Origin of the sequence: Novosphingobium sp. RL4 (assembly GCF_035658495.1) — a bacterium.
Taxonomy (GTDB): Bacteria; Pseudomonadota; Alphaproteobacteria; order Sphingomonadales; family Sphingomonadaceae; genus Novosphingobium.
This window is the reverse complement of sequence record NZ_CP141944.1, coordinates 1,137,009-1,194,679: the sequence shown is the minus strand read 5'-3', so window position 1 is coordinate 1,194,679 and position 57,671 is coordinate 1,137,009. Positions and strand designations below refer to the sequence as shown.

General features: G+C 66.2%; 47 protein-coding genes (2 of these 47 cut by a window edge). 15 read left to right on the top strand and 32 right to left on the bottom strand.

Translation table 11 applies throughout. The features are described 5' to 3' along the window. The 3 genes from U9J33_RS05795 to U9J33_RS05785 all read right to left on the bottom strand — a co-directional run. On the bottom strand, positions 1-5 hold the start of the coding sequence (locus U9J33_RS05795; protein ID WP_324698491.1) for a glycosyl hydrolase. Its footprint begins 3,415 nt before the window's first position; the window shows 5 of its 3,420 coding nt (coding positions 1-5); it begins with the start codon at positions 3-5; the stop codon falls past the left edge of the window. Between the two features lie 156 nt (positions 6-161). Then, positions 162-1,454, bottom strand: a complete 1,293-nt coding sequence (locus tag U9J33_RS05790; protein ID WP_324698489.1) for a TIM barrel protein — start codon at positions 1,452-1,454, stop codon at positions 162-164. An 82-nt stretch (positions 1,455-1,536) separates the two neighbouring features. Further along, positions 1,537-3,654 carry a bifunctional rhamnulose-1-phosphate aldolase/short-chain dehydrogenase gene (locus tag U9J33_RS05785; protein ID WP_324698487.1) on the bottom strand — a complete coding sequence of 706 codons (2,118 nt, stop codon included), beginning with the start codon at positions 3,652-3,654 and terminating at the stop codon, positions 1,537-1,539. A gap of 119 nt (positions 3,655-3,773) precedes the next feature. Between U9J33_RS05785 and U9J33_RS05780 the strand changes: the two genes are divergently transcribed. The 4 genes from U9J33_RS05780 to U9J33_RS05765 are packed head-to-tail and all read left to right on the top strand — an operon-like array spanning position 3,774 to position 8,402. After that, positions 3,774-5,201, top strand: a complete 1,428-nt coding sequence (locus U9J33_RS05780; protein WP_324698485.1) for an FGGY-family carbohydrate kinase — start codon at positions 3,774-3,776, stop codon at positions 5,199-5,201. After that, positions 5,201-6,349: an FMN-dependent L-lactate dehydrogenase LldD gene (gene lldD, locus U9J33_RS05775; protein ID WP_324698483.1), complete on the top strand. Its 1,149-nt coding sequence runs from the start codon at positions 5,201-5,203 to the stop codon at positions 6,347-6,349. The genes U9J33_RS05780 and lldD overlap by 1 nt, the downstream gene beginning before the upstream one ends. 2 nt (positions 6,350-6,351) lie before the next feature. Continuing rightward, a complete protein-coding gene (locus U9J33_RS05770; protein WP_156336735.1) occupies positions 6,352-7,653 on the top strand; it encodes an MFS transporter in 1,302 nt (433 codons plus the stop codon). Next, positions 7,626-8,402, top strand: a complete 777-nt coding sequence (locus U9J33_RS05765) for a DeoR/GlpR family DNA-binding transcription regulator (RefSeq protein WP_054440198.1) — start codon at positions 7,626-7,628, stop codon at positions 8,400-8,402. Before U9J33_RS05770 ends, U9J33_RS05765 begins: the two co-directional genes overlap by 28 nt. Before the next feature lie 130 nt (positions 8,403-8,532). On the opposite strand, the gene U9J33_RS05760 is transcribed toward U9J33_RS05765, so the two are convergent. The 18 genes from U9J33_RS05760 to cyoA form a co-directional block, all read right to left on the bottom strand. Further along, positions 8,533-9,858, bottom strand: coding sequence for a glycoside hydrolase family 1 protein (locus tag U9J33_RS05760; protein ID WP_324698480.1), 1,326 nt, complete (start codon positions 9,856-9,858; stop codon positions 8,533-8,535). Between the two features lie 12 nt (positions 9,859-9,870). Continuing rightward, positions 9,871-10,731: an alpha/beta hydrolase gene (locus tag U9J33_RS05755; protein ID WP_132469037.1), complete on the bottom strand. Its 861-nt coding sequence runs from the start codon at positions 10,729-10,731 to the stop codon at positions 9,871-9,873. After that, positions 10,728-11,183 (bottom strand): hypothetical protein, encoded by a 456-nt coding sequence (locus U9J33_RS05750; protein WP_324698478.1) that lies wholly within the window; start codon positions 11,181-11,183, stop codon positions 10,728-10,730. The genes U9J33_RS05755 and U9J33_RS05750 overlap by 4 nt, the downstream gene beginning before the upstream one ends. Then, a complete protein-coding gene (locus U9J33_RS05745) occupies positions 11,180-12,172 on the bottom strand; it encodes an MBL fold metallo-hydrolase (protein WP_185997869.1) in 993 nt (330 codons plus the stop codon). Before U9J33_RS05745 ends, U9J33_RS05750 begins: the two co-directional genes overlap by 4 nt. 83 nt (positions 12,173-12,255) lie before the next feature. Continuing rightward, positions 12,256-14,592 (bottom strand): TonB-dependent receptor, encoded by a 2,337-nt coding sequence (locus U9J33_RS05740; protein WP_324698476.1) that lies wholly within the window; start codon positions 14,590-14,592, stop codon positions 12,256-12,258. A gap of 60 nt (positions 14,593-14,652) precedes the next feature. Beyond that, the gene (locus U9J33_RS05735; RefSeq protein ID WP_324698474.1) at positions 14,653-15,486 is read right to left on the bottom strand and encodes a fumarylacetoacetate hydrolase family protein; all 834 of its coding nucleotides are present in this window, start codon (positions 15,484-15,486) and stop codon (positions 14,653-14,655) included. 46 nt (positions 15,487-15,532) lie between these two features. Next, entirely contained in the window at positions 15,533-16,417 is an 885-nt protein-coding gene (locus U9J33_RS05730; protein WP_324698472.1) for a VOC family protein, read from the bottom strand. Next, a complete protein-coding gene (locus tag U9J33_RS05725; protein ID WP_185997873.1) occupies positions 16,414-16,845 on the bottom strand; it encodes a GlcG/HbpS family heme-binding protein in 432 nt (143 codons plus the stop codon). Before U9J33_RS05725 ends, U9J33_RS05730 begins: the two co-directional genes overlap by 4 nt. Continuing rightward, positions 16,842-18,365: a bifunctional 3-(3-hydroxy-phenyl)propionate/3-hydroxycinnamic acid hydroxylase gene (locus U9J33_RS05720; protein WP_420719876.1), complete on the bottom strand. Its 1,524-nt coding sequence runs from the start codon at positions 18,363-18,365 to the stop codon at positions 16,842-16,844. Before U9J33_RS05720 ends, U9J33_RS05725 begins: the two co-directional genes overlap by 4 nt. A gap of 15 nt (positions 18,366-18,380) precedes the next feature. Further along, entirely contained in the window at positions 18,381-19,616 is a 1,236-nt protein-coding gene (locus U9J33_RS05715) for an amidohydrolase family protein (protein ID WP_324698467.1), read from the bottom strand. A gap of 101 nt (positions 19,617-19,717) precedes the next feature. Continuing rightward, positions 19,718-20,587 (bottom strand): LysR family transcriptional regulator, encoded by an 870-nt coding sequence (locus U9J33_RS05710; protein WP_243692626.1) that lies wholly within the window; start codon positions 20,585-20,587, stop codon positions 19,718-19,720. Positions 20,588-20,740: 153 nt separating this feature from the next. Further along, complete coding sequence (locus U9J33_RS05705; protein WP_054440180.1) at positions 20,741-21,292, bottom strand: response regulator transcription factor; 552 nt, start codon at positions 21,290-21,292, stop codon at positions 20,741-20,743. Then, entirely contained in the window at positions 21,289-22,617 is a 1,329-nt protein-coding gene (locus U9J33_RS05700) for an ATP-binding protein (RefSeq protein WP_132469036.1), read from the bottom strand. The genes U9J33_RS05705 and U9J33_RS05700 overlap by 4 nt, the downstream gene beginning before the upstream one ends. Further along, the gene (locus U9J33_RS05695; protein ID WP_324698464.1) at positions 22,605-23,348 is read right to left on the bottom strand and encodes an SURF1 family protein; all 744 of its coding nucleotides are present in this window, start codon (positions 23,346-23,348) and stop codon (positions 22,605-22,607) included. The genes U9J33_RS05700 and U9J33_RS05695 overlap by 13 nt, the downstream gene beginning before the upstream one ends. A gap of 37 nt (positions 23,349-23,385) precedes the next feature. After that, positions 23,386-23,763: a cytochrome o ubiquinol oxidase subunit IV gene (gene cyoD / locus U9J33_RS05690; protein WP_054440178.1), complete on the bottom strand. Its 378-nt coding sequence runs from the start codon at positions 23,761-23,763 to the stop codon at positions 23,386-23,388. Beyond that, positions 23,763-24,386 carry a cytochrome o ubiquinol oxidase subunit III gene (cyoC, locus tag U9J33_RS05685; protein ID WP_132469107.1) on the bottom strand — a complete coding sequence of 208 codons (624 nt, stop codon included), beginning with the start codon at positions 24,384-24,386 and terminating at the stop codon, positions 23,763-23,765. Before cyoC ends, cyoD begins: the two co-directional genes overlap by 1 nt. A gap of 21 nt (positions 24,387-24,407) precedes the next feature. Next, on the bottom strand, positions 24,408-26,414 hold the full coding sequence (cyoB, locus tag U9J33_RS05680) for a cytochrome o ubiquinol oxidase subunit I (protein ID WP_054440174.1): 2,007 nt from the start codon (positions 26,412-26,414) through the stop codon (positions 24,408-24,410). A 7-nt stretch (positions 26,415-26,421) separates the two neighbouring features. Then, on the bottom strand, positions 26,422-27,732 hold the full coding sequence (cyoA, locus tag U9J33_RS05675) for a ubiquinol oxidase subunit II (protein WP_324698460.1): 1,311 nt from the start codon (positions 27,730-27,732) through the stop codon (positions 26,422-26,424). 195 nt (positions 27,733-27,927) lie between these two features. Between cyoA and U9J33_RS05670 the strand changes: the two genes are divergently transcribed. After that, on the top strand, positions 27,928-29,262 hold the full coding sequence (locus U9J33_RS05670; protein WP_054440171.1) for an MFS transporter: 1,335 nt from the start codon (positions 27,928-27,930) through the stop codon (positions 29,260-29,262). Between the two features lie 267 nt (positions 29,263-29,529). Then, positions 29,530-31,965, top strand: coding sequence for a TonB-dependent receptor (locus tag U9J33_RS05665; protein ID WP_185997877.1), 2,436 nt, complete (start codon positions 29,530-29,532; stop codon positions 31,963-31,965). Between the two features lie 77 nt (positions 31,966-32,042). On the opposite strand, the gene U9J33_RS05660 is transcribed toward U9J33_RS05665, so the two are convergent. From U9J33_RS05660 to U9J33_RS05630, 7 genes are all read right to left on the bottom strand, one after another. Beyond that, the gene (locus tag U9J33_RS05660; protein WP_324698456.1) at positions 32,043-33,452 is read right to left on the bottom strand and encodes a TolC family protein; all 1,410 of its coding nucleotides are present in this window, start codon (positions 33,450-33,452) and stop codon (positions 32,043-32,045) included. 17 nt (positions 33,453-33,469) lie between these two features. Further along, positions 33,470-36,655 (bottom strand): multidrug efflux RND transporter permease subunit, encoded by a 3,186-nt coding sequence (locus tag U9J33_RS05655; RefSeq protein ID WP_324698454.1) that lies wholly within the window; start codon positions 36,653-36,655, stop codon positions 33,470-33,472. Positions 36,656-36,721: 66 nt separating this feature from the next. Then, positions 36,722-38,011 (bottom strand): efflux RND transporter periplasmic adaptor subunit, encoded by a 1,290-nt coding sequence (locus U9J33_RS05650; RefSeq protein WP_324698452.1) that lies wholly within the window; start codon positions 38,009-38,011, stop codon positions 36,722-36,724. After that, entirely contained in the window at positions 38,008-38,427 is a 420-nt protein-coding gene (locus U9J33_RS05645; protein WP_054440165.1) for a hypothetical protein, read from the bottom strand. Before U9J33_RS05645 ends, U9J33_RS05650 begins: the two co-directional genes overlap by 4 nt. Positions 38,428-38,960: 533 nt before the next feature. Then, positions 38,961-39,572, bottom strand: a complete 612-nt coding sequence (locus tag U9J33_RS05640; RefSeq protein ID WP_054440163.1) for a TetR/AcrR family transcriptional regulator — start codon at positions 39,570-39,572, stop codon at positions 38,961-38,963. 124 nt (positions 39,573-39,696) lie between these two features. Then, positions 39,697-40,509: a ferredoxin--NADP reductase gene (locus tag U9J33_RS05635; RefSeq protein ID WP_132469033.1), complete on the bottom strand. Its 813-nt coding sequence runs from the start codon at positions 40,507-40,509 to the stop codon at positions 39,697-39,699. A 315-nt stretch (positions 40,510-40,824) separates the two neighbouring features. After that, positions 40,825-41,580 (bottom strand): TonB family protein, encoded by a 756-nt coding sequence (locus tag U9J33_RS05630; protein ID WP_324698448.1) that lies wholly within the window; start codon positions 41,578-41,580, stop codon positions 40,825-40,827. Positions 41,581-41,636: 56 nt separating this feature from the next. Between U9J33_RS05630 and U9J33_RS05625 the strand changes: the two genes are divergently transcribed. Next, entirely contained in the window at positions 41,637-41,996 is a 360-nt protein-coding gene (locus U9J33_RS05625; RefSeq protein ID WP_324698446.1) for a hypothetical protein, read from the top strand. Here U9J33_RS05625 and U9J33_RS05620 read toward each other — a convergent pair. The 3 genes from U9J33_RS05620 to U9J33_RS05610 form a co-directional block, all read right to left on the bottom strand. Then, on the bottom strand, positions 41,983-43,113 hold the full coding sequence (locus U9J33_RS05620) for a cytochrome-c peroxidase (protein WP_324698444.1): 1,131 nt from the start codon (positions 43,111-43,113) through the stop codon (positions 41,983-41,985). The two genes, U9J33_RS05625 and U9J33_RS05620, sit on opposite strands and share 14 nt — an antisense overlap. 8 nt (positions 43,114-43,121) lie before the next feature. Continuing rightward, a complete protein-coding gene (locus U9J33_RS05615; protein ID WP_324698442.1) occupies positions 43,122-45,629 on the bottom strand; it encodes an energy transducer TonB in 2,508 nt (835 codons plus the stop codon). Positions 45,630-45,752: 123 nt separating this feature from the next. Further along, the gene (locus tag U9J33_RS05610) at positions 45,753-46,211 is read right to left on the bottom strand and encodes a MarR family winged helix-turn-helix transcriptional regulator (protein ID WP_185997885.1); all 459 of its coding nucleotides are present in this window, start codon (positions 46,209-46,211) and stop codon (positions 45,753-45,755) included. Between the two features lie 112 nt (positions 46,212-46,323). Between U9J33_RS05610 and U9J33_RS05605 the strand changes: the two genes are divergently transcribed. The 7 genes from U9J33_RS05605 to U9J33_RS05575 all read left to right on the top strand — a co-directional run bounded on the left by U9J33_RS05605 (position 46,324) and on the right by U9J33_RS05575 (position 55,479). Beyond that, a complete protein-coding gene (locus U9J33_RS05605) occupies positions 46,324-46,752 on the top strand; it encodes an organic hydroperoxide resistance protein (RefSeq protein ID WP_054434663.1) in 429 nt (142 codons plus the stop codon). A gap of 173 nt (positions 46,753-46,925) precedes the next feature. Continuing rightward, positions 46,926-47,099 (top strand): hypothetical protein, encoded by a 174-nt coding sequence (locus U9J33_RS05600; RefSeq protein ID WP_156336406.1) that lies wholly within the window; start codon positions 46,926-46,928, stop codon positions 47,097-47,099. Positions 47,100-47,188: 89 nt separating this feature from the next. Then, entirely contained in the window at positions 47,189-47,725 is a 537-nt protein-coding gene (locus U9J33_RS05595) for an RNA polymerase sigma factor (RefSeq protein ID WP_324698438.1), read from the top strand. 54 nt (positions 47,726-47,779) lie between these two features. Continuing rightward, positions 47,780-48,730 (top strand): FecR family protein, encoded by a 951-nt coding sequence (locus U9J33_RS05590; protein ID WP_324698436.1) that lies wholly within the window; start codon positions 47,780-47,782, stop codon positions 48,728-48,730. A gap of 41 nt (positions 48,731-48,771) precedes the next feature. Beyond that, positions 48,772-51,168, top strand: coding sequence for a TonB-dependent receptor (locus tag U9J33_RS05585; protein ID WP_324698434.1), 2,397 nt, complete (start codon positions 48,772-48,774; stop codon positions 51,166-51,168). 66 nt (positions 51,169-51,234) lie between these two features. Beyond that, positions 51,235-54,435 (top strand): autotransporter outer membrane beta-barrel domain-containing protein, encoded by a 3,201-nt coding sequence (locus U9J33_RS05580; protein WP_324698432.1) that lies wholly within the window; start codon positions 51,235-51,237, stop codon positions 54,433-54,435. Between the two features lie 261 nt (positions 54,436-54,696). Then, positions 54,697-55,479: an EF-hand domain-containing protein gene (locus U9J33_RS05575; RefSeq protein ID WP_324698430.1), complete on the top strand. Its 783-nt coding sequence runs from the start codon at positions 54,697-54,699 to the stop codon at positions 55,477-55,479. A gap of 31 nt (positions 55,480-55,510) precedes the next feature. Here the strand turns inward: U9J33_RS05575 and U9J33_RS05570 are convergent, their stop codons facing one another. Next, positions 55,511-56,809, bottom strand: coding sequence for a hypothetical protein (locus tag U9J33_RS05570; RefSeq protein ID WP_324698428.1), 1,299 nt, complete (start codon positions 56,807-56,809; stop codon positions 55,511-55,513). Between the two features lie 241 nt (positions 56,810-57,050). Between U9J33_RS05570 and U9J33_RS05565 the strand changes: the two genes are divergently transcribed. Further along, positions 57,051-57,671 carry the 5' portion of a diguanylate cyclase gene (locus tag U9J33_RS05565; RefSeq protein ID WP_324698426.1) on the top strand. The gene runs 1,167 nt beyond the window's last position, so 621 of the gene's 1,788 nt are visible here — the first part of the coding sequence; the start codon lies at positions 57,051-57,053; the stop codon falls past the right edge of the window.

Below are 57,671 nucleotides of genomic sequence, written 5' to 3'. Positions count from 1 at the left end.
GGCATAATTTCCCTCCCAAATCCAAATGGTTGTGTAGATTTTTTATTATTGCAGCAGTCTTGTCTTCACCTTGCCGCCGGGACGGGGAGTCCCGGCGAGAAGGGTTTTCCGGCAGGGCTTGTTACCCTTTGGTCCGGCAGTATTTCAGGATGCGAAAGAGATCAGACGATCCCGGCGCCGAGGCCCACGGCCTTGCGTTCCTGCGCTTTGCGGTCGCGCCAGCGGCTTTCGCGGTAGACGCCCAGCACGTCCGCCGCGCCGCCCGCCTCGACGCGCGCCTTGGCCAGAATCGGGCTGACATCGACATTGTAGGCACGGCGCAGCGCCTGGAAGGCCATCATCGTGTCGTTGGCTTCCTGAGAGAGATGCAGCGCCTCGCGGTCCACCAACAGCGCCTTGGCATAGCAGGAACCGATGGCTTCGGCGGAGGACAGCATGGATTCGATCGGATCGGTCACGTTGTGCGACTGGTCGATCATGTAGCTGGGCTTGAAGCCGTCACGCGGAGCCAGTTCGGCCTCGACCAGTTCGTTGAACACCAGGAACAGCTGGTGCGGGTTGATCGAGCCCGAATCGAGATCGTCATCGCCGTACTTGCTGTCGTTGAAGTGGAAGCCGCCCAGCTTGCCGAAGCGGTGGAGGCGGGCCACGATCTGCTCGATGTTCACGTTGGGCGCGTGGTGCCCAAGGTCGACCAGACACTTGGCCTTGGGGCCCAGTTCCTGAGCGGCGAGGATCGAGGAGCCCCAGTCGCTGATGACGGTGGAGTAGAACGCCGGTTCGAACATCTTGTGTTCGAGCAGCATCCGCCAGTCATCGGGCAGCGCGGCATAGACCTGTGCGGCGGCATCCAGATAGCGGTCGAGGCTGCGGCCGAGGTCCTGCTGGCCGGGGAAGTTGGTGCCGTCCCCCACCCAGACGGTGAGATCGGTGGAGCCGAGCTGCTGGCCGATCTCGATGCATTCGATGTTGTGCTCCACCGCCTGCTGGCGCGTCGCCTCGATGGTCGAGGAGAGCGAACCGGTGGAATAGCTGTGCGCCTGATCTTTCTGGTCCTGGAAGGTGTTGGAGTTCACCGCATCGAAGCCAAGGCCAAGGCTGGCCGCTTCCTCGCGCAGCGCCTTGTAATCGCTCACCTTGTCCCACGGGAAATGCGGCGAGACGCGGGAGGTCAGGCGCGAAAGCTGGTTGATGACGGCGCAGTCTTCCAGCTTTTCATGGATGTTGGTGGGTTCGCCCGCAATCGGGAATTTGGCGAAGCGGGTGCCGCCCCGGCCAGCGCCCCACGAGGGAACGGCGACCGAGAAGGCGGAAACCTTGTCCTTGATCGCATCGATGGCGATGCCAGAACGCTCCAGCTTGCGGCCAAGCGAGGCATATTCGTCCTCCAGCGCATCTGCCGCGCGGGCATTGGCTTCGGCGATCAGTTCATCGGAAATCGGCAGTCTGCTCATTCTCTTATCCTCTTCCGCATCCGGCACCGCGATGCCGGAAAGGGGAATGCGCCGGTTCGTGCATTCCCCCGAAAAACATCTCTTAACGCGTGAACGCCTGTGCGTTACCCGCATCGACATTGATCATGTTGCCGGTCGATTTCGCCGACTGGTCACCGGCCAGGAAATAGACCGCCTCGGCAATGTCGGAAGGCAGCACGTCGCGCTTCAGCATGGAGCGGTTGCGGTAGTGTTCTTCCAGTTCCTTGCCGGTGTCGATGCCGTGGGCGCCCGCGCGTTCCTTGCGCCAGTCGCCGTCCCAGATCTTGCTGCCCTTGATGACCGCATCGGGATTGACCACGTTGACGCGGATACCGTGCGGCGCGCCCTCCAGCGCCAGACAGCGCGCAAGGTGGTTCGCCGCTGCTTTGGCGGAAGCATAGGCCGAGGCATTGGTGGCCGCCGCGACGCCGTTCTTCGACCCGATGAACACCACCGAAGTGCCGCCCTGCTCCTTCATGCCCTTCAGCAGCGGCCATGCGGCGCGGCTGGTGAGAAAGTAGCCCTGCGCCAGCACGTCGTAATTGCGGTTCCACAGTTCGATCGTGGTCTCCTCGATCGGTGCTGACGAGGCGATACCGGCATTGGCAACCAGAATGTCGAGCCCGCCGAATTCGCGCGCGGCCACGGCGAAGGCTTCGGAGACTTGCGCCTCGTCGGTCACATCGCAAACGGCGGCGCGGACCACGTCCTTGCCGAACTGTTTGGCGAAACCGGCGCGGACTTCCTCCACGGCACCCGCATCGCGGTCAGCCAGCAGCACGCAGGCCCCGTCCGCCATCAGGCGTGCGGCGGTGGCGGCACCGATGCCGCCGGCGCCGCCGGTGACGAGCGCCACACGGCCGACCAAGGGCTTGGGTGCGGGCATGCGCTGGAGCTTGGCTTCCTCAAGCAGCCAGTATTCGATGTCGAAGGCTTCCTGCTCGTCGAGCGCGATATAGTCGCCGATGGCCTCCGCGCCGCGCATCACGTTGATGGCGTTGCCGTAGAATTCCCCGGCAAGGCGCGCCGTGGTCTTGTCGGTGGCGAAAGTGATGCGGCCCACGCCCGGCACGAGCACGACCACCGGGTTGGCATCGCGCATCGCGGGCGAGTTGGGACGCTTGCAGCGCTCGTAATAGGCTGCATACATGTCGCGATAATCGGCAATCTTCTGAGCCAGATAGTCCTGGTCCTGAAGACGCGTAGGGTCGAGGGTCAGGGGAGCGATCTTGGTGCGCAGGAAGTGATCAGGGCACGAGGTGCCGAGACCGGCCAGACGCTCGAACTCCGCCGAGTTCACGAATTCCAGCGCTTCGGCGTCGTCCGAGAAGTGGCCCAGCTTGCGGCGCGCGCCGGTCATCAGACCGCGCAGGCGCGGCATGAGATCGGCGGCGATCTCCGCGCGGTTCCCGGCAGTGCCATGGGCCGCGCCGCCGAAGGCAGGCTTCTCGCCCAGCTTGGCGTTGAGATAGTTCGCCGCGTCCGCGATCAACTCGACAGTGTGTTCGTAGCAGGACTTGGCGCTGTCGGCCCAGCAGATGATGCCGTGACCGGCAAGCATGACGCCCTCGACGCCTGGATTGGCCGCCACATAGTCGCGAAGCTCGACGCCGAGCGTGTAGCCAGGGCGCTTCCAGCCGAGCCAGCCGATCTTGCCGCCCCAGATTTCCTGCGTTGCCGCTTCGCCGCCCGAACTGGCGGCCAGCGCGATGATCGCGTCCGGGTGAACATGGTCGACATGGGCGAAAGGCAGCAGCGAGTGCAGCGGCGTATCGATCGAGGCGGCGCGCGCGTTCAGGTTGAAGGTGCAGTGCGGCAGGTAGCCGACCATCTTGTCGTCGTCTTCCGGCCCGGCATAGTGCGCCTCAAGGCCGAGCAGCTTGTCCTGATAGAGCGTGGCGAAACCGTCGAGCTTCATCGAGCCGATGTCGCCGCCCGAACCCTTCACCCACAGCACTTCCACCGTTTCGCCGGTGAGCGGGTCCACTTCCGCCAGCTTGGCCGAGGTATTGCCCCCGCCGAAGTTGGTGACGGTCAGATCGGAACCGAGCAGGTTGGAGCGATAAAGCAGCAATTGCTCGGGAGACAGCGTCGCGGCCAGCGAATCGTCCCAGCGGCTGGAAGGAACGGCAAACGGTATCGCAGCCGGGCGGGAAGCGGTCATGGTATCCATAGTCATCCTCTACCAATTCGTGCTTGCATGAGCAATCTGTTTCGCTACAAAACGATCACGTTCGATCATCAAAGTCAATCATAATTGGTCAGAGCGTGTTTGGGTTGGAGGATGGTTGGAGAGCCATGACGGGTACCGGTACATTCATCGTCGTCGATATCGGCAAGACCCTCAGCAAGGTGACGCTGTGGACGCGCGGCGGGCGCATGATCGACCGTCAGGTACGCCCCAACGTCCCCTGCGAGCATGACGGGCTGCGTGTTCTCGACGTCGAGGGAATCGGCCAATGGCTGCGCGCCACGCTGCGCGGCTGGTCCGGCCATCCGGTGGAAGCGATCATCCCCGTGGCCCACGGCGCGGGCTTCGCCGCTCTCGACGGCGCCGGCGGCAATGAGGGCCTGCTGTTCCCGCCGCTCGACTACGAACAGGCCGTCCCCGAAGACGTGATGGCCGACTATCGGCGCGAGCGTGACGCCTTCACCCTCACCGGCAGCCCCGCCCTGCCCGACGGCCTCAACCTCGGCACGCAAGTCTACTGGATGGCCCGCCGCCACCCCGAGGAGATGGCCCGCGCCACGCTCGTTCCCTGGGCGCAGTACTGGGCCTGGTTCCTCTCCGGCAAGGCCGCGAGCGAAGTGACCAGCCTCGGCTGCCACACCGATCTCTGGTGCCCCGCCGATGCGCGATTCTCGCCCATGGCCGAACGATTCGGCTGGGCGGAACGCTTTGCCCCCGTGGTCAAGGCGAGCGACATGGTGGGCACGCTCCGCCCCGAGATCGCCGCCGAGACCGGCCTTCCGGCCACGGCCCAGGTGCTGGCAGGCCTCCACGATTCGAACGCCGCTCTCCTCGCTGCGCGCGGCTTCGCCGAGATCGCACGGCTGGAGGCGACGATTCTCTCCACCGGCACCTGGTTCATCGCCATGCGCCTTGCTGCCGAGACCTTCTCCATCGCCGCCCTTCCCGAGGCGCGCGACACCCTCGTCAATGTCGATGCCTATGGCTGGCCGGTGCCTTCCGCGCGCTTCATGGGCGGGCGGGAGATCGAATCGGTAATTCAGATCGACACCCGCCGCGTCGACATCCGACCCGACCAGCCCAAGCTGATGGACGCCGTGCCGGGCCTGCTCGAACGCGGGACGATGATGATGCCCACGCTCGCGCCGGGTTTCGGACCGTTCCCTCACGGCAAGGCAGACTGGGTGGACAAGCCCGAGGAATGGGCCGGCACCTGGTACGCGCGGCGTGCCGCGATCTGCCTCTATGCGGCGATGGTGGCCGACACCTCGCTCGACCTGATCCGCTCGAAGGAGCGCCTGCTGATCGAGGGTCGCTTCGCCGATGCCGAAGTCTTCGTGCGCGCCCTCGCCGCGCTGCGGCCGGAAACCGAAGTCTATGTGGCGAACGCACATAACGACGTCTCGTTCGGCGCGCTGCGGCTGATCAATCCGCTGCTGCAAGCGCAAGGCGGGCTGCGCCGTGTCGAGCCGCTCGAAGGCGATCTCATGGCCTACCGCGAGAAGTGGCGCGCGCACATGCGGGAGCTTGCCTGATGATCACCGCCTCCATCCCCGACTTCCGCGAGGCCGCCCGCCGCCGCCTGCCACGCTTCCTGTTCGAATATATCGACGGCGGCTCCTATGCCGAGGCAACGCTCCGGCGCAATGTCTCCGACCTTGCTGACCTTGCGCTGCGCCAGCGGGTGCTGCGCGACGTTTCGCAGCTCGACCTCTCGACCGAATTGTTCGGCCAGAAGCTCGCCCTGCCCGTCGCCCTCGCCCCGATCGGGCTGGCCGGACTCAATGCCCGGCGCGGCGAATGCCAGGCGGTGCGCGCGGCGGACAAGGCGGGCATTCCCTTCACGCTCTCCACCGTGGGTGCCTGCACCATCGGCGAAGTGGCCAAGGCGGCGAGCAAGCCGTTCTGGTTCCAGCTCTACATGATCCGCGACCGCGCCTTCATGAAGGACCTGCTGGCCAAGGCGGTCGAGGCAGGCTGTTCCACGCTTGTCTTCACGGTGGACATGCCCGTCCCCGGCAGCCGCTACCGCGACTATCACACCGGACTTGCCGGAACCGGCGGGCTGAAGGGCGCGGCATGGCGCGCGGCGCAAGCGATGATGCGCCCGTCATGGGCCTGGGACGTGGGCCTCAACGGACGGCCCCACACTTTGGGCAATGTCGCCCCCGTGCTTCAGGGCCGCACCGGCATCGAGGATTTCTTCGCCTGGATGCGGAACAACTTCGACCCTTCGATCAACTGGCGCGATCTCGATTTCATCCGCTCGGAATGGAAGGGCCCGCTGGTCATCAAGGGCATTCTCGATCCCGAGGATGCGAAGGAAGCCGCCGAACTCGGCGCGGACGGGCTCGTCGTTTCCAACCACGGCGGCCGCCAGCTTGACGGCGTGCTTTCCAGCGCGCGCGCCCTGCCCCCCATCGCCGACGCCGTGGGAGACCGCATGACCGTGCTGGCCGACGGCGGCATCCGCTCCGGCCTCGACGTCGTGCGGATGCTGGCGCTGGGCGCCAGGGGCGTGCTGCTCGGCCGCGCATGGGCCTGGGCGCTCGGCGCCGGGGGCGAGGCGGGCGTGACCAAGATGCTGAAATTGATCGAGGCCGAGATGCGCGTCGCCATGGCGCTCACCGGCACGACGAAAATCGCAGAGATCGACAGAACGATCCTGGCGGGAGGGACCTGAAAATGACTGAAACCACGGGACAAGAGGACAACTGGCGCAATACCATACTCGCCGGCCTCGCCAATTATATCGACGCCGGCTCGATCGTCGCCGGCTCGGCCGCGCTCGCGCTCTGGCAGGAAAGCTACCACCTCTCCAACGACTTCGTCGGCCTGATCGCCGCCTTCGGCCCCAACGCCATCGGCGCGGGCGTGGGTGCGCTGATCGGCGGCTGGCTCTGTGACAAGCTGGGCCGCAAGAAGATCTACCAGTGGGACATGCTGATCTACGCGCTGGGCATGTCGATGCTGGTCTTCGCGGTAGCGCCGTGGATGATCGTGGTCGGCTTCCTGATCGTCGGGCTCGCCGTGGGCGCGGACATTCCCGCAAGCTGGTCGCTGATCGCCGAACAGGCGCCGGACAACAAGCGCGGCAAGCATTCCGGGGTGGCGCAGGCGCTGTGGTATCTCGGCCCGGTCGTGGTGCTGCTGATGAGCCTCGCGCTTACTTCGCTCGGCGTGCTCGGCGCGCGGATCGTCTTCGCGCACCTCGTGGTGATCGCACTCGGCCTTACCCTGCTGCGCTCGAAGATGAAGGAATCGGAGCGCTGGGTGGAAGCCCAGAAATCCGAGGTAAAGCGCCCGCCGGTCTCCAGCCTTTTCAAGGGCAAGTACCTCGCCTCGATCCTCGGGCTCGTGGGCATGTACGGGTTCTGGAACCTCTGGGCCGGTACCAACGGCTTCTTCTTCCCCTATATCCTGCGCACGATGGGCGCGGCCACCCAGGCCCAGAGCGTCGCCATTCAGGCGGTCTCGTTCTTCGTTGCCATGATCTCGGTGACGTTCATCTTCATGCGCCTGTCGGACAAGGTGAACCAGCGCACGCTGTTCATCGTCTCCGCGGTTATTCAGGTCGCGGGCATGATGCTGCTGGCGGTATTCCCGCTGACGATCCCGGTCGCGCTGCTCTATGTCTTCCTGCTGCAATTCGGCGGCGGCTTCGGCGCGCAGAGCTTCTTCCAGCTCTGGAGCTCGGAGATGTTCCCCACCATGCTGCGCTCCACCGCGCAGGGCGTGTGCTTTGCCATCGTGCGCATCTCGCTGGGCGTGTTCAGCTTCTTCGTGCCCATGCTCAACGCCACGGGCTTTACGAACCTTGCCTGGATTCTTACCGGGTTCCTTGTCATCAGCGGGATCATCGGCGCACTCTGGGCGCCGCGCAACGAAGGCAAGTCGCTAGAACAGCTCGAAGCCGAACAGGCCGATCCCGGCCGGACTCAAAAGGAAGCACAAGTCGCATGCACGCCGAGGAACGCGAACGCCTGATACTCGAGGCCGTCGCCGATACGGGCTTCGTGAGCTACCGTGCTCTCGAAGCCCAGCTCGACGCCTCGCCGGCCACGATCCGGCGCGACCTGACGCGGCTGGAGGAATCCGGCCGCATCCTGCGCGTCCACGGCGGCGCCAAGCTGCCCGAGGACGAGAAGCCTGACAGGCCCCAGGGTCTGGCAGGCACGCCCTTCGAGCAGTCCATCACCCAGAACCTGCCCGCCAAGCAGGCCATCGGCCGCGCCGCCGCCCAGCTCTGCCGCCCCGGCGAGGGGATCATGATCGACGGCGGCACCACCACGCTCCAGATGTGCCCCTATCTCGACGGGCTGGACATGCAGGTGCTGACCAACTCGCTGCACATCGTCCACACCCTGCTTCCGCAGACCGGAACGCGGGTGCTGCTGCCGTCAGGCACTGTGTTTCGCGAACAGAACATCGTCCTTGCCCCTGCGGGCGAGGATTCGATGCCGCGCTTCCACGCGCCCAAGCTGTTCATGGGCGCGGCGGCGGTCGGACCTCAGGGGGTGATGCAACAGGACGTGATCCTCGTCGCCGCCGAGCGCCGGTTCATGGACCGGGCCGAGGAAGTGATCCTCATGGTCGACAGCTCGAAGTTCCGCTCCTCCTCGGGCGCGATCGTCTGCGGGCTGGACGAGGTGGACGTGGTTATCACCGATGCGGGCGTGCCGCAGGATATGGCGGAACGGCTGCGGGATCTCGGGGTGAAGGTGATCGTGGTTTAAGGAAGGAAGGTCCGCTCCTTGCGGCGCAGCCAGTAAGTCTTCCGGAGCGCGGAACGCGGTTGGCCCGGCTGACCTCGACAGTATTGGGGGTGCAGGGGGGTGCTGCCCCCCTGCCTTTCCTCTTCCCCCTTTAAAGCGAATTGCGCTTCGCAATCCCACCCAGCACCGAGGCGCTCGGCTTGGGCGTCCGCACGAAAGTCGTGCGGTCCACGCTGCACAGGCCGAAGCGCGGCTTGTAGCCGAAAATCCACTCGTAATTGTCCAGCAGCGACCAGTGCATGTAGCCGAGCACCGGCACCCCATCATCCATGGCCTGCTTCAGCGCTTCCAGCGCGGCGGGAATGAAGCGCGCGCGCAGCGTGTCGTCCTCGGTGCCCACGCCGTGTTCGGAGACCAGCACCGGAACCTTCGTGGCAGCGTGGACATAGCGCACCGCGCCCGCCAGCGACGGCGCCCAGACTTCGGTGCCGGACCAGTTGCGGTCGGCGCCGTCGGGCGCGGGCAGACGGCCCTTGTCGTTCCAGACCGCGCGCTCGTAGTTCTGCACGCCGATGAAATCGTCACCCTTGGCGATCTCCAGCCAGCCGCCGTAAAGTTCGGCGCGGACCTTGTCGCGCAGGGAGTTCTTGCCGGCAGCCTGGTCATCCAGCACCGAGAGCGTGAAGCCCACCGGCAAGTCGCCGCGTACCGCCTTGATCGCGGCGCGTGCGGCCTTGTGCCCGGCCATCTGGCCCGCGACGATGGCGTCCACGTCCTCGCGACCGGCGACATTGGCGCAGAGGAAGCGCTCGACGCCAAGGCGCTTTGTGGCGGCGGCAAGGGTCTGGCGCTGCATGTCCCATACCGGCGGCGGCAGGATGTTCTTGAGAATGAGCAGGATATTCGGCTCGTTCAGCGTCATGGCCATGGCGATATCCGCACCGATCGCGCGGGCCACCTTATCGCAATAGCGGGCGAAGAGCTGTGCCGATTCCGGGTTGGTCCACCCCCCTTGCGCGCTGAACCAGAGCGGCGCGGTGAAGTGGTTGAACGTCACCAGCGGCGCAAGCCCGCGCGCGTGGCAGCCCTCGACGATGCGCTTGTAGTGATCGAGCATGGCCTGAGAGAACAGACCCTTCTCCGGCTCGATCCGCGCCCATTCCACGCCGAAGCGATAGGACGTGAGGCCCAGCGACTTCACGATATCGAGATCGGTCGCCCAGAGTTCCAAGCTGTTCACCGCGTCGCCCGAGGGCTCGGCGAAGACGGTGGGCTTCTGGTTCTCCACGAACCAGAGATCGGAGGAAACGTTGTTGCCCTCGATCTGGTGCGGCGCGGTGGCGGCGCCCCACAGGAAGCCTTTCGGGAAAGCCGGGGCCGGACGCTTCGAGGCCGCATGCGCCATGACCGGCGCAGCCGCTGCCAGCGCGCCCACGGCAAGCAGGCTTCGGCGGTCGAGATTGAGTATCTTGGTCATCGAGAAAGCCCCTCAGGAAAGATCGGCGAAAAAGGAAAGCAGTTCGTCCGACAGCCGGTGGTCCGACGTGCCGAGATGCATGGCCATCGAGTAGTGGTTGTGCCCGGAGGCATAATGCGCGCGCGGCAAGTGACCGTGGCGACCGAGGCGGGCTTGCAGGAGGCTGGCCCATTCGGCCTGGAAACGCGGCGGATCGAACTCGGCGCAGGCGACCATGAGCGGCAGGCCCGTGGCCATCACCGCGCCCATCGGCATGCGCAGGTCGTAGCAGTCCTGCGGGCCGTAATAGCGCATGTCGCGCTCGTCGAGCGGGGTGAAGCCATAGAGGCCCGAGAGCAGCGCCGCGCCGCGCACAAGTGCCGCGTGGTCTTCACGCGCCTTGAGGAAGGCGGAGACATGGACCGCGCCTGCCGAAGTGCCGAGCAGGAAGATCCGCTCCGGATCGCCGCCATGCGCGGCGACGTTCGCCCGCAGCCAGTCGACCGCGAGACCCACGTCTTCCGCGCCCGAGGGCCACATGTGCGCCGGGGCAAGCCGGTAGTTCATCACTGCGCCCACCATGCCGTTCGCCGCTGCCCAGCGCCCTACATGGGCATTCGCCCAGCCGCTTTCGCCGCCCTTGTCGCCGACAAGGAACCCGCCGCCATGAACGAAAAGGACGACGGGGCGCGGGCCCCCGGCCTCCCCCTCGCGGTAGAGATCGAGCCGGTTGCGCGGGTCCGGGCCGTAGGCGCAGTCCACCGACAGCGGCGCAATCCGGGCGGCCAGCGCCTGCTGCTCGGCATCGAACAGGTCCCGGCAGGCGGCCACGATATCGGGGCCGAGCTTCGTGCCCATCGCCGCGATGGCGCGCCCGGTTTCACCAGAGCTCATGCCGGTTCACTCCCTTGTGCGAACAGCCGGGTGAGCGCGAATGTCGTGCCGGCCACGCCCAGCGCGGTGCCATAGACCAGCTTCATGCCCAGTGCGACAAGCCAGCCGATCTCGCGCCACGGTCCGAACAGGCAGAGCGCGGCCAGCAGCGCGGCACTCGCAAGGCCCGCCAGCACCACGCTCAGCACGGTCCGCGCGATGAAGGCCCCTCCGCCGGTCCGCCCTCCGGACCTGCGCAGACTGCCGGAAACCACCAGCAGCGGCACCAGCGAAGACATCAGCGCGATCGCGGCGGCCTGCGGCAGGAAGTCGAGCGCCAGGTTGTCAGGTGCGGCGAAACGAAGGGGGCGGTTTTCCAGCCCGAACACGCCGAGGAAGAACGCCGCGCTCAGCACGAGGTTGATGACCCCGCTGGTGCGCTGCTCCCGCCGCAGCCGGGCTGCGATATTCATGGCCGGCACCCCAGGTCGAAGCTTTGCAGATCGCGGGCGAGATCGACCGCCCCGTGATAGCGCGCGGCGATCCCCGCGCGAATGGCCGGCTCGAACTGCGGCAGCGGGCCGGGCGGGACCGCGAAGTGCGTGAGCACGACCCGGCCGACCCCGGCCTGCGCGGCGATCTCGCCCACGGCCTCGGGCCGCAGGTGATGCGTCGAAAGATGGCGCTCCATCCCGGCCAGCATCTCGGGCGAGGCGTCCTTGCGGCGCGCGCGGATTTCACCGAGCAGAGCATCGAGCGCGATGACTTCGGAAACGAACATGTCGCTGCCCTTCGCCAGCGCGGTGACCGCGGCGCTCGGACCGGTGTCCCCGGTGTAGGTAATGCTGCGCGTGCCCAGCACGAAACGGTAGCTCAGCGAGGCGTTGTCGGGATCGGGCTTGCCGTCATGGTCGAAATGGCTGTTGGCGGCGACCTTCACGCCTGCGCCCGCGCCGAGATCGAGCGATTGCCCGTCCGCGAGTTCGATCACCCGCACCGAGTCCGCCGGACGCGGCGGCGGCGTACCGAGACCGAAGCCGATGCTCCCCGGCGTCGCCATGGAGGCGACGATGCCTTCAACGACGGCCCGCGTGCCGACCGGGCCGTAGACGGTCAGGACACCGGCAAACTGGTTCATCCAGCGCAGGCCGATCACTGCGGCGAGGCCGCCGGTGTGATCGAGATGGTTGTGGCTGATGAACACCGTGTCGACGGCGCCGAGGTCCAGCCCGATGCGGGCAAGCTGGTCCACGGTGCCGTCACCGGTATCGACGAGTATCCGCCGCTCGCCGATGGTGAGGAGATTGGCCGGCTCCGAACGCTCGGCGGTCGGGACCGGTCCGCCCGCCGTCCCCAGCGTCGTCCAGCGCAGCGCCGGGCAGCTTGTGGCCGCAAGCGCGGGAAAGGAAGAGATCGCCACTGCCGAGAGCGCCAGTGCCGTCATTGCGCGTTTCACCTGCATCTTCACCCTTGTTTCGGCGGCCTCTTGCGGGCCATTCGGAAATATGGCCGGAACCTTGTTCGCAAGGTTCCGGCCGGACACGATCAGAACTTCGTTTCGACCTGGACGCCGATGGTGCGGCGGCCTTCGCGGGTCAGCCAGTTCACATAGGCGCCCGAGTCCGCGAAGGGCAGGTGGATGACCGATGCGTGGAAGCGCTGGTCGAGCAGGTTGCGCACGAAGGCGCCGATCCGCCAGTTGCCGTCCGGATGACCGATCCCGGCGGAAAGGCCGATCGTTCCGTAACCGTCCTGATAGGCATAGGCATTGGCCACCGCGTACTGCACGCGGCTGCGGTAGTAGATGTTGGCCGAAGTATCGAACTGGAGGTTGTCGTTGATCGGCAGCTTCACGTCGGCGCCAAGAGTGGCGCTGTACTTGGGCGCGCCCGAAAGCGGCTCGCCCTTGGCCTGCACCAGGCTGGTGACGCCGTCCGCCGCCAGATAGCAGGCATATCCCGCCTTCACGTCCTCGGGGCAGGCAGTCACGTAGTCGGTGAACTTGGTGTCCGAATAGGTGAAGCCGCCGTTGAACGAAAGCACCGGGCTCACCCGCCAGGAAGCATCGATCTCGAAGCCCTTGGCGGTGAAGCCGCCGGCATTCTCGGTCACGAATTCCACGCCGTTGAACACCGAGGTCTGGAGGTTCTTGTACTTGTCGTAGAACAGGTTGGCGTTGAAGGTCACCGCACGGTCGAAGAGCTGCGACTTGATGCCCACGGTGATGTCGCGAACGGTCTGCGGCTTCACGTTGGTGCGCGTGCCGGTGAGGCCGGTGAAGGTCACCGTCGGGCCGAGATAACCACGCGCGATGGTGCCGAACAGCATGACGTCAGGCGTGATCTTGAACTCGGCGCCGCCACGGCCCGACCACGAACCCTTCTTGGTGCTGCCGGTCTGCAGCGCGGTGGGCGTATAGGGCAGGACGAAGCCGGAACCGTCTGCCGCTGGCGTACCCGGCGTGAAGTTGGGATCGAGGATCGAGAAGTACGAGGCCTTCACCCAGTCGTACTGATAGCGCAGGCCGCCGATCAGGCTGAACTGGTCGGAGACGTGGAACTTCCCGTCGAAGAAGGCCGCCAGCGAATCCGACCGCGTCTGGGTATTGCCCTGCCCGCCCGAGATACTGACGATGAAGCTGTCGAACGGGTTGGCCGGGCGAAGCTGGGCGCGGTTGAAGTCGTTGTCGTCACCCACCTTGCGCCGCGAGGCATAGACGCCGGAGGTGAATTCGAGCTGGCTGCCGCTGGGCGAGCTGATGCGCAGTTCCTGCGAAAGAAAGCTCTGGTCGGTGCCGGTCTGCTGGGCGGTGAAGACCGGGACGCTCGAACCGTCGATCGCGAAGACCTGCGGGCCTTCGTCAAGCCGGCGGTAGGCCGTGATCGAGGTCAGGTTATACTCGCCCAGCGCGTAGTTGATCTCCATCGAGGCGCCGTAGTTCTGCTCCGACGAATAGCCGCCGTAGTCCTCGACCGACTTGTTGTTGTCGAAGCCCGCCGTCACGCCAAGCGCCGAGAGGTTGCCGAAACGCGCCGCCATGAGCGGGTTGGCGAAGCTCGGCAGGCGATTGAGCGTCCAGAGCTGGCCCGGACCCTTGCGGCTGATCTTCGAATAGTCGCCGATCAGGTAGATCGACAGGTCGTCGCTGGGCTCGAACAGGAACTTGGCGCGGCCGCCGTAGCTTTCCTCGCCGCCCCAGGTCTCGTCACGGTAGACGTTCTTGAGGAAGCCGTCGTTGCGGCGATAGAAGCCGAACACGGCCAGCGCCGAGTTCTGCGAAACCGGCACGTTGACGCTGGCATTGGCGTTCACTTCGTTCAGTTCGGCGTAGCTCAGGAAGGCCTTGCCGAAGAAGTGCGAAGGGTCCGGCTTCTTCGTGGTGATGTTGATGACGCCGGACGAGGCGTTCTTGCCGAACTGCGTGCCCTGCGGCCCCTTCAGCACTTCGACGCGCTCCAGATCGCCAAGGCTGTTGATCGGGTTGCCGAAGGGAATGACGACGTTGTCGACCACGGTGCCGACGTTCTGTTCCGACGAACTGGAGAAGCCGCCCGCCGAACCCACGCCGCGCAGACGGAAGCCGGAATCGTTGGGCGAGGAACCGAACTGCACGCCCGAGAACTGGTACTGGATGTCGGTCAGCTTCTGGAAGCCGCCTTCGGTAAGCTGCTCGCCGCTAATGGCCGAGACGGCGATCGGCACGTCCTGCAGGCGCTCGGCCCGGCGCGATGCGGTGACGATGATGTCCGTGCCCGAAATCGCCGGTGTCTCGGCGGCCTGCGGCGCGGTGTCCTGCGTCGCTTGCTGAGCCATGGCCGGCGCACTGATCGCGCCGAGCGCGATACCGGAAAGCAGAGTGAACTTGCTGATGAAGGTGTTCATGTTGGTCTCTCCCCAAACGGATTGTTTTTGCCGGTGTTTCCCGGCTGTTTTTGCGACCCGTCAGGTCTCGTCGATGACGGGGTTGGTCAGTGTGCCGATCACGCCGATGGACACTTCCACCGTGTCGCCGGCCTTCAGGTAAAGCGGAGGCTTGCGCTTGTCGCCGACGCCGCCGGGCGTGCCGCTGGCGATCACGTCGCCGGGCTTGAGGTCGGTGAAAGTCGAGCAGTAGGCGATGACCGTGGGGATATCCCAGATCATGTCCGACACCGGCTGATCCTGCACCAGCTCGCCGTTGACTCGGGTCTGCACGCGCTGCGAGGCCAGGTCTTCCACATCGGCAGCGACAACCATCGACGGACCGAAGCCGCCGGTGCCGGGCCAGGTCTTGCCGGGCGTGAACTGGATGTTGTGGCGCTGCCAGTCACGGATAGACCCGTCGTTGAAAGGCGCGAAACCGGCGATGTGCTCCCATGCATTCTCGGGCGCGATGCGGCGGCCGCCCTTGCCGATCACGACGGCCAGTTCGCCCTCGTAGTCGAAGCGCTCGCTTTCGGGCGGGCGGACCATGGCGTCACCGTCAGCGATCAGGCTGTCGGCCCAACGGGTGAAGATCGCCGGGTGCTCCTTCTGCTCGCGGCCGGTCTCGGCAACGTGAGTGGCGTAGTTGAGGCCCACGCAGAGGATCTTTTCCGGGTTCGGAACGACGGGCAGCAGCTTGACGGCATCGGCTGCGAATTCGCCGGTCACGGCCAGCGCGGCAAGATCGCAGGCCAGCACGTCCTTCAGCCAGGCGTCACCGCCGGATGCGCCGAGATCGATCACCTTTTCCCCTTCGAGGCGGCCGAAGCTCTTGGTGCCATCGGGACGTTCGAAGCTGATGTAACGGTTCATGCGTATTCTCCCCTGCCCCGCGTGTCCTGCGGCGGCGGTCAAATGGTCAGAGCGGCGCGGCTTCCCAGTCGCGGCGGAAGCGGAAGCGCTCCTCGGCGCGGCGAAGCCCATCGAAATCCTTGTCCGAGATGCCCCACTGGTCGATGCGGTTCGGTGGCCAGGTCCAGTCTTCCGGTGCGCCGGCCTTGTAGTCCTCCGGCACCTTTTCGACCGCGGTCGAGAACTCGATCACCGGGCCGAACGGGGCGATGAAATAGGCGTAGACATTGGCGCCCGGGCCGTGGCGGCCGGGCCCCCATGCGGGGACCAGGGCGTGATCGCGCAGGCGGCCAATCCCGCGCATCACCGCATCCATGTCCTCCATTTCGAAAGCGACGTGGTTGAGCGAGGCAAAACCGGCACGGGCAAAGGCGGTGGAATGGTGGCTGTCGTTGCAGCGCACGAAGACCATGCCCTTGGTACGGTCGGACACGCGGAAGCCGAGAATGTCCTCCACCGCATGGCCGCAGGCTTCGGCATCGGCGGCGTTGAAGACCACATGCGTGAGCTTCACCGGCAGGTCGCGTCCGGTGATGGGTTCGACTTCGGCAGCGTCCACCAGGAAGCGCAGGATCGTGCCTTCGGGCAGTTCGACCAGCAGGCCGTGCCCGCCGCCGAGATCCTCGCTCACGGTCGGGCTAGCCATCCAACCGGCAGCCGCAATGCGCGCCTTCAGCGCTTCCAGTTCCCCGGCCGTGCAGACGAAGGTGGTCGAGCGGACGAACTCGTCATCCGACTTCTCGAACGCGACGAGGTAGGGGAACGGGCCGGAGCCGCGCAGGTAATGCGTATCGCCTTTCGTTTCGGCGTCGGCCATGCCCCAGATTTCGGTCATGAACGTGGCGGCCGCGGCCGGATCGGGCAGCGCCAGTTCGATGCTGCGCAGTTTCATGGCTTTTGCTCCTGAAGAAGACCCGCCGCGCGGATACCGGCGCGGGCACACTGGGCATCGCACTCGCCCGTGTCACCGCTGACGCCTACGGCGCCGATCAGGGTGCCGGTGGCATCGCGGATCACTACCCCCCCGGGCGAGAACGCGATGCGGCCGCCGACGGCAGCGGTGACGCTTTGAAAGAAGATCGGGTTGCCCTTGGCCCGCTCGGCCAGCACGGCGGTATCCGCGTCCATGCCCACGGCGCCCTCGGCCTTGGCCTTGGCAATGTCGAAACGGTAGAGGCTCGCCCCGTCCTCGCGGGCGAAGGCGACCGGGTGCGCGCCCGCGTCCAGCACGATCACTGCCAGCCTCTTGGCATTGCGTGCCCGTGCTTCGGCGAGGGTGCCGGTGACGATGGTCTGGGCCTGAGCCAGCGTGAGAGTCATGCGGCAAGCTCCTGATGGCTGGAAAGCTGCGCCGCACGGGCGGCAAGAAGGTCTTCGGCGCTGTGGCTGGCCGTGCCGAAAACGTAGTGATCGGGGCGGATCAGCACGGCATCGGCGCCATGTTCGTCGAGCCAGGCGGTGACCGCGCCATTGTCCGGCAGAGTGCCGACGGAAATGCGGGTGACGCCCTCTGCGCTGCCGGGCACCGCATCGTCGCGAACGAACAAGCGCCAGTCGCCGCCGGTCAGGTCGTCAAGCTTGCGGCCATCGGTCAGCACCGGCTGCACGAAGCGCACGCCTGCGCCAGAGGTCTGCGCGAGAACTAGGCCATCGGCGATGGCGGGGATCAGATCGTGCGCTGTCTCTCCGGCCTTCTGGCGCGCTTCCTCGCGGATGCGGGCATCGCGCGCGGCAGCCTCGACAGGATCGAGTTCGCAGATGTACCGGCCGGCAGCAACAGCCGCGCCGATCACCGCGCGGACATGCGGATCGCGCTCACGCTGATAGGTGCCCAGCACGGAAGGCGCGGCACCGTGATTGGCCACCGCATCCATCTTCCAGGCCAGATTGGCGACATCGCGCAGGCCATGGCACATGCCCTGCCCGAAGAACGGCGGCGTCTGGTGCGCGGCGTCTCCGGCGAGGAAGACGTTGCCGACCTGCCACTGATGCGCGACGAGCCCGTGGAAGCGATACGTGGCGGCGCGCACGATCCTGTGCGGAACATCGGCCATCCACGCACCGACCAGTTCAGCTACCTTTTCCGGCGCCATCATCGCGGTGTCGTCCTCGCCGGGGAGCAGCATGAACTCCCAGCGGCGATGGTCGCGGCGGCCGGGAACCACGGTGGCCGGGCGCGAAGGATCGCACATCATCACCGAAAGACGCTGGAGATCGGCCCCCTCGGGCACCCCGGAAAGCTGCGGGAAGGCAACCGGGCCTTCCACTTCGGCATCGACGACGAGCCAGGGCTCCTCGAAATCGAGATCGTCCAGCCCGACGCCCAGTGCCTTGCGGACAGAGCTGCGCGCCCCGTCGCAGGCGATGACCCAGCGGGCGCGGGCGCTGCCGGCATCGCCATCCTCGCTGTAGTCGACAGTCACGCCGTCATCGTCCTGCGTAAGGCCGAGGAAGGTGGCGCCCAGCACGAGTTCGACATTGTCCCTGTCCGCAAACCCCTCGCGCAAGTGCGCTTCGAGTTCGGGCTGGTAGAAGAAGTAATCGTTGGCCCACCCGAACGGGCGCGGCTTGCCCACGGTGCCCATGTAGCGGATCACGCCGTGGTCGGCGCCGACATGGAGGTGCCCGTCGGTGGCGATCATGTCGCCCTGCACGCGATCGATCACACCGGCGGACTGGAACAGGCGCATCATCTCGTGATCGAGATGGACCGCGCGCGGCAGCGGGTAGTGTTCCAGTTCCCGTTCGAGAACCAGTACCTTGAGCCCTTTCAGGCCGAGAAGGTTCGCGGCCAGCGCGCCCACAGGGCCGCAGCCTACGACAACCACGTCGTACGACATCATTTTAGCCCTTGGTTACTCGGTTGCTTCGATCTCGGCAGGCGCCTTGTGGAACGCCCCGCCCTTCATGATCATCTTCAGCCGGTCCTTGTCCTGCAGCACCGCGACATCCGCCGTGGGATCGCCGTCGACCAGCAGGAGGTCGGCCAGCCAACCCTCCTTCACCAGCCCGACCTCAAGTCCCATCAACTCGCCGCCGTACTGGGTGGCGGAGCGCAGGGCTTCGGCGGGTGTGAAGCCGAAATACTGCACGAAATGCTCCAGATCGCGGGCATTGCGGCCATGCGGATTGAACGGGAAACCGTAATCGCCGCCGGTCAGGATGCGCACGCCGCGCGCCTTGAGTTCAGGCACCAGCTTGCCTTCAAGGCCCATGCGCTCATGCGCGCTGGCCTTCATGTGCGTCATGTCTACATGCGGCGGCGGGTTGGCCTCGATGGCGGCCACCGAAACGCCGGGACCGGGCGCGTAGAAGAACTTGTCCTTGTCCGCCGCCATACGCTCCACGGTCGCCGCGTCCGCGAAGGAGCAGTGGTAGAGAATGCGCGCACCGGCATCGAGAGCAAGACCGATGGCTTCCGGCGAATAGGCGTGAGTGGCGATCCACATGCCCGCCTCGCGGGTCGCTTCGCCGGCGGCGAGCATTTCCTCACGGGTATAGAGCACCTGCATCGCCGAGCCGGGCTTCAGCGCATCCTCGCCGGAGACGACCAGCTTGATCGACTTTACGCCCTCGTCTTTGCAGTAGGACACGAACCGCCGCATCGCCTCGGGCCCGCGCCCGTTGAACACGTCTCCGGTCTCGACGCCTTCGTCGCCTTCCGGGCTGCGTTCGAGGGTGGAGGGCACCATGCGCGGCCCCGGCGTTTCGCCCGCGGCAATGGCCTGCGCCAGCTCCGGTTCGATCATGTCGCCCAGCGCACCGGCCGAATAGATCGAGGTGAAGCCGTGGTCCAGCAGCACCCGCGCATTGCGCCATGCCGCGACCTTCAACTCGTCAGGCGGGAGGATGAACTGGTGGTAGATCTTCTCGACCGAGGAGCCCCAGGTGAGGTGCGTATGCGCGTCGACCAGTCCGGGCATCAGGGTCATGCCGTGCCCGTCGATCACCAGATCGGCCTGCTCCTCCGCCAGCGCGTCGGCGCCGAAGGCAAGACGGGCGATCCGCTCACCGTCCACCAGCACCGAGCCGGTCTGGAGAGCGCTGCCGCTGCCGTCGAAAATGGAAACCTGGCGGATCAGGGTCCGCATCGCTCTCTCTCCCGGTTTTTGTCGTTCGGATTGAGAGTGGTTCTAGCGCTCTATCTGCCCTCAAGTAAAATAATGAGTTTTGGATTTGCCATAGCTAAAGACTATGGAATGGCCGGCAAGGCATGAAGCATGGCTTCGGCCAGCGGCGAAAGCCGCCGCCCGGCCAGGCGCAGCACCCCGACACTGCGTTCGAAAACGGCTTCCTCGATGGCGATGGCGCGGATCGAACCGTCCGGCGCACCGTCCAGCGCGACCGCGCGCGGCAGCACCGTGACGCGGTCGGTCTCCCGCACGATGGCCCGCGTCGTCAGCAGCGAATCGCAGCGGATCGTCGTGCGCGGCACCGAAACGCCGGCGGCGATGAACAGCGCGTCGACCTGCCGCCGGAACGCGCCGCGCGCCTCGGGCAGCACCCAGGGATAGTGCTCGACATCGCGCAGCGAGACACGCTCCCCCAGGTCGGCATGGCTCGGGCCGACGATCAGCGCGAAGGGATCGCGCGCGCAGGTCACTTCCGCGACGTCCGAAGGCACGTTCTGGATGCGCGTGGTGACGAAGGCCAGTTCGATTTCCCCCTTGCGCAACATGTCGAGCAACTGTTCGTCCGGCCGTTCGACCGCGCTGAGAGCGAAATCTCCCACCGCCTGCTCCACCCGCATGATCGCGCCGGGAAGCAGGGTGAGCAAGGCGCCCGGCGTTCCCCCGATCCGCAGCGGCCCGGCAATGCGGTGACGGGCATGCTCCACATCGCTCACCGCGTCGGAAAGCAGGCGCGCCATGGCCTCGGCCGGGCGGCGCAGCACTTCGCCTTCCCGCGTGAGGACGATGCCGCCGCGCCGGCGCTCGAACAAGGTCACGCCAAGGCGGCGCTCCAGCAGGGCGATGGTATTGGAGACGGAAGGCTGAGACAGGTTCAGCGCCCGCGCCGCCGCGCTGATCGAGCCGGTTTCGCAAACGGTGCGAAAGGTCATCAGCGCGCGGGGATCGATCGCGGGAAGACGCGCAAGCGGCTGCGACGTCGCTGTTTCATCCGCCATGCCGGTCCCGTCCCTCTCGTCGATCCATTCGCTTTCGCATCTGGAGGCAATCGGGGAACCGATCAAGCCGGACGAAGGACGCCAAAGCTAGATCTGGCGCTTTTCCAGCTTGCGGGCGAGCGTGCGGCGATGAAGGCCGAGGCGGCGCGCGGCCTCGGATATGTTGAATTCGCATTCCACCAGAGTGCGGTGAATATACTCCCATTCCAGCGTCTTGATCGAACTGCGCCGCCCGTCGACCGGGACGCTGGCGTCCCCCTCGATGCTGGTGAAGGCGGCCTCGATATCGTCGGTATTCGAGGGCTTGGCGAGATAGTGCGAGGCGCCGAGCTTGATCGCCTCCACCGCAGTGGCGATCGAGGCGTAGCCGGTCAGCACGACGATCCGCGTCTCGGGAGAACGGGCGTGAAGCGACTGCACGACCGCCAGCCCCGAGGACGCGCCCAGCTTGAGATCGACCACGGCATAGTCGAACACTTCGTCCTCGCTCAGCGTCTCGGCCTCGTCCGGGCTGCCGGCCGAGCTGACGCGATAACCGCGCCGTTCGAAGGAGCGGCGCAGGGTGCGTGCGAAAGTGGGATCATCCTCGACGATCAGCAGGCTCGCGCCGTCGGGATCGATCATTGCTGCTTCTGTCATGGCGCCCCGGCTGTGTCCTCGCCCTTCCTGGGCTCGTAGGCCAGTGTAGCAAGGGGAATGGCAAGTTGCACCCTTGCGCCGCCATCGGGCAGATTGTCGACCGCGACCTTGCCGCCCAGCTTGCGGATCACGTTGACGACAAGGAACAGCCCCAGCCCGCCGCCGTCGCGTCCCTTGGTCGAAGCATAGGGCTGGCCGACACGGGGCAGCATGTCCGCCGCGAAGCCGGGACCCCGGTCGCTCACGGTCAGCACCAGCCCGCCGTGCTCCACCCAGGCCTCGATCACCACGAGGTCGGGCGAGACTTCGACGGCATTGTCGATCACGTTGCCGATCACCTGCCTGAGGCCGGGATCGGAGACGATCGGGCGATCCTCGGCGATGCGGTCGATGAAGCGCAGCTCGCCGGGCATGCGCGCGCGCCATTCCTCGAGGATTTCGCCGATGAACCCGCGCATGGTCGTCACCGCCGGCGCCACCCCCCGGATTTCCCCGGCCGACATCAGGATGCCGCTGACGATGTTCTTACACCGCGCCAGTTCGCGGCGCACGTCGGCAAGGTCCGCCGCGAGGTCGGGATCGTCGGCGATGCCAGGCTGGTGGCTCCAGTCCCCCAGGATCACCGAGATCGAGGACAGCGGCGTGCCAAGCTCATGCGCCGCGCCGGAAGCGAGCAGGCCCATGCGGATGATGTGATCCTCCTCCACCGCCTGCTGGCGCAGTGCCGCCAGCTTGGCGTCGCTCTCGCGCCGGGTGAAGTCGAGCCGCGCCACGAAGACGATCAGCAGCACCGCTGCCAGCACGAAGCAGAACAGGCTGCCGTAGATATAGAGTTCGAAGGGATGCTCCGCATAGCGGGCGGGCAATTGCAGCGGAACGTAGAAGAACGTCAGCAGCAGCATGCAGAGGCAGGCGTTGATCGCGACCAGCGAACTCCATCCCAGGTCGAGGATCACCGCCGCGATCACGATCTGGAGCAGGAACAGGAAGGTGAAGGGATTGGTCGCGCCGCCGCTGTGGTAGAGCTGCCAGCACAGCGCGATCACGTCGACCATCAGCGCGGAGAACAACTCGCCCTGCGTGAAGTCCCGCCGGCGGGCAACCACGCTGGCCGATGCGAGATTGACGACGATCAGCAGCAGCGGCGCCAGCAGCAGCGGCGCCAGTTCCAACCTGACCCCCAGTCCCTGCGAGACGATGACGATGGTGGCGAGCTGGCCGAACACCGCCGTCCAGCGCAACTGCGTCAGCAGCACGACATTGGCCCGGCTCGCCGATCCGCCGGGCACGCCGTGCGGCGCGAACAGGGCGATCAGCCGTTCCATCGTCTCCGGCGCCAGACGAAGAGCAGCGCCATGATCGACATCGCCGCCAGCGCGAACCAGGTGAGCGCATAGGTGAGGTGATTGTCGGGGAACTGGATCTGGGTAAGGCCCGGCACCGGCGCGGCCACCCCGGGCACCGGAGCGCCCTTCTCCATTTGCGCATCGACGAAGACCGGAACGACCGCCCCCACGCCGCGCGCCTGCGCCATGGCGCGGACATCGCGCGAATACCAGCGGTCGGCGCCGGGCTGGTTGGACTGGAGCAGGCTGCCCCCCGCCTCGGTCGGGCGCAGCAGGCCGGTAACCTCGACCGGGCCTGACGGCGTGGTCGCCGCAGCTGCCTGCACCCTGGTTCCGGCGGGCAGGAAGCCCCGGTTGATCCACACCTGCCGCCCGTCGCCCAGTTGCAGCGGCGTCATCGTCCAGTAGCCGGTGCCGAGGCCGGTGGCCGCGCGGACCAGCACGGTGGCCTTGCCCTCGTAAGTGCCGGAGACGTGGACGCGCAGGTATTCGAGGTCCTTCGGCGCAATTGCCGCCAGTCTCGCCTCAGCCGGAAGCGGCACCGGCGCGGCATGGACGCGCGCGTCGACCCGGGCGATCAGCGCGTGCTTCCAATGCATCCGCTGCACCTGCCACACGCCCAGCGCCACGAAGCCGCAGAGCGCCACCAGCAGAAACGCGGCGAGCCCCCAGGGCCGCCGCGCTTCCGTTTGATCCGTTTCTGTCCGCATGTGTTCGGTCAGTTTCGCCTCGTTCATCGAACCACGATCAGGGCAGCTGGCCCGCCTCGTGGCTCGTCATCGGCATCATGTTGTGGTTGAGGTGGTACATCACCCACAGCGAACCGGAAAGCGTGATCACGAGGATGACGATCGTGAAGATCAGCGCCATCACCGTCCAGCCGTTCTCCGACTTGGTGTTCATGTGCAGGAAGTAGATCATGTGGACCACGATCTGCACCGCCGCGAAGGCCATGATCACGAGCGCCGTCGTCGACTTGTCGGTGATCGCGCCGGTCATCACCAGCCAGAACGGAATGGCGGTGAGGACGACCGAGAGGATGAAGCCGATCACATAGTCGCGCAGCGAACCGTGGCTGCCGTGATCGTCCTCGAGGTGGTGATTGGGGTGGACGTGCTCGCTCATCACAGCATTCCCATGAGATAGACAAAGGTGAAGACGCCGATCCAGATCACGTCGAGGAAGTGCCAGAACAGCGAAAGGCACATCAGGCGACGCTTGTTGGCCGGGATCAGGCCCTTCTTGCCGATCTGGACGACCAGCGTGAACAGCCAGATCAGGCCGAACGTGACGTGCAGGCCGTGCGTGCCCACCAGCGAGAAGAACGCGGTGAGGAAGCCCGAGCGCATCGGGGTCGCACCCTCATGGATGAGGTTCGCGAATTCGTAGAGCTCGATCGAGAGGAACGCGGCGCCGAACACGGCGGTCACGAGCAGCCAGAGCTGCGTCGCGCCCTTCTTGTCCTTCTCCATGGCGAGCATGGCGAAGCCGTAAGTGATCGACGAGAACAGCAGCATCGCCGTGTTCACCGCCACCAGCGGCAGCTCGAAGAGATCCTTCGGACCCGGACCCGCCGCGAAGCTGCCGCCGAGAACGCCGTAAGCGGCGAACAGCATCGCGAAGATGAGGCAGTCGCTCATCAGGTACATCCAGAAGCCCAGCATGGTGCTGCCGCCTTCGGGATGGTCGTGCTCGTCCAGGTCGTAGAACGCGGCCTGGAGCTGGGGCTGGGTCAGCGTCTTGGTCATTTCAGCAGTGGCAGTCATCGATCAGGCTCCCGCTGCTGCAAGCTGGCGCGTACGCTCGGCCTCGGTCGCTTCGACCGTCTCGACCGGGATGTGATAGTCGCGCTTGTAGTTGAAGGTATGGAAGATGGCGTAGCCGAGGATTCCCGCGAAGGAGACGGCTGCCAGCCACCAGATGTACCAGATCATCGCGAAACCGAGGACCGTCGACAGGCCGGCGAGAACCAGGCCGGTACCCGTGCCCTTGGGCATGTGGATCGGACGGAAGCCGGTGGTCGGACGTTCCACGCCGCAGCGCTTCATGTCGTCCCATGCGTCGATGTCGTGGACGATCGGCGTGAAGGCGAAGTTGTACTCCGGCGGCGGCGACGAGGTCGACCATTCCAGGGTACGGCCGTTCCACGGATCGCCGGTTTCGTCGGTCAGTTCCTCGCGCTTCCAGATCGACACCGCGAACTGGAGAAGCATGGCGCCAATGCCGCCCGCGATCATCACGGCGCCGAAGGCGGCCACGATGAAGAAGGGCTGGAGCGACGGATCGTCGAACACGCGCATGCGGCGGGTCACGCCCATCAGGCCCAGGATGTAGAGCGGCATGAAGGCGAACCAGAAGCCCGGAACCCACAGCCAGAAGCTGACCTTGCCCCAGAACTGGTTGAGCTTGAAGCCGAAGGCCTTGGGCCACCAGAAGTTGATCGCCGCGAAGATGCCGAACAGCACGCCGCCGATGATGACGTTGTGGAAGTGGGCGATCAGGAACAGCGAGTTGTGCAGGACGAAGTCGGCAGGCGGCACCGCAAGCAGCACGCCGGTCATGCCGCCGATGGTGAAGGTCAGCATGAAGGCGACCGTCCACATCATCGGCAGTTCGAACCGGATGCGGCCACGATACATCGTGAACAGCCAGTTGAAGAGCTTCGCGCCGGTCGGGATCGAGATCACCATGGTGGTGATGCCGAAGAACGAGTTGACGCTCGCGCCCGAACCCATGGTGAAGAAGTGGTGCAGCCAGACGAGGTACGAGAGGATGGTGATGACCAGCGTCGCGTAGACCATCGACGAGTAGCCGAACAGGCGCTTGCCGCAGAACGTGGCGGTGACTTCGGAGAAGACGCCGAACAGCGGCAGGATGAGGATGTAGACTTCGGGGTGGCCCCAGATCCAGATCAGGTTCACGTACATCATCGGCGAGCCGCCGAAGTCGTTGGTGAAGAAGTTGAAGCCGAGATAGCGGTCAACCGTCAGCATCGTCATCACCGCCGTCAGCACCGGGAAGGCGGCGACGATCAGGATGTTGGTGCAGAGCGAGGTCCAGGTGAAGATCGGCATGCGCATCATGGTCATGCCCGGCGCGCGCATCTTCACGATGGTCGCGATCAGGTTGACGCCCGATAGCAATGTCCCAACACCCGCGATCTGCAAGGCCCAGATGTAGTAGTCGACGCCGACCCACGGGCTGTACGCCAGGTTCGACAGCGGCGGATAGGCCAGCCAGCCGGTCTGCGCGAACTCGCCGATGAACAGCGAGGCCATGACCAGCACCGCGCCCGCGGTCGTCATCCAGAAGCTGAAGTTGTTCAGGAACGGGAAGCTGACGTCGCGTGCGCCGATCTGCAGCGGCACGATGTAGTTCATCAGGCCGGTGACGAAGGGCATCGCCACGAAGAAGATCATGATCACGCCGTGGGCGGTGAAGATCTGGTCGTAGTGGTGGGCGTTGAGGTAGCCCTCGTTGCCGTTGAAGGCGATCGACTGCTGGATGCGCATCATCACTGCGTCGGCGAAGCCGCGCAGGAACATGATGAGGCCCAGCACCATGTACATGATGCCGATCTTCTTGTGGTCAACGCTGGTGAACCACTCCTTCCAGAGATAGCCCCAGAGCTTGAAATAGGTCAGCCCCGCCACCAGCGCCGCGCCGCCGAGGGCGACGACGACGAACGTGGCGAGCACGATCGGTTCCTGTGGCATGGCGTCCCACCACAGGCGGCCCAATAGTGGGCTCCAGTGCGAATGGTCTACAGCTTCCATTGTTCTGTCAGTTCCGGGAAATCTGGGAGGAGTGCGCGTCGCCCATGGCAACGGGCTCGGTCTTCTTGGGCTCCGCGGCCTTCGGCTCGGCAAGAGCCTGCTCGCTCTTGCCGAACAGCGGCAGCGATTGCGGAGCCTTCATGCCGGCGCCGGTCAGCGAACGCAGGCTGTCGGGCGCCTTGACCGTATGGTCGGGCGCGGCGCCGGGCATCTGGCGGCAAAGCGCGCGGACCCAGGCCAACTCGCGCTGGATGGCGGCCGAAGGATTGGCGTTGGCGGAAGCAGCGGCTTCGCGGCCGCGCTTGTCGTAAGTCAGCATCTCGACATTGCGGATGCCGGCCTTGCCGAGACCGCCGCGCGCATCGAGCGCCATCATTTCGCTCATGCACATCTTGCCCGGCTCGACGCACATGTCGACGATGGCGTCATAGAGGTCGGGCGAGACCGAGGCGTAGCGGATGACCGAAACCTTCTCGCTCGGCTTTTCGAGCTGGAGGTAGGCAGTGCGGTCAAGCGTGCCGCCGGCAGTGCCGCCGTTGGCCGATTCGCCGCCGGCCTTCACGCCCTGCGCCCACTTCGCGAAGTCCGCATCGGAAACCGCGTGCGTGGCGAAACGCATGTTGGAGAAGCCCGCGCCCGAATAGTTGGCGGAGAAGCCGACCGTCTCGATCGGCTTGTTGATCACGGCGTGCAGGCGCGTTTCCATGCCCGGCATCGCGTAGATCTGGCCGGCCATGGCGGGCACGTAGAAGGAGTTCATCACGCTCGACGAGGTGATCTTGAACTGCAGCGGACGCCCGGTCGGGACGACCAGCTCGTTGACCGTGGCCACGCCCTGCTCGGGGTAGATGAACAGCCACTTCCAGTCGAGCGCGACGACTTCGACTTCCAGCGGCTTGGCATTGGCGGCGACCGGGGTGGTGGCGTCAATGCGGCCGATGGTGCGGTAGGGATCGAGAAGGTGCGTGGTAACCCAGGTCAGGGCGCCCAGGCAGATGATGATAAGGAGCGGCGCGGTCCAGATCAGCAGTTCGAGCTGGGTCGAGTGATCCCAGTCCGGTTGATAGTCGGCCTCCTTGTTCGACGCGCGATAACGCCACGCGAACAGGACCGTCGCGATCATGACGGGGACGATGATCAGCAGCATCAGCAGCGTGGAGATGACCACAAGGTCCCCCTGCTGACGTGCGACATCGCCGGCCGGATCGAGCACGACGGTGTTACAAGCGGAAAGCGCGCCAGTCAGGGACAAGGCGGCAAGGACTTTGGCGAGCGCGGTCAGCTGCCGCGGCTTCGGTCTGGACTCGGGTGGGCGCATGGGTGGAGCGCCTAGGCCGATGCCGCGAGTGCGAACATAGGACATTTTGTCCAATCCCCTTGAAGCCGGACAATGACGATACGCCCCTCATTATGTAGCCGGGCGTTTCGCGCGCCCGCCTTGATTCGTCCACGCGCGGAAGGCTGTATCAGGACCGGCCGCTCGCGGACCCGAAACGAAGGCCGCAGAATCGAAATGACCAGCACTCCCCAATCCGGCGAAGCCTTGGGCCAGTCCCGCGAAGCCTTGGGCCTGCCGACTTTCAAGGAGCACCATCAGCCCTCGCCCGGCGAGATCGCGATCGGTGTCATCATCGGGCGAACCTCGGAGTTCTTCGACTTCTTCGTCTATGCCATCGCCTCGGTGCTGGTCTTCCCGAAGCTGTTCTTCCCCTTCGTCGATGCGCTGACCGGCACGATCTACTCCTTCGCGATCTTCGCGCTGGCGTTCGTCGCCCGCCCCTTCGGCAGCCTCGTGTTCATGGCGATCGACCGCGCCTACGGCCGCGGCACCAAGCTGACGATCGCGTTGTTCATGCTCGGCGGGTCGACCGCGGCGATCGCGTTCCTGCCTTCCTACCAGACGGCAGGCAGCACCGCGATCACCCTGCTCTGCCTGTTCCGGCTCGGCCAGGGCTTCGCCCTCGGCGGCACCTGGGACGGCCTTGCCTCGCTGCTCGCGCTCAACGCACCTGAAGGCAAGCGCGGCTGGTATGCGATGATCCCGCAGCTCGGCGCGCCGTTCGGCCTGATCGTGGCCAGCGCCCTGTTCGCCTTCATGATCGCCACCCTCCCCGCCGAGGACTTCCTCGACTGGGGCTGGCGCTATCCCTTCTTCGTGGCCTTCGCGATCAACGTCGTGGCGCTCTTCGCGCGCCTTCGCATCGTCGTCACGGACGAGTTCGAAAACCTCTTCGTCAGCCGCGACCTGCAGCCCGCCGCCGTGTCCAGCACGATCAGCCGCGAATGGCGCACGATCGTGATCGGTGCCTTCGCACCGCTCGCCAGCTTCGCGATGTTCCACATGGTGACCGTGTTCCCGCTCTCGTGGGTGTTCCTGTTCACCGCCGATTCGCCGATCGGCTTCCTGCTGATCGAGGCGCTGGCCGCTGCCTTCGGCGTCGTCGCCGTGATCGCCTCGGGCCGCATCGCCGACCGCTTCGGCCGTCGTAACCTGCTCGGCACCTGCGCCGTGGGCATCGCGATCTTCTCGGGCTTCGCGCCGCAGCTGCTCGATGCCGGCCCGGCCGGCGAGATCGCCTTCATGATCATCGGCTTCGTGCTGCTCGGCCTCGCGTTCGGCCAATCCTCGGGCGTCGTCGCCTCGGGCTTCTCGAGCGAGCACCGCTATACCGGCTCGGCGCTCACGAGCGATCTTGCCTGGCTGTTCGGTGCCGGCTTCGCCCCGCTGGCGGCGCTGCTGCTGTCCAGCAACTGGGGCCTAATCGCTTCGGGCGGCTACCTGCTCTCGGGCGCGATCGCCACGCTGGCGGCGCTCTGGCTCAACAAGGAGCTGGCCAGCCGCAACTAACGGCAAGCCATCGCTTCGGAATTCGGGAAAGGGGGTGCTTCGGCGCCCCCTTTTTCTTTGCGCCACGGATCAATCGTCCGTGCGATCCATTTTCGCAAAACTCGAAATAGAAGGCATATTTCAACAACTTACCCGATGTTTGAGCGAGTGTTCAAATAACGCCATGCCGTAGTTTGGCAGAAATGAAGCCATTTCATTTGACAGAATCGGGGGTCAGAACGCACCCAAACTCCCAATCGAAAAGCAAAATATCCGGAGGGAGAGTAAATGCGTTCTTTCAAGCAGCTTCTGCTGTGCTCGGCAGGCTTGGCCAGTCTTGGCAGTCCCGCGTTCGCGCAGGAGCAGCCGGATGATTCCACGCACGTCAACGAAGCGAACGTCATCATCGTCCAGGCCCGCCGCCGCGACGAAGACGTGCAGGACGTTCCCGCCGTCATCGACACCGTCACCGCGGACGACATCTCCAAGCTGAACCTGCGCGACTTCCGCGAGGTTTCCACGCTCACCCCCGGTCTCCAGCTCGATACCAACGCCAACGGCATCGGCGGCAACGCCAAGATGCGCGGCGTCAACTTCGACGTGAACGCCAGCGGCAACAACCCGACCGTCGAATTCTACATGAACGACGCGCCGATCACCGCCGGCGTCGTGCTCCAGCAAATGTACGACATCGGCCAGATCGAAGTGCAGCGCGGGCCCCAGGGCACCCTGCGCGGCCGTGCATCGCCGTCCGGGTCGATCACCGTCACCACCAAGAAGCCGGACCTCTATTCGTGGGGCGGCGTGGTGGACATGACCGCCAACGACATCGGCACCATGAACTTCAAGGGCGCGCTCAACATCCCGGTGATCGAAGGCATAGCCGCGATCCGCGCCGCCGGCGTCTGGGACGAGAACGAGGTGGACCGCGTCCACTCGATCTACAGCAACCGCGATCCCTTCGCCCGCACCAAGAGCGGCCGTATCTCCGCCCTCGTTACGCCGACCGACTGGCTGCGCTTCGAAGGCATGTACCAGCGCCTTGATCGCAACCAGCGCAGCTACGACCAGATCGCCTCGTTCTCCGAGGTCAATCCCGATGCGATCGAGAGCCCGGTCTACATCTCCTCGAAGGACCGCCTCTCGAACTACGAGAGCCCGCGCCTCGTCAGCCAGGTGTTCGACGTCTACAACTGGCGCGCAGAAGCCAGCGGCTTCGGCCAGCGCCTGATCTACCAGGGCCAGTACTACACCCAGAAGATCCACTCGACCGAGAACTTCGACCGCGGCAACCTCTTCGAAGGTGACGTGAATCAGTTCACCGACACCCGCTCCACCTCGAAGTCGCACGAAATCCGCCTGCAGAACGAAGAACGCCTGTTCGACATGGTCGATTACGTGGTGGGCTTCTTCGACAGCCGCAACAAGCCGCACACCGATCTCACCAACCCGACCATCGTGGCCCTGCCGGAAGTGTTCGGCGGCGGTATCGCACAGTTGGTCCAGACCCCGATCACCAGCCAGGGCAAGACGCACGAACAGTCGTTCTTCGGCAACCTGACCGTGCACATCGGCGATGCCACCGAAGTCTCGGGCGGCCTGCGCCGGATCGACTACAAGGACGAAAGCCAGCTCATCGTCAACGGCATGACGATCTCGAACAACGTGCAGTCGGCCAAGAAGTGGATCTACAACGGCTCGCTCAAGCACAACTTCACGCCGGACCTGATGGTCTACGTGGGGACCGGCAGTTCGTGGCGCCCCGGCATCAATGTCGTCGGCGACTTCAACATCGCGCAGTCCGACCTCGAAAAGTCGTTCCTCCACCTGCCGGCGGAAACCTCGAAGTCGTATGAAATCGGCATGAAGTCCACGCTGCTCGACGGCCGCATGCGCTTCAACCTCACGGCCTATCACCAGAAGTTCAAGAACTACCCCTACCGCGTGCCGGGATCGGGCGTGTTCTTCATCAATACCGTTGCCCTGCGCGATTCGGCCGGAAATGTCACCGGCACCGCCCAGCAGGTCAGCAACTTCAACTTCGCCGGCGCCGTGCCGGTGGAAGTCAACGGCATCGAAGGCGATGTCTCGTTCGACGTCATGCAGGGCTGGACCCTCGGCGCGTCGGCCAGCTATTCGATGGGCAAGATCAAGGGCGGCACCGTCCCCTGCAACGATCTCAACGGCGACGGCGTGCCGGACGCAACGACCAGCGCGCCCTCGCTCGACGACCTGATCGGCGCCGTCGGTTCGAACAACATCGCCGCCTGCCAGGTCTCGCAGCGTTCCTCGTTCATGGCGCCCTTCTCGGCCACCGCGCAGAGCGAATACGCGTTCCCCGCCTTCAGCGGGACCGACGCCTACCTGCGCGGCATCGCGACCTATACCGGCAAGTCGAAGGGCGATCCGGGCAATGCCTGGGACAACGTCGGGGCCTATGCCCTGGTCAACCTCTTCGCTGGCCTGCGCGCGGATGACGGCGCCTGGGAAGTGGGCCTCTATGCCAAGAACGTCTTCGACACGACGAAGACCCTGACCCGTACCAACCCGCTGTTCACCTCGTACCAGCAGCTTGGCTTCGCCGGACAGTTCGATCCCACCACCGGCCGCCCGATCTTCACCGGACCGACCGCCGCCACGGGCACGAGCACGTACACCGGTGTGACCACCACCGCCCCGCGCGAGTTCGGCATCAACGTGCGCTACGCTTTCGGCTCGCGCTGATCGCACAGGCCGGATGAAAAAAGGGGGCGGCAAGGTCACACCTTGCCGCCCCCTTTTCCGTTTGCCTTGCCGGCGCGTCAGGTCTGCTGCCAGCTTCCACCAAGCGCCCGGAACAGATCGACCTGCGCGAAAGCCACCGCACGGGTCGCCGCTGCATAGTCCGCTTCGGACTGTGCAAGGGTACGCTGGGCATCGAGCACGTCGAGCGAATCGATCTGCCCCCTGCTCTCGCGCGCCAGGCTGACGTTGGCCGCGCGCTCCGCCGCATCGCGGGCGGAAGCGAGGCGCTCCTTGCGCAACAAGGCATTGCGATAGGCCGAAAGCGCGGTCTCGGTTTCTTCCAGCGCCCGCAGCACGGTGCCGTCGAACGTGGCGAGATCGGCCTTGGCATCGGCCTTCGCCCCGCCGATCCGTGCCCGGATCGCTTCCTGGTTGGGGAACGCCCAGGAAATCATCGGCCCGAGCAGCCAGCGCAGCGGGCCGCCGCCGAACACGTCGGTCGCGCCGACCGCAGTGGTGCCGATCGAACCGCCCAGCGTGATCTTCGGATAGAGATCCGCCGTCGCCACGCCGACGCGCGCGGTATCGGCGGCAAGACGGCGTTCGGCCGCCTTCACGTCGGGACGGCGCGCCAGCAGGGTCGCCCCGTCGCCAACCGGAATCGCACGGCTGACGTCAGGAGTCGTCGTGCGGGTCCGCGCCGCTTCCGGCAGGTCCTGCGGCGTCCGCCCGGTCAGCGTCGCGAGACGGAACAGCGCCGCGTCGCGGGCTGCCTGAAGGCTCGGGATCATGGCCGCCTGCTGCTCGCGCAGCTGGGTAACGCGGATCACGTCGAGCTTCTGGTTGAGCCCCCGCTCGAAACGGGCATTGGTGATCCGCGCAGAACGGTCGAGCAGGTCGACGGTTCGCTGGGCGACGCCGAGCTGGTCGGCGGCGCTGGTGGCATCGACATAGGCCCGCACGGTGTCGGCCACGACCGTCACCCGCACCGCGTCGGCATCCTCCTGCGCAGCGGCGAGATCGGCGCGAGAAGCCTCGATCCCGCGTGAAACCCGGCCGAACAGGTCCAGTTCGTAGCCCACCGAGAACTCGCCGTCGACGCGGCGACCTTCACGGTCGTAGCCCGGCAGGACCTGGCTTTCCGAAACCCGGCCATAAGTGCCGCTGGCATCGATGTTCGTCTGCGGCAGGCGGTCGGAACGCGATCCGCGCAGGCTGGCCCGCGCCTTCTCGATCCGGGCCACGGCCACGCGCACGTCGGTGTTGGCGGCGAGCGCATCGGCAACCAGACCGTCAAGCACCGGGTCGTTGTAGAGCCGCCACCAATTGTCATTGGGCGCGGCGGCGGTGACTTCGGCAGTCTGGACGCCCACGAAGGGCGCCGCTGCCGCGACCGGCGGCGTCGGCGCGACATAGTCGGGTCCGACGGCGCAGGCCGAGAGGGCGGTCGCGGTGAGAAGTCCCGCAACCAGGTTCTTGATATTCATGGACATCATCCGTCCTTTCATTCCGCCGGAACCACCGCGTGGCTCTGGTGATGCGGCGCTGCCGGGTTCCGGCGAAGCGCTGCTGCGAGCTTGCGGCAGACGACGTAGAAGGTGGGCGTGAACAGCAGGCCGAAGCCGGTAACGCCGGTCATCCCGAAGAACACCGCCGTGCCCAGCGCCTGCCGAAGCTCGGCGCCTGCCCCATCGGCGATCACCAGCGGCACCGTGCCGAGGATGAAGGCCAGCGAGGTCATCAGGATCGGGCGCAGGCGGGTGCGGGCCGCATAGACGGCTGCCTCCACCGGCGAATAGCCCCGCTCCTCTTCCGCCTGCTTGGCGAATTCGACCACGAGGATCGCGTTCTTGGCGGCAAGGGCAATCAACACGACCAGACCGATCTGGGTGAGGATATTGTTGTCCATCCCCCTGAGGTTCACGCCGGTCATCGCGGCGAAGAGGCACATCGGCACGATCAGGATGATCGCCAGCGGCAGGGTCAGGCTTTCGTATTGGGCGGCGAGAACCAGGAAGACGAACAGCACCGCCATGCCGAAGACGATTCCGGCGGTATTGCCCGCAGTGGCCTGCTGATAGGCGATGCCGGTCCACTCGGTGTCATAGCCGGTGGGCAGGGTTTCGCCCGCGATCTGCTCCATCGTCGCCAGCGACTGGCCCGAGGAATAGCCCTTGCCGTAGCTGCCGTCGATTTCCACCGCCGGGTGCAGGTTGTAGCGCACCACGCGGTAGGGGCCGGTCTGGTCCTTGAACGTCGCGACCGAGCCGACCGGAACCATCGCGCCCGATTCCGAGCGGGTCTGGAGGTTGGCGATATCCGCGGTGGAACCGCGATAGGCCGCGTCAGCCTGCGCGGTGACGCGATAGGTGCGTCCCAGCAGGTTGAAGTCGTTGATATAGGCCGAACCGAGGTAGACCTGCATCGCCTCGAAGATCTTGGCCGGAGAAACGCCCAGCATGTCCGCCTTGCGGCGGTCGACGTCGGCATAGACGCGCGGGGTGTTCATGGTGAACAGGGTATAGACCTGGCTCAGTTCGGGGGCCTGGTTGGCCTTGGCGATCAGCGCGCCGGCAGCCTTCTGAAGCTCGGCCAGACCGCGCCCTTCCTTGTCCTCCACGACCATGCGGTAGCCACCCGGGGGGACGATGCCGTTGATGGTCGGCGGCGGGATCAGCAGGACCTGCGCCTTGTCGTAACCCTGCATCGCGGCCTGGGCCTGGGCCATGATCCCTTCATAGGTCACGCCCAGCTGTTTGCGCTCCGCGAAGCTCTTGAACGGGAAGTAGATGGCGGCGGCGTCAGGCGCGGCCGTCTGCGAGGGACCGTGGAAGCCGGCGAACATCACCGCGCCGCGCAGGCCCTTGATCGGCAGGATGCGCTTGGCGACTTCCTGCGTCACTTCGTCCGTACGCGTGAGCGAGGAGCCCGGCGGCAGGAAGATCGCGGCAAGGAAATAGCCTTGGTCCTGGTTCGGGATGAAGCCCGCAGGCGTCGCCCAGAACATGCCAACGGTGGCGGCGATGAGCGCGGCATAACCGGCCATCATCTTCACCGGGCGCTTGACCAGCGTGAGAGTGAGGCGGGCATAGCCGTCGCTCATCCGGTCGAAGCCGCGGTTGAACCTGTCGGCGGCGCCTTGCAGCGTCCGCTTCCAGCGCGGGGCGCCCTCCGGCAGGGCATGGCGTTCGCGCAGCAGGATCGCGGCGAGCGCCGGAGACAGCGTGAGCGAGAGCACCAGCGAGATCACCGTGGCGGTGGTGATGGTGACGGCGAACTGCTTGTAGAACTGGCCCGACATGCCGGTGATGAACAGCGTCGGCACGAAGACCGCGCAGAGCACCAGGACGATGGCGATCAGCGCGCCGGTCACTTCGTCCATCGAGCGGCGGGCGGCCTCCAGCGGAGACATGCCCTCCTCGATGTAGCGTTCCACGTTCTCGACCACGACGATCGCGTCGTCGACGACGATGCCGATGGCGAGCACCAGCCCGAACAGCGAGAGGTTGTTGAGGGAATAGCCGACGGCCGCCAGCATGATCGCGGTGCCGACCAGCGAGACCGGGATCGCGATGATCGGAATCACCGCCGCGCGCCAGTTCTGGAGGAACACCAGGATGACGAGGACGACGAGGATCACCGCCTCGAACAGGGTGTGGTACACCGCGTCGATCGACTGGCCGATGAACTCGGTGGGGTTGTAGATGACGGAATATTCGAGGCCCTTGGGGAAGGCCTTGGCAACGTCGTCCATCTCGGCACGCACGGCCTTGGCGGCATCGAGCGCGTTCGAGCCCGGGCGCTGGAGCACGGCGATCACGACCGTGGGCTTGCCCGAGAGGTAAGTGTTGGTGGTGTAGTCCTGCGCGCCCAGTTCGACACGCGCCACGTCGCGCACGCGGACCTGGCGGCCTTCGGCATCGGTGCGCACGACGATGTCGCCGAACTGCTCGGGCGTGGTCAGGCGGCCCTGCATCTCGACGCCGACCTGATAGGCATTGCCCCGGTCATAAGGCGGCGCGCCGATCGCGCCCGAGGAGACCTGCACGTTCTGGGCCTTGAGCGCATCGACGATCTCGCCCGCGGTCAGGTTCATGGCGGCGGCCTTGGTGGGGTCGATCCAGATGCGCATGCCGTAGTCGCGCGAGCCGAACAGCTGCACGTCGCCCACGCCGTCAAGGCGCGAGAGCCGGTCCTTGACCTGCGTGAGGGCATAGTTCGACAGGTAGTCGCGGTTGAACGTGCCGTCGGGAGACTGCAGGTTCACCACCATCAGGAATTCCGGCGAGGTCTTGCGCGTCACCACGCCCATTGCGCGCACGGCGTCGGGAAGACGCGGTTCGGCAATGGCGACGCGGTTCTGTACCAGAACCTGCGCGGCATCGAGGTCGGTGCCGATCTTGAAGGTGACGGTGATCGTCACCTTGCCGTCGCCGGTGGACTGCGATGACATGTAGAGCATGTCGTCGACGCCGTTGATTTCCTGCTCGATCGGAGCGGCCACGGTGTCGGCGACGGTTTCGGCGGAAGCGCCGGGATATTGGGCGGTCACCGTCACCGTCGGCGGGACGATGTCGGGATACTGGCTGACCGGCAGGCCGAAGAACGCAAGCGCACCCACCACGGTGAGGATCACCGCGATGACGCCTGCGAAGATCGGCCGGTCGATGAAGAACCGGGAAAATCGCATGGGAATATGCCCCTGTCACGGGGAGCGGTCACTCAGGTCGAGGACCGCTCCCCCGATGGGTGAATGTCAGTTGGCGAGCGTGGCCTGCGCGGCAATCGGCGCATTGGGGCCGGAGGCGACATTGGCCGCCTTGGGGTCCACCGCGATCTGGCCGCGGCGGGTATTGACCTTGGCGCCGGCAATGGCGGCCTGGTAGTTGGAGATGACCACGCGGTCCGCAGGCGCAAGGCCCGAGCGGATGACACGCAGCCCGTCCACCAGCGGGCCGAGTTCGACCGGCTTGGCCGCGACCACGCCGTCCTTGCCCACCGTCAGCACGACCTTGCGCGCCTGGTCGGACTGGATGGCGTCGTCAGGCACCAGCATGGCCTTGACCGTGCCGCCTTCCGCCAGACGCATGTTGCCGAACATGCCCGGCGTCAGGAACCCGTCGGAATTGTCGAGCACGGCGCGCACGCGGATCGTGCCCGAGCGCGGGTCGAGGCCGTTGTCGGTGAAGTCCAGCTTGCCGTTCCAGCGGTACTGGGTCTCGTCCTGAAGGCGGACCTGCACGTCGGCGGCGCTCTTGTGCTCGGCCTTCTCGCGCTGGGTCTTGAGGAACAGCGCTTCGGAGGCATCGAACGTGAAGTAGATCGGGCTGACCGCGTTGATCGTGGTCAGCAGGGTGGCGCCGGTGCCGTTCTCACCCGAGACGAGGTTGCCCACGTCCACCCGGCGGTCGGAAATGCGGCCCGAGATCGGCGCGCGCACGGTGGCGAATTCGACATCGAGCGAACGCTGGCGCACGCGGGCCTCGGCCCCCGCCAGCGCGGCGGTGGCGGCGCGGACCTTGGCGCGAAGCTGGTCGACCTCGCTGGCGGCCATGGCCTCGTCACCCTTGAGCCCGGCAACGCGGGCATAGTCCGACCTGGCGAGGACCAGAGCGCTCTGGGCGGAGGCGACTTCGGCCTGCGCCTCGGCCAGGGCGGCGCGGTAGGGGCGCGGGTCGACGGTGAACAGCGGCTGCCCCTCGCGGACGAAATCGCCGTCCTTGAAGAAGAGCTGCGTGATCGCGCCCGAGACGCGCGGACGCACTTCCACCGATTTGCTGGGTGCGAAGCGGCCGACATAATCGTCCCATTCGGTCACGTCGCGGATCAGCGGGGTTGCGGCCTGAACGACGGCAGGCGCCATCGGCGCCGCGTCGGCCTGCGTATGGCTGAAGGTCTTCCAGCCGATGCCGGCCACCGCGATCAGCGCGATGGCGGCAATGGCGACGTGTCGTCCGCGGCGAGGACGGCTGGCCTGGCTGCCATCGGGCAGTTCGGCCTCCGTCGCCGTCGCGGCGAGCGTTTCTGGAGATACGGGGAAATTCACGCGGCAAGCCTCCGGAACGGGGCGCGGGAGCGCCCGATAAAGTCGATGACGGCGCCGATCTTGGCCTCGCTGTGGCCGGCCACGCGGGCTTCCTTCATCACGGAAGCGGGCAGCGTGTAGCCATGGTGCCAGGCCTGCACGGCCAGGCGGCGCAGCGCCTCCAGTTGCTCGTTGGCGAGCATCGGGGACGGCGGCTGCGGGCCGAAGATCAGGCGGGCGAACCAGCCGCGCTTGCGCTGCGGCCGGAGCGTGGCGAGGCCATCCTCGCGCGCCAGCTCCACGATCCTGCGCTCGAAGCGCGAAAGGGGTTCGGAAACGGCGCCGAAAGGAGTCTCGGCAGGAATGGGGCGCCCGGAAAAGGCGGAAGTTGCGGGCAGCGCCTGGAGCGCCGCATCGGTAAAGTCGATGAAGGCCATGTTTCGTGCTCCCTGAAAGTGCCCGGCGCGCGCCCTCGGGACAGGAGGGGGAAAGGGCGCGCGCCGGGGCGTTCCGGCGCAAGGGGCGTCGGAAAGTCTTCGGGCACAGGCGGACACCACACGAACATCCGATTTCCATCGAAGTCCTGCATGCCGACTGCACGGGTTCGTTTTTGTATGGAGCCACCTGCGGGGGGACAGGCAGCACCGAGGGCCGACCGGCATTCACCGGCCGCGGAAACTTGGCCCCCGAACTCCCATCAAGCGGCGAGTCGGGTTACCTCGTTCTGTACCAAGCGGTATATATTGCGGTGCGGTATCTCGTCAAGCGACTTTCTGTACCGCTTGGTAAGATTTGTTCGAAAGCGCCCTTTTCAAGGGCCTGAACGCCAGTTGAATGAACTTTTTTCAGGCGGCACGAAGGTTTTGCGAGCCACCGTGCGCCGTAAAGGTCCATTTTGCCGATCCGAAGGGAGAACCGAGTCGGAGCCCGGCTTTCCGGGAAGGTGGCCGGGACACGTGCCCCGAGGCGTTTACCGCCCGGGCCACATCGTCAGGTAGGTATCGACCACGCCCTTCAGCTCCTGCGCACAGGAGCCGCCCTGGGCCTTCACCGACATGCCCTGAAGCACCGTCGTCAGGCATTGCGCCAGGCAGCGGGGGTCGACGGTTTCGGGAAGGTCGCCCTCCTCCTTGCCGCGCGCGAACCGTTCGATCAGGGCGTCTTCGGTGGCGATGCGGCGTTCCGTCACGAAGTCGCGGATGGAGGGATCCTCCATCGTGCAGGTGACGGTGGACATCACGCCCAGGCACCCGTGTGGATCGCTGCCGCCGCAATGCGTGGTGATCGCGCCGTTCAGCAGCCTTTCGGCAACACCGCGCGCGGTGGTCGCTTCCAGTGCCTTGCCGACATAGGCCAGCTTGTCGCGCTCGTAGAGATCAAGCGCCTTCTTGAAAAGCGCTTCCTTGTTGCCGAAACAGGCATAGAGGCTGGGCTTGGTGATGCCCATGGCCTCGGTCAGTTCCGCCATTGACGCGCCTTCGTAGCCGCGCTGCCAGAACACCCGAAGCGCAGCCGTCAGGGCTTCTTCAGGGTCGAACTCGCGCGGGCGACCCCGAGTCGATGTGGGAGCTGAACATTTCATACCGGTCGGTATATAGGTAGCAGGCTGCTGTCCGTAAAGTGTCACGCTCGCTCACAGACCGAGCGTGACATGCAACGGCAAGGCGCCCTGTTCTCTAACCGACGCCCTGTTTACCGACGCCTTCTTAACCGACGAACGCGCGTTCGATGACGAAGTCGCCCGGCTTGGCGTTCGAACCCTCGGTGAAGCCCCAGGATTCGAGGTCGGCCGAGAAGTCCTTGATCATGTCCATCGAGCCGCAGAGCATCACGCGGTCGGTCTCGGGATTGAAGCGCGCATCGCCCTTCAGGCCTTCGAACAGGCGGCCGCTTTCCACCAGCGCGCCGATGCGGCCGGTGGTGTGGAACGGTTCGCGAGTGACGGTGGGCACGTAGGAAAGCTGCACCAGTGCCTGCTCGGCAACCAGCGGATCCTCGGCCAGCTGGCTTTCCAGTTCCTCGCGGTAGGCAAGGTCGCTGACGCGGCGGACGCAGTGGACCACCACGATCTCGTCATAGAGATCATAGACGTCCGGGTCGCGGATCAGCGACATGAACGGCGCAAGGCCCGTGCCGGTCGAAAGCATGAACAGGCGCTTGCCCGGCAGCAACGCGTCGGTGACGAGCGTGCCGGTGGGCTTGCGGCCAAGATAGATCTGGTCGCCCGGCTGGACGAGCTGGAGGCGCGAGGTCAGCGGGCCGTCCGGCACCTTGATCGAGAGGAATTCGATTTCCTCGGCCCAGGAAGGGCTGGCGATCGAATAGGCGCGCAGCAGCGGGCGCTTCTCACCCTGGAGGCCCAGCATGACGAACTCACCCGAGCGGAAACGGAACGATGCCGGACGCGACATCGTGAAGCTGAACAGGTGCTCGTTCCAATGCCGGACAGTAAGAACTTCCTCGACCGTCAGGGCGGCAGTGGGTTCAAGAGTGGGCATCACGGCCTGACCGTCGCTCATCAATTCATTCCTCGGGTGGTAGAGTGGCAAAGCCCAGACAGGCGCGAGCCCGCAGAGTCAAGGCAGTTTTCGGTGCGTTTCGCGGAAACGGCAACGGCCCGCGTGCTTGCGTAGACCGCAAGGCCGGCTTCCCTCCGCGCAATCTGCACGCGGTGTCCGCGCATAGCAGACGCATTCGCAGGCGCAAGCGCCCGGTGCCGGGAGGTGCCGAAATGGTTCATGGGCCGGAGGTTCCGCCTAGTAGCCGTCCCGCGCCGCCATGCAACGCAATTGCATTTTCACGGCCGAAAGCCAGACTTGGCGCCCGCGCGGCCATCAGCCGTCGAGCCGGTAGGTCATCGGCACGAGGAACCCGCGCTGCGAGGAGGAAAGGCCGCGCGGCGGGCGCGGATAAGGCACCGCCTCGCGAATCTGCTCCAGCGCCAGCGCGTCCAGCGCGGCATGGCCGCTGCTCCGGGCGAGTTCGGCGCGCTCCAGCCGTCCATGCTCGTCTATCAGGAGGCGAACCAGCGCGGTCCCTTCGCGGCCTTCGCGCGCGATCCGGCCGGGATAGCCCTTGTGGCGGCCGATCCACGTGAACACGCGGCGGGCATACGTATCCTCGCCCCGGCTGCCGCCGGATGCCGTCGCGGCGGCCTGCGCACGGCCTGCCCCCTCGCCGGACGCCGCGCCGCTAGCGGCGCCCTCGCCCGAAGAGGCGGAAACCGGGGCGGCGGGCGGCATCGCCGGCGAAGCTGCCAAGGCCAACTGCGACAACCGGATCGCAGGCGCCGCCACCGGCTGGACGGTCACCACCTGCGGACGGGCAGGCGCGACTGCCGCCAGTTCGGCTTTCGGAGGAGGCGCCAGCGCCGGACGTGGCGGCTCGCTTTGCGCCTCCTCCTTGCGCGCGGTTTCCTTGCGGTCCTCGTCCCGATGCGACAGGTCCACCGCGCGGAACGATACGAGCCCCGCGCCGCGGCCGGGGGCACCCACGGGCTGGCTCGCCCCGAAAGCACTCCAGGCGAGCGCGAAGACCACCGCGTGGACGGCGCCGGTCATCGCCAGGGAAAGAGGTCGTGAGGAAATCATTGCGCGCCGCCTAACAGTACTGCTATCGACTCGCAATAGCATACTAAGGAGCCCCGATGATTTCGCGCCGGTTCGAACGGGTCGCCCTCTCCGTCAATGCGGCCTTCGCGCTGTTCTGCCTGGCCAGTGTGACCAACCTGCTCTGGCTGGCGGGCCATCGCGGCAATGCGCCCGAACATGAACTGGTCGCGGGCCTCGCGCTGCTGACGATGCTCTGGCTCGCCAATGCCGCGCGCCTTGTGTGCCCGCTGCGCCGCCGCGCGCTGCCGCAAGCGCTTCTGAACGGCGCCGCGCTGCTTCTCGGCGTGCTCGGACTGCTGGTCGGCTTCGCGGACCCGGTAGCCTGGCTGGCACCGCTCGTGACCCTGCCGCCGGCCCTCACTTACCTCTGGGCCAGGCACGCTAGAGCGTCCTGAGAAACGCCGCCAGCGCGGCCTGTTCCTCCCGGGTAAGGTCAAGCCTGAACACCAGCGGATCGGGCCGGGGCGCAGGCGCCCTGCCCGGTTGCTGCGCCCGGTCCCGCCCTCCCCCGCCATTGTAGAGCGCCACCACGTGCTCCAGCGTGAGGAACAGGCCGTTGTGCATGTAAGGCGCGCTGCGGCTCACCCCCAGCAACGAGGGCGTGCGAAAGCGGCCGACATCGGCCGGATCCTGCGTGACCTCATAACGGCCGAGATCCTCGCGGGCGCGGCCGTAGAAGCTGATGCCGAGATTGTGAAACCGACCGTCGCTCAGCAGCGGGCCGTTGTGGCAGGCAGCGCAGCCTGCCTTGGTGCGGAACAGGTGCAACCCTTCGAGTTCCTGATCAGTCAGCACCGCGACCCCGCGTTCCATGACCCGGCTCCAGCGCGAGCGCGGCGGCCGCAAGGTCCGCTCGAAAGCGGCGATGGCAGCGGCGGCATCCTGCAAGGTCACGCGGCGATGGCCATTCAGCGCCTCGAAGGCCGACCGGTAGGTCTCATCCCGGTTGATGCGCGGCTCGATCAGGCGTGCGGTGCCCGCCATCTCCTTGCCGTCGAGCACGGGGTGGATCGCCTGATCCTCCAGCGTCGCCGCGCGGCCGTCCCAGAACAGCGGGGTCATCCAGGCGGCGGCGTAAAGCGACTGGGCATTGCGCCGCCCCCGCTGGCGGTCATGGCCGAACGCGGTGCGCAGCCCGTCGGCCATGCCCAGCTCCGGGCTGTGGCACGAGGCACAGGCGATCTGGCCGGATCGTGACAGCGCGGGATCGTCGAACATCCGCCTGCCGATCTCCGCCAGCGCCTTTTCGCGGGGCGAGGCTTCGGGGAGCCGGGGGAGCGGGCCGAACTCGGCGAAGCGGGCCCCCTCCCCCAGGCGCGGACGAGGCCAGGATTCCGGCTTCCCCGCATAGAGTGCCCGCAGCGCCCCCGCTGCCGGCGCTCCCTCCCCCACCGCTCCCTCCCCCACCGCCCCCTCCCCCGCCACCTGCTGCGCACGCCCGGCGACACTCCCCCCGATCACGAGAATCGCGAGCGTCATGACAAGGCGCGGCAGCAGCTGGAAACGGGACATGGAGCGGGTCAGAACCGGTAGTTGAGACCGACCCAGAACGAGCGCCCATACTGATAGGGCTGTGAAGTGGCCGTGCTGTTCGGCGAGGGTATCCGGTCGAACAGGTTCGCCACGCGCAGGTCGGCAGTCAGCACGCCGTAGCTGGAACGGATGAGTTCGGCCTGCGCATTGAGGTTCACGTCGATCGAGCGCGGATACTTCACATAGTCGTAGAGATCGTAGGCCGTACCGTCGATCGTCTCGCTGCGGCCGGTATCCTCGATGCGCTTGAACTTGTCGGTATAGCGCACGTTGACGTTGGTGGTGATCCGATCGCTCAGCCAGAGCACGGTCCAGGTCATGTTGGCCATGAACGGCACCGCCATGTCGTCACGCTGGGTCAGGCTGACGATATCGGCAAGTGTGACGACCTTGCCCTGGAACGCCACGAACGGGTTCTCCACCAGATCGTCGGAATCGACGAGATACGTGTCGTTGCTCGAGGTGGTCTTCGAGAAATTGGTGTTGAACGCGAAGGAGTGCTTGCCGAAAGTGCGGGTCCACTCGAACGAGAGCCCCCGGTATTTGCTATAGCCCTCGTTCGTGACGAAGTAGTTGGTATAGGTGGTGGTATTGCCATTGGCGAGAGTGGTCGTCAGCGTCTCGGCGGAACGGACGAACTCATCATTCCCTTCGCGGTAGATGCCCTTGACCCTCAGGCTTCCCCCCAGCACGCGCGCCGAAAGCGCGGCGGACAGTTCGTCGGAATAGGGCGTCTTCTTGTCGCCATCCGAATAGCTGGCGGAATGGCTGGTGGAATAGAGATACCAGTCGCCGTCAGTGTAAGTCGTGATACCACCGCTGGTCGTGCCGTTACGGCGATAGACGAAGTTATCGGGGTACTGTTCGCGCAGGGCATAAGCGAGCATCGAACGTCCGTAATAGCGGTTCGCACCCAGGGTGAAGCTCCACCCGTCCCACGGCAGGGCATAAGTGGCCGAAAGGCGCGGCGAGAAGTTATGATTGCCCAGGAAGCTCTCGTAATCGTAGCGAAGACCCGCGCGCAGCGAGAAATCGCCAAGATCGGCGCTGTATTCCGCCCAGCCCGCCACGCTGTCGAGGTTCACGCGGGCACGGTAGGCCGCATAGAGCGAATATTGCGTAAGCGCATATTCGCCGGCAACGCAGGTCAGGCTGTTCGCATCGCCGCACGCAATCGTGGCCGCCGCACTCTGCGCCGTTCCACGCGAATAGGCATAGTTGTCGGCGGGACGGCTTCGCATCGCCTCGATGCGCTGATAATCGAAGCCGATCGCCAGACGGCCCGGTCCCACGGGCGCCGACCACCGCCCGGTCAGGGCGTAGTTGTTCTGCCACTGGTCGACATCGCCGAATCCGCCGATGGTGCAGTTGGTACCGGTGCAGACGCCGCCGTTTTCGGTCCACGAAGGAATCGAATAGTTGTTGGCCGATGCATCGCGGCTGGTGTCGCTGTGCGAGAGGCTCGCCGAGATCGACCAGTTCGTGGTGCCCGACTTCGCGAGTTCCAGCCGGCTGGTAATGCCGCCGCCGTGCGAGGTCACCTTGTTGTCTATGCCGCTGGCCGAGGACGACTCGCTTTCATAAGGCGTATAGACGAACTGCCCGGTCAACTTCAGGTCGCCGGCGAGGTCTGCCTCGGCCTTGGCAAGGAAGTTATCGCTGACGCTGGACTGGCCATAGCGGGTGCTCCCGTAGTTCGCGCCCCGCGTGTATACGACATCGGCACGCGAACGGTTATAGCCCAGCAGCAGGCCGACATTGCTGCTTACCGGCAAGTCGACGGTGGCACCGAAGCGCCACTTCTCGAACGACGGCTTTTCGGGAAGATCGCCATCCAGCGACTCGCGCGAACCGTCCGAGAGCTTGTAGTGCGTGAGCGCATCCGAACTGTAGGAGACCGTGCTGGTGAAGCCGAACTCCTTCTTGGGAGACCGCGTCTTGATGTCGAGCGCGCCGCCGGTGAAACGGCCATATTCCGCCGAAACGTTGGAATCGCGCAGGGTGATCTCACCAATCAGGTTGGTATCTACCCAAAGCGACTGCGCGCTGGCGCCGGTCGGTTCGGCGAAGTGCTGGGGGTTGGACTGGGTGATATCGACGCGGGCATTGGCGTCGACCCCGTCGAGCGTGATGAGGTTCTCGTAATAGCGCCCGCCCGAGATCGAGATATCGGAAGGCCGGATATCCTGGATGTCCTCTTCGGTCGCCATGTACTCGTCGCGGCGGAACTGGACGGTCGGCAGGGCTTTCAGAAGCTGGTTGGCGTCGCCCGAACCCGGCGCACGGGCGCGGATTTCCTTTTCGGTGATGCGCGTGGTGCCCGCCTCCGCGCCGGTGCCCATGACATAGCTCTCATCGGCGCGCTCACCATCGGCGACGACTTCCGGCAACTGCTGTTCGGCAGCGCCGCCGACGGACTGGTCCTGCGCATGGGCCTGGATGGAAGGCACGGCCACAGCCGCTGCGAGCAGCGCCCGCGCGAGAGTAAGATGCATTGAGCGACCCCTGTTGTTCGTTGGGGGCGGCCTCTAACCAGACGCCTGCGTTATTGCAAGCGATTCTCAATATCATTTCAGGGCTATGCTTGCTCTTCCTGCATCAGCCCATGCGCTGCGCGCTCAACCGCCCCGTAACTGGGTGCGCAGCGCTTTCAGTTCGCGATTGAGATCGGCGATACGGTCTATCGAAACCCCGGTCGCCTCCACCAGTTCGGCCGGCACGCAGCGCGCCTCCGCCGCAGTGGCGCGGCCCTTGTCGGTCAGGGTGATCCGCACGACGCGCTCGTCCTCGGTCGAACGCCGCCGTTCCACCAGCCCTGCCGCCTCGAGTCGCTTCAGCAGCGGGGTCAGCGTGTTCGATTCGAGAAACAGCTTCTCGCCCAGTTCGCTCACCGTCTGCCCGTCCTTCCGGGCAAGACCGAGAATGGCGAGATATTGCAGGTAGGTCAGGCCCAGCCGGTCCAGCAGCGGCTTGTAGATCCGGTTGAAGGCGAGCCCGGTGGAATAGACCGAAAAGCACAGGAAATCCTCGAAGGGGTCGAGAGCGTCTTCCGGCGGCGATGAGGGTGTCTGGTCCATGGCCTCAATATAAATCGCGCGCGATTGAATCGCAATGCTTGACACTGGCACCCGACTCACGCATTTATATCGCACACGATCTAATCACTAACGATGTAAATGGAGGAACCCGATGTCCATCACCCCGATCTACAAGACCAGCGCCACCGCAACCGGCGGCCGCGACGGCAAGGCCCGCACGGACGACGGCGCTTTCGAAGTCACGCTCGGCACGCCGAAGGAACTGGGCGGCAACGACCTCGGCAACAATCCGGAACAGCTCTTCGCCTCGGGCTACGCCGCCTGCTTCCTCGGCGCGATGAAGTTCGCCGCCAGCCAGGACAAGAACCTCCCCCGCGTGCCCGCAGACACCACCGTGAACGCCACGGTCGGCATCGGTCCGCGCAGCGACAAGGGCTTCGGCCTGTCAGTCGAACTGGTTGTCACGCTGCCCGGTGTCGAGCGCGAAGCAGCCGAAGCGCTGGTCGCCGAAGCCGACACCATCTGCCCCTACAGCCATGCCGTTCGCGGCAATATCTCGGTGTCGCTCTCGGTCGCCTGAACGGCGCTCAGTCCCCTTTGTCCCAGTACCTTTGTCCATGCCGGGGAGCAGGTCTCCCCGGCATGACATTTCAACAATCTGGAACAATTCGAACCAACTTATCCCGATACCCTGAAAGCCTCGAAAAGAGGAAGAAGAGGCCAGCCCAGACGCAGCCAGGAAAGTCCCCCGCCATGTCCCGCTTTTTCGAACCCATCCACGACCGTGCCAGCCGCCTCGCCGACGCCGCCCAGCCGGTCATCATCGCCATGGGAACCGCGGGCCTGACCGGCGGCGCCATGGCCGCTCTCGCCCTCTTCACCGACCGTGCCATCCAGTCCCGCGCCGCGGCCAACGCCGCCCGCTGAGCAAACCCGCCACTCCTCGCATCCAGCATGAGGGCAGAGGCTTTCCCCGAGGCTGCGGACAGTCTATCTGTCCCCGCGAACAAGCCACCATGCCTCCGTCCGCGCCCTCTTCCCCCACCCGATCGGGTCTCGAAGCGACTTTTCTCGAGAATCGGGACAAGCTGCTGCACTTCCTGCGCGCCCGCGGTGCGGGAGATTCGGCGGAAGACCTGGTGCAGGAAGTCTGGCTGAAGATTTCGCGCAGCACCCCCGGCCCGGTGGCCGCCCCGCTTTCGTACCTGTTTCGCACCGCCGACCTGCTGATGATCGACCGGTTCCGCTCCGCCCGCCAATCCGGCCACCGCGAACGCGACTGGACCGATGCCAACGCAGACGAAGCCGGCGCCTCTCCCGAACCTTCGGCGGAACGCCGCCTCGCCGCGGCGCAGGAGGCCGGACGCGTGCTGTCCCTGCTGGAAAGCCTCGGTCCGCGGGCCTCGGCGATCTTCCGTCGCCACCGGATCGACGGGCTGGCGCAGAAGCAGGTCGCCGCAGAACTCGGCGTGAGCCTCAGCACGGTGGAAAGCGATCTGCGCGTAGCCTATCGGGCCCTCACCGAATGGAAGGAACGCAGCGATGAGGCCTGACGCCGACAAGGCCCGCGCCGATCGTCTCCGTCTTCGCCGCAGAAGGAGCGCGCGATGACTGAAGACGACAAGATTCGAGCCGAGACGCTCGATGCGGCGCTGGACTGGGCGCTGCGCACCGGCGATCCGGGATTCGAGGACTGGGAAGGCTTCACGCTCTGGCTTGGCGAGAATCCTGCCCATTCCCGCGCCTATGACAGGGTTTCGGCCGCAGTGGCGGAGGGCGCCGAACGGATCGCATCGGCCCGGCCGGCGAACGACGATGCCCTGGCCGCTCCCGCGGTGGCGCCGCGCCGCTCCGCCCGTCCGTGGATCGGCGGCGCCATGGCCGCCTCGCTTGCGCTCGTCGCGGGCCTCTGGATGTGGCAGGCGGGCAGCCGCGATCTCTATCGGATCGAGACCGCGCCCGGCCAGGTCCGCACCGTCTCGCTGGACGCGCAGACCCGCGTGGACCTTGCCGGCGGCACCGCCATGGAGTTCGATCGCAAGGACCCGCGCTTCGCCCGGCTCGAAAGCGGACAGGCGCTCTTCACCGTCCGCCATGACGAGGCCCACCCCTTCAGCGTGGCCGTTGGCGAGGACACGCTGGTCGATGTCGGCACCGTGTTCGACGTGCGCCATGACGGCGGCGATCTCAGCGTGGCGGTGTCGGAAGGCGCCGTTCAGTTCAATCCCAGGGCGCAGGACCTGCGCATCTCGCCCGGCGAAGTTCTCCAGCGGCACGGCAAGTCCGGAGACTACACGCTCGGCAGGATCGCACCCGAACAGGTCGGCGAATGGCGCGAGGGCCGGGTGACGTTCGACGAGGCGCCGCTGGGCAAAGTCGCCGCCGATCTCGCCCGCGCGACCGGCGTGGCCTATGCCGTCGCGCCCGGCAGCGCGGAGCGGAAAGTCTCGGGCTCCCTGCTCGTCGCCCCGCTGCGCAGCGATCCCGCCGCGCTCGGCCCGCTCCTCGGCGTCGCGGTTCGCGCCGAAGGACAACGCTGGATGATCGGCGTCCCCTGATCGTGAGAGGTGCGGCCTGGCTTCTGGCGGCCGTTGCGGCCATGCCCCTCCCCGCCCTCGCCAGAGAGGCGAGCGTGACGACGCGCGCCGGCACCGCAAGCGAAGCCGCGATCGACCTCGCCCGCCAGACCGGCACCAGCATCGTCATCGCCGATCCCGCCATCGCCCGCCGCTCGATCCCCGCACTGCGCGGGCGCATGGAGGTTTCCGAAGCGCTGAACCGGCTGGCCCGTTCCGCCGGCGCCCGCGCCGTCCCGGTCGGGCCTTCCGCATGGCGGCTGGAAGCGGCGCCCCCTGCCGTGGCGATCACCCGAACCCGCCGCGACGCAACCCGCCCGGCACAGGCGGCGCCGCCTGCCGAACCGCACGGCGAACCTATCGTGGTGCAGGCCACCAAGCGCGACTTGCGCATCGAGGACGTGCCGGGCCAGCTCGCCATCCTTGACGGCAAGGCCCTGGAAGCCGGCGGCGTCGGCGGGACCGAGAAGATCACCCGCCAGCTCGCCACGGTGTCCTCCACGCACCTCGGCAGCGGACGGAACAAGCTGTTCATTCGCGGCATCGCCGATTCCAGCTTCACCGGGCCGACCCAGGCCACCGTCGGCCAGTACCTCGGCGACATGCGGCTGACCTACAATGCGCCGGACCCGGACCTGCGCCTGTCCGACCTTGCCCGCGTGGAAGTGCTGGAGGGTCCGCAGGGCACGCTCTACGGCGCCGGATCGCTGGGCGGCATCATCCGGCTCGTGCCCAATGCCCCGGTCATGGGCGAAACCGGCGGCTCGGTCATGATCGGCGGCTCGCTGACGCAGCACGGCGCACCCGGAGCCGATGCCAGCGCCACCGTGAACCTGCCGCTCGCGGGAGAAAGCGTGGCCCTGCGCGCAACCATCGATTCCGCCAGCCTCGGCGGCTATATCGACAAGCCGGAGCTTGGCCGCAGCAACGTCAACCGCACCGATATCCTCGGCGGCAAGCTGGCCCTGCGCGCGCATCTCGCGCCCGGCTGGACGATCGACCTGATCGGCCTCTCCCAGTCCACCGAGGCGGACGACAGCCAATATGCCGACCGCGACGGCAAGCCACTGGAAAGCTCGGCCCGCGTGGCCGAACGCGCCAACGCGCACTACACGCTGGGCCAGTTCGTGGTCTCCGGCCGCATCGGCGATGTGAACCTGCGGTCGACCACCGGGATCGTCAGCCAGGACCTCCACGAACGCTACGACGCCAGCGAGCCCGGCGGCCCGCCGCGCCTGTTCTCGCAGGTCAACGAAACGCAGATGATCGTCCACGAGACCCGGATCTGGCAGCGTGAGCGCCGCGGGTTCGGCTGGCTGCTGGGCGCAAGCTACACACACAACCGCACCACGCTGAACCGCAGCTTCCAGACGCCGCTGCTCGACGCACGGACCGCCGCAACCGGCGTGGGCAACACCATCGACGAAGTCACGCTCTACGGCGAGGCGAGCCTGCACCTCATGGGTCCGCTGGCCGCCACGGCTGGCGGGCGTTTCACCCGTTCACGGCTGAGCGGCGACGGCGAGGATATCTCGCCCGCCAAGGCCATGGCGCTCATCGCCAATGGGGTGACCGCGCAGCGCTCGCTGAACACGTTCCTGCCCTCGTTCGCGCTCAATGCCCGCTTCTCGCCCGAAGATTCGTTCTACCTGCGCTATCAGGAGGGCTTCCGCCCCGGCGGCTTCGCGATCGAGAGCGACACCGTGCGGCGCTTCCAGAGCGACCGTACCGGCACTTTCGAGATCGGCGCGCGCCACGGCCGCGCGGGCAGCAGCCCCTTCGACCTTTCGATGAGCCTGTCCTACACCCGCTGGCGCGACATCCAGGCGGACTTCATCGACAATTCCGGCCTGCCGAGCACCGCGAATATCGGCGACGGGCGCGTCTGGTCCGTCAGCCTGTCGGGCGGCCTGCTGCTGGCACCGGGCCTGCGCGTGGAACTGGGCGCGACATGGAACGAAAGCAAGGTGGACGAACCCTCGCCCGGCCTGCTCCAGTACGTCGCGCTCTCCGCCGCCCAGGCCGCCAGCTACACGCAGGCCGATCTTGCGCGGGCCGTGGCGATGCGGGCCATGCAGGTGCCGAACATCGCCCGTTTCGCCGGTCATTCGGGAATCGCCTGGACGCATGAGTTCGCGGACGGGGACTGGGGCCTGACCGCCAATGGCTGGGCGAACTACCTCGGCCGCTCGCGCCTCGGCATCGGGCCGGAACTGGGCGAGCCGCAGGGCAACTACCTCGACAGCGGCTTCGACATCCGCTTCGGCACATCCAGCTACGGCGTGACGCTCAGCGTGACCAATCTTGCCGACGTGCGCGGCAACCGCTTCTCGCTCGGCACGCCCTTCAGCATCGGCCGTGATCAGGTGACGCCGCTGCGCCCGCGCACCGCCCGTATCGGCCTCGACGCGCGTTTTTGAATTTTTTCCAAGGCTGGCGGCCAGTGCCTCCGTCTCAGGTCTCGATATCGACCTGAAGGGACGAAGATGCCTCGCTACCTGCTTGCTTCCACCGCGCTCCTCGCACTGGCGACCGCCGCTCATGCCGAGGACGTGACCACCAAGAAGACCACGCCTCTCCTCACCTCCACGATCAAGAACGGCGCCGCCGACGCGATCAACATCACCAAGGACGGCTCGGTCGTGCTGACCTCCGGCACCGCGGTGACGATGGACAGCAACAACAACGTCGCCAATGCCGGCGCGATCACCATCGCCAACTCCAACGGCGCGCGCGGCATCGTCGCCAATGCGGGCACGACGGGCGACATCGTCAACACCGGCACCATCACGCTCGACGAACCCTACGCCCCCACCGACGATGACAAGGACGGCGACCTCGACGGACCCTTCGCGCTCGGCTCCAACCGCATCGGCATTCGCACCGAAGGCGATCACACCGGCAAGATCACCCAGAGCGGCACGATCGTCGTCGAGGGCAACGATTCCGCCGGTGTCTCGCTCGGCGGCAAGCTGACCGGCAACTTCACGCATGACGGCAAGACCAGCGTGCTGGGCGACAACGCAGTCGGCGTAAAGGCCGGCCAGATCGACGGCAACGTCCGGCTCGCGGGCACGGTGCAGGCCCAGGGCAAGAACGCTGTCGGCGCGCACTTCGGCGGCGACATCAACGGTGCCATGGTCGTGCAGGGCTCGATCGTCTCGACCGGCTATCGCTATCCCACCCCGCCCAGCGATCCCTCCAAGCTCGACGCCGACGACCTGCTGCAGGGCGGTTCGGCCGTCATCGTCGAAGGCAATGTGACCGGCGGCATCGTGCTCGCCGTGCCGCCCAAGGACAATGACGCCAACAACGCCGACGAAGACGCCGACGGCATCCCCGATGCCACGGAAGGCTCGGCCAAGGTCGTCACTTACGGCAAGGCCCCGGCCATGGTGATCGGCTCGGCCACCAACGACATCGCGATCGGCCCGGTCGCGGGCACCGCCAGCAAATACGGCCTCCAGATCGAGGGCGGCATCGAAGGCAACGGCCTTTACGCGGGGATCGACGGCAACGGCCTTGCCATCGGCGGTCTCGGCGGCGACGTCACGATCGCCAACGGCATCGGCGTCTCCGGCACGGTCGTGGCGACGTCCAAGGACGCCAATGCCACCGCGATCCGCCTCGGCGCGGGCGCCAGCACGCCGCTCCTCCAGAACTCCGGAACCATCGGCGCGGCGGGCGGCAACACCACCGGCGCCCAGACGACCGCCATCCGCATCGACGCCGGCGCCAGCCTGCCGACGATCCGCAACAGCGGCACCATCAAGGCCGTGGCCGCAGGTGAGAACGGTTCGGCCACCGCGATCAGCGACGCCAGCGGCACGCTCAACCTCGTCGAGAACAGCGGCACCATCTCCGCCACCGGCGCCAAGGCAGGTTCCGGCCGCAACATCGCGATCGACCTCTCGAACGCCAGCGGCAGCGTGACGGTGAAGCAGACCCAGGTCGGCGCGGGCTTCACCGCCCCCTCGATCGTGGGCGACGTGCTGCTCGGCGGCGGCAACGACACGGTGGACATCGCCGATGGCACCGTGACCGGCAACGTCATGTTCGGCGCGGGCAACAACACGCTCGCGCTGTCGGGGGATGCGGTGCAGACCGGCAACGTCACCTTCGGCGGCGGCACCGATACCATGACCCTCGCCGGAACCTCGCGCTTCGTGGGCACGGCGGACTTCGGCGGCGGTGCCGACAGCCTGACGCTGACCGGCACCTCGGTCTTCTCGGGCTCGCTGGTCAATTCGGGCAATCTCGCGGTGAAGATCACCGGCGGCACGTTCGACGTGAACAAGCCCGCCACGATCGGCTCGCTCGACGTGTCCAAGGACGGCGTCCTGGCCGTCACCCTGAACAAGGCGGCGGGCCAGGGTTCGGCCTATACCGTCGCCGGCACCGCCTCCTTCGAGGACGGCGCCAAGCTCTCGATCAAGCTGGCCGACGTCTCGACCGCGGAAGGCAGCTACCAGGTGCTGACCGCCGGAACGATCCTCGGCCGCGACAACCTCGAAGCCTCGACCGACCTGGTGCCCTTCATGTTCAAGGCCACCCTCGACGAGGACGCCGCCGCGAACACCGTGGTCGTCGACATCGCCCGCCGCACGGTGGCCGAACTCGGTCTCAACCGCTCGCAGGCGACCGCCTACAACGCGATCTTCACCGCCCTCAGCCAGGACGAGAAGATCGAGGACGTGTTCCTGGGCATCACCAACGGCGACCAGTTCCGCCAGACGGTCGGCCAGATGCTGCCCGACCACGCCGGCGGCTCGTTCGAAGGCATCAGCCTGGGCACCCGCACGCTCGCCCGCCAACTCATGGAACCGACCAACCCGGTCTGGGGTGAAGGCCGCTTCAGCACCACCATGAACCTTTCGTTCTGGGGCAGCGACAAGAAGGCCGGCAGCAGCGCCGCCTACAACCTCCAGGGTTACGCCATGTCGTTCGGCGCCGAGTACCTGACCGGGATCGGCCGGTTCGGCGGTACCTTCTCGTACCTGTGGAACCGCCACACCAGCGGCGGCACCAGCGAGATCAAGTCGAACTCCTTCGAACTCGCCGGCCACTGGCGCGGACAGTTCGGCGCCGTCCAGGGCTTCGGCCGCGCCTCCATCGGCCGTTCGAACTACGACAGCGAACGCCAGTTCATCGGCGCGATCGGCACCGAGAAGGTGAACCGCACGATCAAGGGCAAGTGGGACGGCACCTTCGTGACCGCAGCGGGCGGCGCTTCCTATGAGGGCGGCGGCAGCCACTTCTTCTATCGCCCCGCAGTCTCGGTCGACTACGTGCGCCTGAAGGAAGACGGCTACACCGAGAACGGCGGCGGCAAGGCGCTCGACCTGACGGTCGCCTCGCGCACCAGCGACGAACTCGGCGTCAACGGCGGCGTCACGCTCGGCGTCGACTTCATGGGCATGGAGCGCCGTGACGAGAACTGGTTCCGCATCGAAACCGAAGGCGGCTGGCGCGAAATCGTCAGCGGCGGCATCGGTTCGACGACCGCGCACTTCGCGGGCGGCCAGAACTTCACGCTCGACGGCGACGAAGCCACCAGTGGCTGGTTCGCCCGCCTCCGCGCGATCGGCGGCACGCTGGGCCTGACGATGGGCGGCGAACTCGCCGCCGAGGATCGTCACGGCCGGGTAGACCTCGCGCTTCGCGGCTCGGTGACGATCGGCTGGTAAGCCGCTCAAGGAACGGCTGGAAAAGCAACCGGACCGGCGCCCCAGCCGGTCCGGCTCGCTGCAGGAAAGCGCTGCCCCCCCACCCCAACCCCGCGCCACCCACGGCGCAGGCGCTTTCCAGCCCAGCCTCCGGCCCCGGTCGCCCCCAATGCGGCCGGGGCCGGGTCGTTTCCCGGGGCATGCTCGATATTGCAATCGGGCCGCTACATTCGCGCCCGCACTGAAATCTTCGCGCTAAACGGCGAAGGCAGACAGCCTTCCATGCGCAAGATCTCCCTCGCCCTCATGGCATCGCTCCTGCTCGTCCAGTCCCCCGCCCTGCTCGCGCAAGGAATGGGCGGCGGAATGGGCGGTGAAATGGGCGACATGGGAGGCGGCGGCGGAGGCGGCGGTCCCGGGGGCGGCCCGGATGGCGGGGGCCCCGGCGGTCCGGGCGGCGGCAAGCCCCGCGCGCCCAAGCCGGTCACCCGCAAGCAGTACGACAAGCTCGTCACCGCCATGTTCCGCGAGGCCGACGCCAATCGTGACGGCATCGTCACGATCGACGAACTGCACGCCGTCGTCGAAGCCCGGCGCGAGACCACCATCCGCAGCCGCTTCGCCGCCGTCGATACCGACCGCAACGGTTCGATCTCCCAGGCCGAATTCATGGTCTGGCAAAAGCAGATGGGTTCGGTCGCCTCGAACGAGGCCGGCGCCTTCGGGGACCGCGACGGCCCGATCGCCGACGCCATCCTCCCGGTCGCCGGGGATGGACCGGAGGATTACATGCTTGCCGCCATGATCGAACCGCTCAACGGGACGACGATCGCCCACGCCAACACAAATTACGATGCGGGCGTCTCGCTGGACGAACTGCTGGCTTACGAAGGCAGGAAGTTCGAAGCGGCAGACAAGGACCAGGACGGCGTGCTGTCCATGCAGGAACTGCGTCCGGCGGATCGCGGCGCCAAGGGGCCCGGAGCCGGGGAAGGCCCGGGACAAGGCCCCCGCTTCGGTGCGCCCGGCGGCAAGCCGCCCTGCCCTCCCGGCCAGACCTGCTGACCACCCTGCCGATCACGGCCCACGGCCCCTCCTACCATAGCGGACGCTGCTGAAGGGTGGCGCGCCGGTCACGCAAGATGGCCTCGCGCTGCTGCGGCGTGACAGTCGGCGTATCGGCCGGCAAAGCGCCCCGCAGATCCTTCAGCGCGATCTTGCGGGCGGCGGGCACCGGCTGGCTGGAACACTCCATCCACCGCCCTTGCACCACGCCGGTCCGGTAGCCCGAAGTATCGAGCCAGTTCGGTACGCCGGGATCCTTCGCCGCCACGACCACGCGCAGAACCCCGTCGCTGTCGAGGTGTGTCTGCGCACCGTTGAGGCTGCTCTGGTTATTGTACCAGTCGGTCGTCTCGTAGAGGTCGTTGGTGAGGATCAGTGACTGGTAGGTGCATTTCTCCGGCAGCTTGGTTTCGATCAGCAGCGCCTCATCATCCTTGAGATCGTAAGCACCCTCGAAATAGAACTGGCCCGCAAGGCCGCCCATCTGGCTGAAATCGACGGCCTTCAGCCTGTTCACATAGCCTTCGCCGCGCAGTTTCGCCGGCCGGTCGGCAAGCAGCGGTGCAATGAACCCCGCCGCCACCGGAATACCGCGCAACTTCTGCTCGAGCACCGCCGCCGCCGGGCGCGGACGCACCGCCGGAACATCGAGCCGCTCGATGGAAAGAGTGGGTTCCTTCTCTGCGTTCCAGTCCGATGCGACCATGCGAACGAGCAGCATGTTGGTGGTAGGATCGAGCTGCCACCAGTCCCCGACATGGCCCGGCGGACGCTCGGGACTGAGAATGACGTCGTAGCGCCCCTCGGCATCGACTTTGAGTGCGTTGATGTCGTGAACCGGCCTTGGCGCGCCGAGGTTCACGGAACCCGCCGTCTGCTGGGGCCGAGGGCCCGCCTCCGCTATGCGGGCCTGGTTCATCGAACCTCGCAGGCCCCTCAGGCGATAGATTCCTCCCGGCGCGATCTTCGCCGCGCGGTAATTGGTATCAGCATTGGGCTGGCCGGTCGTGATGTAGTTGTTGATCTGCGGGATGAAGGCCGGATGGTCGGGATCGGCTGCCAGAGCATCGATGGTCGCGGCAGCCACGGCGGAAAGCGCCAGCCTGCCCGCTTCCTGCCGGACCTGCGGATCGCTGCGCTGCTCTGCGGGAATGCGGGCCAGAATGCGGTCCGGCAGATCGCGCAATCCATCGAGAAAGTCGCTCCACCCGGGAACAGTGCTTGCGGGCGCCGGCACCGACGGCGCTTCGGCGCCCGCACCGCCTGCCTGCAAAAGCGCCGCACCCAGAGCGACCAGGGCCACCCCCTTGAACACGGGAACGATACGCATCGGCTGCTCTCCCAAACCCAGGATTAACATTCCCCGCCCCGCACAGTCGGCCAAACTCAGGGAAAGGAGCATCCTATTTCGGGGGACGCCAAGGCCAGCGCCGATATTTGTCGCGATCGAGACGCGCGACATGCTTCGGGACACGAACTGCGCCGCCTATAATGAGCACATGTCCCAAATCCCATGGAACAAAGGCCGTAGATTTAACGCTGTACTAACCATATTTTCGTATTACTGGGCGATGCCACGTTTCGCCGCTCCCGATTCCAGACATGCCGTGCGCGAAGCAGTCCTCACCGCGACAGCCTATTTTGTCTGCGCTTCCATAGCCTTGCAACTGACCCGCTTCGACGGCGGTGTCGCGATCATGTGGCTGGCGGGCGCGCTGCTCTTTGCGAAGCTCTGCGCCACGCCGCGCCGGCGCTGGCTCCAGATCACTCTGGCATGCGTGCCTGCCGGGCTCCTCGCGTCCTTCCTGTTCGGATTCCGGGGACCGGTAGCGATCCCGCTGCCGCTTATCTGCATCGCCGAGGCCCACGCCGCGGCCTGGCTCGTCAGACGATGCTTCCCCCGGTTCGGCCGGTTCGAATCTGTCCCGGAAGTTGCCCGCTTCCTCATCATTGCCGGCCTGATCGTGCCTGCCACCACGGCTTTCCTCGGAGCGCTGTGCGCGCATGTCGCGCGCGACATCCCCTACTGGTCCGCATGGCGGGACTGGTACGCCGGACATGCGCTCGGGCTCGTGGCGTTCGGACCGCCCCTGTTGTTCACCCTGCGCGGAGAAACCCGGCAGTGGATCGCCTCCGCCGGAAACCGGAAACGCGGAGAAGCCACCGGGCTTTTGCTGCTGGTCGCCTTGGCC

What these genes read in the sequence shown, in the direction of transcription:
- U9J33_RS05790 (WP_324698489.1), bottom strand. Translation starts at nt 1,454, where the DNA reads ATGAGCAGACTGCCGATTTCCGATGAACTGATCGCCGAAGCCAATGCC.
- U9J33_RS05785 (WP_324698487.1), bottom strand. Translation starts at nt 3,654, where the DNA reads ATGACTATGGATACCATGACCGCTTCCCGCCCGGCTGCGATACCGTTT.
- U9J33_RS05780 (WP_324698485.1), top strand. Translation starts at nt 3,774, where the DNA reads ATGACGGGTACCGGTACATTCATCGTCGTCGATATCGGCAAGACCCTC.
- lldD (WP_324698483.1), top strand. Translation starts at nt 5,201, where the DNA reads ATGATCACCGCCTCCATCCCCGACTTCCGCGAGGCCGCCCGCCGCCGC.
- U9J33_RS05770 (WP_156336735.1), top strand. Translation starts at nt 6,352, where the DNA reads ATGACTGAAACCACGGGACAAGAGGACAACTGGCGCAATACCATACTC.
- U9J33_RS05765 (WP_054440198.1), top strand. Translation starts at nt 7,626, where the DNA reads ATGCACGCCGAGGAACGCGAACGCCTGATACTCGAGGCCGTCGCCGAT.
- U9J33_RS05760 (WP_324698480.1), bottom strand. Translation starts at nt 9,858, where the DNA reads ATGACCAAGATACTCAATCTCGACCGCCGAAGCCTGCTTGCCGTGGGC.
- U9J33_RS05755 (WP_132469037.1), bottom strand. Translation starts at nt 10,731, where the DNA reads ATGAGCTCTGGTGAAACCGGGCGCGCCATCGCGGCGATGGGCACGAAG.
- U9J33_RS05750 (WP_324698478.1), bottom strand. Translation starts at nt 11,183, where the DNA reads ATGAATATCGCAGCCCGGCTGCGGCGGGAGCAGCGCACCAGCGGGGTC.
- U9J33_RS05745 (WP_185997869.1), bottom strand. Translation starts at nt 12,172, where the DNA reads ATGCAGGTGAAACGCGCAATGACGGCACTGGCGCTCTCGGCAGTGGCG.
- U9J33_RS05740 (WP_324698476.1), bottom strand. Translation starts at nt 14,592, where the DNA reads ATGAACACCTTCATCAGCAAGTTCACTCTGCTTTCCGGTATCGCGCTC.
- U9J33_RS05735 (WP_324698474.1), bottom strand. Translation starts at nt 15,486, where the DNA reads ATGAACCGTTACATCAGCTTCGAACGTCCCGATGGCACCAAGAGCTTC.
- U9J33_RS05730 (WP_324698472.1), bottom strand. Translation starts at nt 16,417, where the DNA reads ATGAAACTGCGCAGCATCGAACTGGCGCTGCCCGATCCGGCCGCGGCC.
- U9J33_RS05725 (WP_185997873.1), bottom strand. Translation starts at nt 16,845, where the DNA reads ATGACTCTCACGCTGGCTCAGGCCCAGACCATCGTCACCGGCACCCTC.
- U9J33_RS05720 (WP_420719876.1), bottom strand. Translation starts at nt 18,365, where the DNA reads ATGTCGTACGACGTGGTTGTCGTAGGCTGCGGCCCTGTGGGCGCGCTG.
- U9J33_RS05715 (WP_324698467.1), bottom strand. Translation starts at nt 19,616, where the DNA reads ATGCGGACCCTGATCCGCCAGGTTTCCATTTTCGACGGCAGCGGCAGC.
- U9J33_RS05710 (WP_243692626.1), bottom strand. Translation starts at nt 20,587, where the DNA reads ATGACCTTTCGCACCGTTTGCGAAACCGGCTCGATCAGCGCGGCGGCG.
- U9J33_RS05705 (WP_054440180.1), bottom strand. Translation starts at nt 21,292, where the DNA reads ATGACAGAAGCAGCAATGATCGATCCCGACGGCGCGAGCCTGCTGATC.
- U9J33_RS05700 (WP_132469036.1), bottom strand. Translation starts at nt 22,617, where the DNA reads ATGGAACGGCTGATCGCCCTGTTCGCGCCGCACGGCGTGCCCGGCGGA.
- U9J33_RS05695 (WP_324698464.1), bottom strand. Translation starts at nt 23,348, where the DNA reads ATGCGGACAGAAACGGATCAAACGGAAGCGCGGCGGCCCTGGGGGCTC.
- cyoD (WP_054440178.1), bottom strand. Translation starts at nt 23,763, where the DNA reads ATGAGCGAGCACGTCCACCCCAATCACCACCTCGAGGACGATCACGGC.
- cyoC (WP_132469107.1), bottom strand. Translation starts at nt 24,386, where the DNA reads ATGACCAAGACGCTGACCCAGCCCCAGCTCCAGGCCGCGTTCTACGAC.
- cyoB (WP_054440174.1), bottom strand. Translation starts at nt 26,414, where the DNA reads ATGGAAGCTGTAGACCATTCGCACTGGAGCCCACTATTGGGCCGCCTG.
- cyoA (WP_324698460.1), bottom strand. Translation starts at nt 27,732, where the DNA reads ATGCGCCCACCCGAGTCCAGACCGAAGCCGCGGCAGCTGACCGCGCTC.
- U9J33_RS05670 (WP_054440171.1), top strand. Translation starts at nt 27,928, where the DNA reads ATGACCAGCACTCCCCAATCCGGCGAAGCCTTGGGCCAGTCCCGCGAA.
- U9J33_RS05665 (WP_185997877.1), top strand. Translation starts at nt 29,530, where the DNA reads ATGCGTTCTTTCAAGCAGCTTCTGCTGTGCTCGGCAGGCTTGGCCAGT.
- U9J33_RS05660 (WP_324698456.1), bottom strand. Translation starts at nt 33,452, where the DNA reads ATGAATATCAAGAACCTGGTTGCGGGACTTCTCACCGCGACCGCCCTC.
- U9J33_RS05655 (WP_324698454.1), bottom strand. Translation starts at nt 36,655, where the DNA reads ATGCGATTTTCCCGGTTCTTCATCGACCGGCCGATCTTCGCAGGCGTC.
- U9J33_RS05645 (WP_054440165.1), bottom strand. Translation starts at nt 38,427, where the DNA reads ATGGCCTTCATCGACTTTACCGATGCGGCGCTCCAGGCGCTGCCCGCA.
- U9J33_RS05640 (WP_054440163.1), bottom strand. Translation starts at nt 39,572, where the DNA reads ATGAAATGTTCAGCTCCCACATCGACTCGGGGTCGCCCGCGCGAGTTC.
- U9J33_RS05635 (WP_132469033.1), bottom strand. Translation starts at nt 40,509, where the DNA reads ATGAGCGACGGTCAGGCCGTGATGCCCACTCTTGAACCCACTGCCGCC.
- U9J33_RS05630 (WP_324698448.1), bottom strand. Translation starts at nt 41,580, where the DNA reads ATGATTTCCTCACGACCTCTTTCCCTGGCGATGACCGGCGCCGTCCAC.
- U9J33_RS05625 (WP_324698446.1), top strand. Translation starts at nt 41,637, where the DNA reads ATGATTTCGCGCCGGTTCGAACGGGTCGCCCTCTCCGTCAATGCGGCC.
- U9J33_RS05620 (WP_324698444.1), bottom strand. Translation starts at nt 43,113, where the DNA reads ATGTCCCGTTTCCAGCTGCTGCCGCGCCTTGTCATGACGCTCGCGATT.
- U9J33_RS05615 (WP_324698442.1), bottom strand. Translation starts at nt 45,629, where the DNA reads ATGCATCTTACTCTCGCGCGGGCGCTGCTCGCAGCGGCTGTGGCCGTG.
- U9J33_RS05610 (WP_185997885.1), bottom strand. Translation starts at nt 46,211, where the DNA reads ATGGACCAGACACCCTCATCGCCGCCGGAAGACGCTCTCGACCCCTTC.
- U9J33_RS05605 (WP_054434663.1), top strand. Translation starts at nt 46,324, where the DNA reads ATGTCCATCACCCCGATCTACAAGACCAGCGCCACCGCAACCGGCGGC.
- U9J33_RS05600 (WP_156336406.1), top strand. Translation starts at nt 46,926, where the DNA reads ATGTCCCGCTTTTTCGAACCCATCCACGACCGTGCCAGCCGCCTCGCC.
- U9J33_RS05595 (WP_324698438.1), top strand. Translation starts at nt 47,189, where the DNA reads ATGCCTCCGTCCGCGCCCTCTTCCCCCACCCGATCGGGTCTCGAAGCG.
- U9J33_RS05590 (WP_324698436.1), top strand. Translation starts at nt 47,780, where the DNA reads ATGACTGAAGACGACAAGATTCGAGCCGAGACGCTCGATGCGGCGCTG.
- U9J33_RS05585 (WP_324698434.1), top strand. Translation starts at nt 48,772, where the DNA reads ATGCCCCTCCCCGCCCTCGCCAGAGAGGCGAGCGTGACGACGCGCGCC.
- U9J33_RS05580 (WP_324698432.1), top strand. Translation starts at nt 51,235, where the DNA reads ATGCCTCGCTACCTGCTTGCTTCCACCGCGCTCCTCGCACTGGCGACC.
- U9J33_RS05575 (WP_324698430.1), top strand. Translation starts at nt 54,697, where the DNA reads ATGCGCAAGATCTCCCTCGCCCTCATGGCATCGCTCCTGCTCGTCCAG.
- U9J33_RS05570 (WP_324698428.1), bottom strand. Translation starts at nt 56,809, where the DNA reads ATGCGTATCGTTCCCGTGTTCAAGGGGGTGGCCCTGGTCGCTCTGGGT.